We start from the raw sequence: 56265 nt of genomic DNA on the forward strand, positions 1-56265 counted from the left end.
AGGGAGGGGCGGCAGCTGTGGCTGCACGACCTTTGCACGAGATCGTCGAACCGGGCTGGGCGAAGGCCCTGGAGCCGGTGGCCGGCCGGATCGCCGCCATGGGCGACTTCCTGCGCGCCGAGATCGCCGCGGGCCGTACGTACCTGCCGTCGGGCGCCAACGTCCTGCGCGCCTTCCAGCAGCCGTTCGACGACGTGCGGGTGCTGATCGTCGGTCAGGATCCGTACCCCACACCGGGGCACGCCGTGGGGCTGAGCTTCTCGGTGGCCCCCGAGGTGCGCCCGCTGCCCGGCAGCCTGGAGAACATATACCGCGAGATGCACTCCGACCTGGGGCTGCCGCGGCCGTCCAACGGCGACCTCACGCCGTGGACCCGGCAGGGCGTCCTGCTGCTCAACAGGGCGCTGACCACCGCCCCGCGCAAGCCCGCCGCGCACCGCGGCAAGGGGTGGGAAGAGGTCACCGAGCAGGCGATCCGGGCGCTGGTCGAGCGGGGGCGGCCGCTGGTGGCGATCCTGTGGGGGCGCGACGCCCGCAACCTGCGTCCGCTCCTGGGCCAGGTGCCGTCCGTGGAGTCGGCCCACCCCTCCCCCATGTCGGCCGACCGCGGCTTCTTCGGCTCGCGGCCGTTCAGCCGCGCCAACGACCTGCTGGCGCGCCAGGGCGCGGCCCCCGTGGACTGGCAGCTGCCGTGACGGCGGCGGAGGCTCCCGGAGCACCGGCCGCATCCGCCGCGGGGCGCCTGCCGGTGCGGCCGGTCCGGTGAGCCCGGCGGCCGGCCACGTCCTGGGCGTCGACTCCGGCGGCTCGGGAATCCGCGTCGGCCTGCGGGCGGTCCCAGGCAACGGCCCGGACCTGACCTGGTCCTCCTCCGTCCCGGCGGGCGTCGGCGGACAGGGCATCGACGCCCGGGGCCTTCTGCGCCAGGTGCTGCCCGCCGCACGGAGCCTGCTGGCGCAGGCCGGGGCGCAGCGCTGCGAGGCCGTCTGTGTGGGCGCCGCCGGCATGGCCTCTCTCGGTGCGGAGCTGCGCGCCGTCCTGCCCTCCGCCCTGCGCGAGGCGCTCGGCGTGCGCCGCCTCGCCCTCGCCACGGACGCCGTCACCGCGTACGCCGGGGCCCTGGGCCAGCGGCCGGGAGCGGTCGTCGCCGCGGGCACCGGGCTGATCGCGGTGGGCACGGACCTGACCGCGGAGGGCGGCTGGCGGCGTGCCGACGGCTGGGGCCACCTGCTCGGCGACTGCGGGAGCGGGGCCTGGATCGGCCGCGCGGGGCTGGAGGCGGCGATGCGGGCGTACGACGGGCGGGCCGGCGGCTCGCCCGTCCTGCTGGAGCGGCTGCGGGAGGTCCTCGGCCCGCCGGCGGAGCTGCCCGCCGCCCTCTACCCCCGGGCGGACCGGCCCGCCGTCCTCGCCTCCTTCGCTCCTGAGGTGGCCCGGTGCGCGCCGGCCGATCCGGTGGCGGCCGGCATCCTGCGCCGTGCGGCCCGGCACATCGCCGAGGCGGCCGCGGCCGTCTGCCCGCCACCGCGGCCCGGCAGGGAATCGCCCCCCGCAGCAGGCGGCCGGGAATCGTCCACTGCGACAGGCGGCCGGGAATCATCCCCTGCGACAGCCGGCCGGCAGGCAGGTCTGGCGCATCCGGCCGGCGCGGTGTACGGCCCCGGCGAAGGGCACGACGTGGCGCTGACCGGAGGCCTCCTGCGCCTGGGCGAGCCGCTGCTCGCACCCCTGCGCGAGGAGTTGCAGCTGCAACTTCCCGCTGCGCGGCCGGTCACCGCGGCGGGCCGGCCCCTGGACGGCGCGTTGTGCGTGGCCGGAGCCCTTCTGACGGGCAGTCTGCTGCTGCCGGCCGATCCGCCCATGCTCACCGTCGTTTGCTGAACACTCCCGGTCACATCCGCACACTTCTGCGATGAGCGTATTTTTGGGCGAATAAATCCGGACAGACACCACCGGGACGCCCCCACCCGAACGGCCCAGTCCCCCGAACGACTAACATGCGGCGCCATGAGCTCCCCCACAGGGCCCGCGCCTGGCCTGCCTGTACGAATGCCGCGACCCCGTCAGCCCGGACGGCACCGGCGGCCGGAGCCGGCGGTCGCTCCCGCCGGTGCGCCGCCGCTGGTTCTCGCCGTTCCGGGGCTCCCCGGCACGGCGACGCGCCTCCTCGCCGAGGAGGTGCTCAGCATCGCCCGCTCCGAGCTCCCCGGCCTCGACGCCCGCATCGGCTACGTGGACGCCGAGGGTGACACCGAGGGCTACCCCTCCCTGGAGTCCGTCCTCGCCTACGCCGCCGCGCAGCGCACCGCTCGCGCCGGCGAAGCCCGCGAAGCCGGAGCCGAGGACGGCGCCGCCGGCGCGTGGGACCAGTGGCCCCCGGCCATCGTGGTGCCGCTCCTGGCCGGCCCGGACAACGCCCTCCTGCGCCGCATCCGCCAGTCCGTCATGAGCAGCGGTTCCGCCGCCGAGCTCACCGACGCGCTCGGCCCGCACCCGCTGCTCGCCGAGGCCCTGCACGTGCGCCTGTCGGAGGCCGGTCTGGCCCGCGCCGACCGCGCGCGACTGTTCACAGTCGCAACGGCGGCGGACGGGATCATTCTGGCGACGGTCGGCGGCGAGGAGGCCGTGCAGGCCGCCGGGATCAGCGGCATGCTGCTCTCCGCCCGCCTCGCCGTGCCGGTCCTCGCGGCCGCTCTCGACATCGACGGCGACATCGCCCGCGCGGCCGACCAGCTGCGCGGCTCCGGCTCGCGGAACCTCGCGCTCGCCCCGGGCCTCATCGGCCCGGAGATCGCCGAGGGGCTCGCGGACGCCGCCGCCAAGGAGGCGGACTGCGCCGCGTCCGCGCCGCTCGGCGCCTACCCGGCGATAGGCAAGCTCGTCCTGGCCAAGTACGCGGAGCTGCTGGGCATATCCCTGCAGCCGGCCCCGAGCCCGGCGCGCTGACCGCCCACCGCTTGTCCGTACGGGTCCTGCGACCAGACCGTGCCGTGACCGTCTGACCGCCCGGCCCGTCCGTTTTCCCCGGAGAGGGGCTCCCGCGCCGCGGAGAGCCCCTCTCGGCGTTCCGGGGCGCGCGTGGGAACGCCGGTGTCAGTTGAAGATCACACAGGACGCCGCCGGCACGGCGACCGTGCCGGCCAGGGACGGCACGCCCGTCTCCGGGTCGACGGCGAACCACGCGACGTCGCCCGACCGCTCGTTGGCGACGTACAGGAACCGCCCCGACGGGTCCGGGGTCAGGTCCCTCGGCCAGACACCGCCGCAGCCGGCGACCGCGCGGAGCCCGGCCACGTCCCCCGACGCGTCGAGGGCGAGGACCGAGATGCTGTCGTGGCCGCGGTTGGCCGTCCAGAGGAACCGCCCGTCCGCGGAGACCACGGGCTCGGACGGGTACGTCTGTACGGCTTCGCCCGGCGGAAGGACGCGCGTCTCCCCAAGGGGCTCCAGCGCCCCGTCCGCGCCGCTCCAGCGGCAGACGGTGACGCTCGGCACCAGTTCGTTCAGCACGTAGATGCGGTCGGTGCGGGGAGCGAACGCCAGGTGCCGCGGGCCCGTGCCGGACCGCAGCCGGGTCTCGCCGTGCGGGCGCGGCAGCCCCGTCACCGGGTCGAGGGCGTACGTCCACAGGGAATCTGTGCCGAGGTCGGCGGCGAGGAGCATGCGGCCCGAGGGGTCGGGCACGACCGCATGGGCGTGCGGGCCCTTCTGCCGGTCCGCGACCGGGCCGCTGCCCCGGTGGGCGAGGACCGCCGCGGGAGCGCCGAGCCCGCCGCCCCTGCGGACCGGCAGGGCGCTGACGCTGCCCGAGCCGTAGTTGGCGGTGAACACGTGGGTGCCGGTGACGGCCAGGTGCGTGGGGGCGTCACCGCGCACGGGCACCGGCTCGCCGAGCGGCCGGGGGCGCAGGGGATCGGCGAGGGAGAAGGCCGCGACGGCGCCCTCGTCGGTCTCGCTCACCGCGTACAGCACGTCGGCCCCGGGCGAGAGCGCGAGGAAGGAGGGGTTCGCCACGGCGTCCGTCGACCCCAGCAGCTTCAGCGCGCCCGTGCCGGGGTCGGCCTCGGCAACCGTGACGCCTCTGCCGCCGGCCTCGGTGTACGACCCGATGTACGCGAGCCGCCCGCGCCGCCCGGCACGTCCTTCCCGTCCTCCGCCGACCGTCATGCCGCCCTCCCCGCCCCCGAAGACTGTGATCCCGACGCTACACGGCGCCACCGGCATACCGGATGTCAGGCCTCCGCGAACACTCCGCGCGGGCCGCTGCGCAGCGGCTCTGCCAGCGAGGACAGCGCGGCCTCCAGGTCGTGCAGGTGCGCGAGCGCGGCCTCGGCGCCGGGGTGGTGGTGCGGCGCGGCACCGGGCAGCACTGCGGCCGGCCGGGCCTCCCCGCCGGACGCGACGAGTCCGAGGAGAGCCGACTCGACGCGCTGGCAGGCGGCGGTGAGCCGGGCGTCGTGCGAGGCGTCGGGGTCGGCCGCGACGGCCGCGAGGCCGCGCGCCTGCCGGGCGCAGTCGTCGAGGTGCAGCACGACCTGCCGCGCGCGCTCCTTGCGGGCGCGCAGCGGGCTGAGCGGGTGCAGCAGCGGGGCGAGGGAGACGCGGACCTTGCCGAGGAGGAGTTCGAGCTCGGCGACGTGCGGGGCGGGATCCGCGGAGGCGTCTCCGGCCAGCCGCCGCGCGGAGTCCGCCGTGCAGTGCCGTACGGCGAGCAGGGCGCGCTGGATCCAGGCGTCCGTGGCGGCGTGGGTGGTGACGGGCAGCACGACGGCGACGGCGAGGGCCGCGCCGGCGGCGCCGACGAGGGTCTGCTCGAAGCGCAGGGCGAGCAGGCCGGGGTGGAGGACGCCCAGCAGCCCGTAGAGCAGCCCTGCCATGACGGTCACGAAGAACATCATCCAGCTGTACGACGGCGCGGCGGTGTAGAAGATCCCGAAGACGCAGACGGCCACGAGGACGGCGGTGGGCCCGGGCGCGCCGTGCAGCGGCACGGCCACGAGGAGGCCGGCGGCGATGCCGGCCAGGGTGCCGACGACGCGGCGGAACCCGCGTACGAGGGTCTCGCCGCGCGAGGCGGTGTTGACGAAGATCCACCAGGCGGTGCCCACGGCCCAGTACCAGCGCTCGTCGGAGACCAGCTGACCGACGCCGAGCGCGAGAGCGCAGGCCGCGGTGTTCTGGAAGGCCAGCCGGGTGGTGGGCCGGGCGAGGCCGCGCCCGGCGAGCGGGGCCGGGGCGGCGGGCGGCGGGGTGCGGCGCTCGATGCACCAGACGCCGAAGCGCACGAGGCCGCACGCCGCGAGGGCCATGATCACGGCCGCGTAGAGGTGCGGGAGCTGGGCGGGCACGGCGTGCAGGAACTGGGTGGCGAAGAACATCATGAAGCCGAAGATCCCGAGCGCCTGTCCGCGCGGCCCCCAGCGCCGGGCGTAGACCCCGCAGAACACGACGGCGAGGAAGGCCGCGTCGCGCACCAGGGGCGTGCCGTGCAGGGCGGAGGCGAGGGCGAGCACGGGGAACCCGACGGCGGGCAGCAGCGCCGTCGTGACCACCTGGCGGCCCGGCGTCGCGTCGCCGACGGTGAACATCGCGAGCAGCGCCGCGAGGCCGCCCGTGATGGAGGCGGACAGCGGCAGGCCGGACAGCTCGACGACGGTGACCGCGAAGCCCACGCCGATGACGGCGCGGACGGCGGTCCGCAGCCGGAGCAGGCCCGGATCCGGAGCCACGAAGATCCTCTTCAGCGCTGCCGCCCCCTTCTCCCCGAGTGGGTACGCGCGCGCACGCACGCGTACGGATGGTCTTCCGGTCTTCTGCCTTCGGCGTGACGCAACGACGCGCGACGCACGACGTAGGACGCGCGACGTGTGACGTGTGACGTCTTCTGCCTTCGGCATGACAAAGGCGCTGCGGGGGTCCGGTGCGGCTCCTTCGCCGCCCGGCGCAGCCCAGCGCAACGCCATCGATGGTTGAAGGAAAACATCACTTGCCTCAGTGGCTCAACAGCGAGCTGAATGACTGGGCCATTGGTACAGTTACCGGCCGGAAGCTCCGACCACGAGGAGGCCGTTGGCCCATGGCCGTGGACGCTCTGGACGCGAAGATCCTCCGGCTGCTGCTGGAGCAGCCCCGCACGAGCGTGCGCGAGTGCGCGCGCGTGCTGGGCATCGCCCGCGGCACGCTTCAGGCCCGGCTCGACCGGCTGGAGCGCGAGGGCGTGATCACCGGTTCGGGGCCGCGCCTGTCGCCCGCCGCCCTGGGGCACCCCGTGCTGGCGTTCGTGCACATCGAGGTCACTCAGGGGCACCTGGACACGGTCGCCGAGGCGCTGGCGGAGGTCCCGGAGATCATGGAGGCCTTCTCGACCACCGGGGGCGGCGATCTGCTGGCCCGGGTGGTCGCCCGGGACGCGGCCCACCTGGAGGACGTGATCCAGGTGCTGGTCCGCACGCCGGGCGTGGTGCGCACCCGTACGGAGATGGTGCTGCGCGAGCGGGTGCCCTACCGGGTGCTGCCCCTGGTCGACTCCGTGGGGCGCGCGGCGCAGCGGAGCGGTTGAGGGCCGGGGCGCGGAGCGGCTGATGTTCGGAGAGAGGCCTGCGGTCGGAGAGAGCCCTGGGGTCGGAGAGAGGCCTGCGGTCATTTTCGATCTCGACGGAACGCTCGTGGACAGCGAGCCGGACTATTACGAAGCGGGCCGCCGGGTCCTGGAGCAGTACGGTGCGCCCGGCTTCACCTGGGAGGAGCACACCCGGTTCATCGGGATCGGCACCCGGGAGACGCTGGAGGCTCTCCGCCGCGAGCACGGCATCGAGGCGCCGGTCGACGAGCTGCTCGCCGCCAAGAACCGCGCCTATCTGGAGCTGGCCGCCGCGCACACGCGGGCGTTCCCGGAGATGCGCAGATTCGTCGGCCTGCTGCACGGGGCGGGCGTGCCGCTCGCCGTGGCGTCGGGCTCCTCGCGGGCGGCGATCGAGGCGGTGCTGGCCCGCACCGGGCTCGGCGGCCTGCTGAGCACGCTGGTCTCGGCGGAGGAGGTCGCGCACGGCAAGCCCGAGCCGGACGTGTTCCTGGAGGCCGCGCGGCGGCTCGGCGCGGCGCCGGCTGACTGCGTGGTGGTCGAGGACGCCCCGCCCGGCGCGGAGGCGGCCCGCCGGGCGGGGATGCGGTGCATCGCGGTGCCCTACCTGCCGCGGACCGCCGGCGACCCCGCGTTCACCTCGGCGGGGCTCCTCTTCCCGGGCGGTCAGAAGGAGTTCGACGCCGGGCGGGCCTACGACTGGGTCACCGGCGGAAACTGAGGCGCCCCCAGGTTCTCGCGACGGCAGAACTGGTGCGATTATCGGCTCGCTCGGCATTGCGGGCGAGGGGAACCGCCCTGCTCAAGCGGGCTCAAGCACTCAGCTCGACGCAGCTCAAGGCAGCTCAACACGCGAGAAACAGAGGCATATATGGAGCGATCCGCAAGACCGGTCCGCCGCTGGGGCGCGGCCGTGGTCGCATCAACCGCAGCGGTCGCCGTCGCGCTCCCGGTGACGACCGCCGAGGCCGCGAGCGGCCCCTCGGTCAGTGCGAAGGGCGCGTTCCTGCTCGACGGCGGCAAGAACGGCACGCTCTGGGGCAAGGACGCCGACACCAAGCGGCAGATGGCCAGCACCACCAAAGTGATGACCGCGGTGACGGTGCTGGACACCAAGGGAGTGGACCTCGACAAGAAGGTCACGATCAAGCAGTCGTACCGCGACTACGTGGCCCGCCAGGGTGCGAGCACGGCCGACCTGCGCACGGGCGACAAGATGACCGTGCGGCAGCTGCTGTACGGCCTGATGCTGCCCTCGGGCTGCGACGCCGCGTACGCACTGGCGGACACCTTCGGCAGCGGCGGCACCGAGGCGGCGCGGACGGCGTCGTTCATCGCGAAGATGAACAAGAAGGCCGCCGACCTGGGCCTGAAGAACACCAGGTACGACTCCTTCGACGGCATATCCCGGGCGGGGAACAACTACACGACCCCGCGCGACTCGGCGCAGCTGGCCCGGCACGCGCTGGGCAACGGCACGTTCCGGACGGTGGTCAGGACGCCGGCGACCCGTCAGAAAGCGGCGAACGTCAACCGCACCTACTACTGGGACAACACCAACAAGCTGCTGGGGTCGTACAAGGGCGCCATCGGCATCAAGACCGGCACCGGCACGGCGGCCGGTGCCTGCCTGGTCTTCGCCGCCGAGCGGAACGGCCGGACGGTGGTCGGCGTGCTCCTCAACGACGGCGCGAACCGCTACCCGGACGCCGTGAAGATGCTGGACTGGGCCTACCGGACCAAGAGCAGCGTGAAGCTCCGGCAGCTGCCCGAGTCGGCGCAGAAGGACTGACGGGCCCGGCGCCCGGCAGCCCTCCGTTTCGGCGGGCGCGGCCCCGGTCGGCCGGTTCAGCCGCTTCCGCAAAGTTCAGCCGGTTCAGCCGGTTCAGCCGAGGAAGGTCAGCCGCACCTGGCGGTCCGGGTTGTCCCTGTTGGTGTCGACCAGGCACACCGACTGCCAGGTGCCCAGCTCCAGCCTGCCGCCGATGACCGGGAGGGTCGCGTGCGGCGGCACGAGGGCGGGCAGCACGTGGTCGCGCCCGTGGCCGCGGCTGCCGTGGCGGTGGCGCCAGCGGTCGTCCGCCGGGAGCAGGTCGTGGAGGGCGGACAGCAGGTCCTCGTCGCTGCCGGAGCCGGTCTCCAGGACGGCCACGCCGGCCGTGGCGTGCGGGACGAAGACGTTGAGCAGCCCGTCGCGGCCGGCGGCCGCCTCGCGCAGGAACGCCTCGCAGTCGTGCGTGAGGTCGTACACCGTCTCCGCCGAGCCGGTGGCGATGTCGATGACGTGGGTGCGGAAGGAGCCGTGGATGTCTGCCATGGCTCCATTTTCGTACGCGGGAAGAGATCTCCCCTCACCCGGGTTAGTAGAAACATGAACAATCACGGGGTCCGCGAGACCGAGGTCGTGGTGATCGGTGCCGGCCAGGCGGGACTGTCCGCGGCCTACCACCTGCGCCGTGCGGGGTACGAGCCGGACGAGGACTTCGTCGTCCTGGACCGCTCGCCGCGGCCGGGCGGGGCCTGGCAGTTCCGCTGGCCCACGCTCACCTACGGCAAGGTGCACGGCATGCATGCGCTGCCGGGCATGGAGCTGACCGGCGCCGACGCGTCCCGGCCGTCCTCGGAGGTGATCGGCGGCTACTTCGCCGGCTACGAGCGCGCCTTCGGCCTGCGCGTGCACCGGCCCGTCGCCGTGCGCGCGGTGCGCGACGGGCAGGCCGGTCAGGAAGGGCAGGCCGGGCGGCTGACGGTCGAGAGCTCCGAGGGGCTGTGGTCGGCACGGGCCCTGATCAACGCGACGGGCACCTGGGACCGCCCCTTCTGGCCCCGCTACCCCGGACAGGAGCTCTTCCGCGGCCGCCAGCTGCACACGGCGGACTATCCCGGCCCTCAGGCGTTCGCCGGGCAGCGCGTGGTGGTCGTCGGCGGCGGCACCTCCGCCGTACAGCACCTCCTGGAGATCGCCGAGGTCGCCGCGGCGACGACGTGGGTGACGCGCAGGCCGCCGGTCTTCCGCGAGGGCCCCTTCGACGAGGAGTGGGGACGCGCCGCGGTCGCCCGCGTGGAGGAGCGGGTGCGCCGGGGCCTGCCGCCGCAGAGCGTCGTCTCGGTCACCGGGCTGCCGATGACGGAGGCCATGGAGCGGGCCCGGGCGGCCGGCGTCCTGGTCCCGCGGCCCGTGTTCGACCGCGTGACCCCCTCCGGCGTGGCGTGGGCCGACGGCAGCTCCGCCGACGCCGACGTCATCCTCTGGGCCACGGGCTTCCGGGCGGCCGTGGACCACCTGGCCCCGCTCAAGCTGCGCGAACCCGGCGGCGGCATCCGCCTGGAGGGCACGCGCGCGGCCCGTGACCCCCGCGTGCACCTCGTCGGCTACGGCCCGTCGGCCAGCACCATCGGCGCCAACCGGGCGGGCCGTGCGGCCGTACGGGAGATCCGCGAGCTGCTCGGTTCTTCACAGCCGCTGATCCCTGCGGCAGTATGAGGCCCTCCGGTGATCACCGCGGGAACGCGGTGACGGGATCCGCCGCGCGGTAACGGCGCCGCCCGGCGAGCGAGGAGGGACCGGTCATGCGCGTCGGGCTGTTCGTGACCTGTGTCAACGACACCCTCTACCCGCACACCGGCCGGGCCGTCGTCACCCTCCTCGAACGGCTGGGCGTCCGGGTGGACTTCCCCGCCGAACAGAGCTGCTGCGGCCAGGCGCTGTTCAACACCGGCTACCGGCACCGGACCGAGCCCCTCCTGCGCCGCTACGCCACCGCCTTCCGCGACCACGACTACATCGTCACCCCCTCCGGTTCCTGTGCTGCCATGGTCCGCGACAACTACCCGCGGATCGCCGCGAAGGCGGCCGCCGAGGGCCGGGCCGGCGCGGTGCCCGAAGCCGTGGCCGGGGCGGCGGCCAGGACCTACGAGCTGACGGAGTTCCTGACCGACGTCCTCGGCGTGACCGACGTGGGCGCCTACTACCCGCACACCGTCACCTACCACCCCACCTGTCACGGGCTGCGGGTCCTCGGCCTCGGCGACCGGCCGCGCCGCCTCCTGGAGCGGGTGGAGGGCCTGGAGCTGCGGGAGCTGCCGGGCGCCGAGGAGTGCTGCGGCTTCGGCGGCACCTTCGCCGTCAAGAACCCGGCCGTCTCCGCCGCCATGGGCGCCGACAAGGCCCGCGCCGTCGCCGCCACCGGAGCCCGCGCCGTGTGCACGGTCGACAACTCCTGCCTCATGCACCTGGGCGGGATCCTCGCCCGCCAGGGCTCGGCCGTCCGTCCCGTGCACATCGCCGAGATCCTGGCCGCAAGCAAGGACGACCCGCTGCCTCTGCCCGGCAACACCCGCACGGGAGCCGCCCGGTGACCGGAACCTACCTGGGCATGCCGCCCTTCCCCCGTGCTGCCGAGACCTCGACCCGGGACGAGCGGCTCCGCGCCAACCTCCGCCGCGCCACCCGCACGATCCGCGCCAAGCGCGACCGGGCCGTCGCGGAGCTGGACGACTGGGAGCGGTTGCGGGCCGCCGGAGCCGCGGTCAAGGACCGGACCCTGCGCCACCTCGGCCACTACCTCGAACAGCTTGAGGAGTCCGTGACCCGGGCCGGGGGCACGGTCCACTGGGCGGCCGACGCCGCCGAGGCCAACCGGATCGTCACGGATCTGGTGCTGGCCACCGGGGAGCGCGAGGTGGTCAAGGTCAAATCCATGGCCACCCAGGAGACCGGGCTCAACGGCGCCCTCGCCGCGGCAGGCATCCGGGCGCACGAGACCGACCTGGCCGAGCTCATCGTGCAGCTCGGGGACGACCTGCCCTCCCACATCCTGGTGCCCGCTATCCACCGCAACCGGTCGGAGATCCGCGACATCTTCCGCAGCCGCATGGCGGACCGGGGCCTGCCGGCGCCCGAGGGGCTGACCGACAGCCCCGCCGATCTCGCCGAGGCCGCGAGGCTGCACCTGCGCGAGAAGTTCCTGCGGGCCAAAGTGGCCGTTTCGGGGGCCAACTTCGCGGTGGCGGAGACCGGAACGCTCGTCGTGGTCGAGTCCGAGGGCAACGGCCGGATGTGCCTCACCCTCCCGGAGACCCTGATCTCGGTGGTCGGCATCGAGAAGGTCGTGCCCACCTGGCGCGACCTGGAGATCTTCCTCCAGCTGCTGCCACGCTCGTCGACGGCCGAGCGCATGAACCCGTACACCTCGATGTGGACGGGCACCACCGACGGCGACGGGCCGCGCGCCTTCCACCTCGTCCTGCTCGACAACGGCCGCACCGACACCCTCGCCGACGCCACCGGCCGCCGGGCCCTGCGCTGCATCCGCTGCTCGGCCTGCCTCAATGTCTGCCCCGTGTACGAGCGGGCCGGGGGCCATGCGTACGGCTCTCCGTACCCGGGGCCCATCGGGGCCGTCCTCACGCCCCAGCTCCGGGGCCTCGCCTCGCCCTTGGAGGAGTCCCTCCCGTACGCCTCTTCCCTCTGCGGCGCCTGCTTCGAGGCGTGCCCCGTGGCCATCGACATCCCCGAGATCCTCCTCCACCTGCGGGAGAGGGTCGCGGAGGGCGGGCCGGTGACGATCCGCGGCACCCGCACCGTCATCAGGCCCGCGAAGCGGCACACCGCCGAGCGCGCCGTGATGAGGGCCGCGGGCTGGGCCCTCGACCACCCCCGCGCACTGCGCCGGGGCCAGCGGCTGCTGGCCCGCACCCGCGGCCTGCACCCCCGGCGGCTGCCCGGACCGGGCCGCGCCTGGTCGGACACCCGGGACCTGCCCGGCGTGCCGCCGGAGCCCTTCCGCGACTGGTGGGCCCGCACCCGCGGCCGCACCGGCTCCGCAGGAGGCGCTTTGTGATCGGCAGCAGCAGGGAACTGATCCTCGGCCGGGTGCGGCGGGCGCTCCGCGACGTGCCGGCGTCGGAGCAGCCGGCCGATCACCCCGTCGCGCGCGACTACGCGGAGAAGCACGGCGAACGCTCGCGCGCCGAGACCGTCGACCTCCTCGCGGAGAACCTGGCGGACTACCGGGCCCTCGTCCACCGCACGGACGCACCGGGGCTGCCCGCGCTCCTCGCCCGGCTGCTCCGCGAGCGCGGCGCCCGCCGGGTGGCCGTACCGGCCGGGCTCCCCTCCGGCTGGCTGACGGGTGCGTCCGCCGAACTCCTCGTCGACTCGCCCGGACTGACGCTCCGTGAGCTGGAGTCGGCCGGCAGCGTGGTGACCGCCTGCGCGCTGGCCGTCGCCGAGACCGGGACGGTCGTGCTCGACGCGGGCCCGGACCAGGGAACCCGCCGCCTCACGCTCGTGCCCGACCACCACATCTGCGTGGTGCGGACCGGCGACCAGGTCGTGGACTCCGTGCCGCAGGCCCTCCGGCGGCTGGCCCCGGCACGGCCCCTGACCTGGATCTCGGGCCCGTCGGCAACGAGTGACATCGAACTGGAGCGGGTCGAGGGCGTGCACGGTCCGCGCACCCTCGAAGTGGTCCTCGTGGGGGGCGACCCGCGCAAGCTGTGAGCTGGTGTCCATGGGCGCGACACTATGCCCGCAGCGATCGTCTGTGCGCCGCACTGTCCACAACCCCGGTCATATGAACTGCCCGGCGGGAGGAGTCGAGTTGAAGCTGCCCCTGCACGACGTCATGGTCGTCGCCCTCGAACAGGCCGTGGCCGCCCCCTTCGCCACCCGCCAGCTCGCCGACCTCGGCGCGCGCGTGATCAAAGTCGAGAGGCCGGGGCGCGGGGACTTCGCCCGCGACTACGACCGCCGGGCCAAGGGGCTCTCCGCCTACTTCGTCTGGGTCAACCGCGGGAAGGAGAGCGTCGTCCTCGACCTCAGGGCGGGGGCGGACCGCGCTCTGCTCGACCGCGTCCTCTCCCGCGCCGACGTGTTCGTCCAGAACCTGGCCCCCGGCGCGGCCGCACGGCTCGGCTTCGGCAGCGACGTGCTCCGCGCCCGGCACCCCCGCCTGATCACCTGCGACGTCTCCGGGTACGGCACCGAGGGCCCGTACCGCGACAAGAAGGCCTACGACCTGCTGGTGCAGTGCGAGACCGGGCTGGTCTCGCTCACCGGGCACCCGGACTCCCCGGCCCGCCCCGGCATCTCGGTGGCCGACATAGCGGGCGGCATGTACACCTACACCGGCATCCTCACCGCCCTCTACGAACGGGAGCGCACCGGTGAGGGCACGGCGCTGTCCGTCTCGCTCTTCGACGCGCTCGCGGAGTGGATGGGGCAGCCGTACTTCGCCGAGGCCTACGGCGGCCCTCCGCTCACCCGCAGCGGAGCGCGCCACCCCTCCATCTCCCCCTACGGGCACTACCGCTGCGGGGACGGCGGGGAGGTGTTCCTGAGCGTGCAGAACGACCGGGAATGGACGGCCCTGTGCGAGCGGGTGCTGCGGCGGCCCGGACTGGTCCGCGACCCCCGCTTCGCCGACAACCCGCTGCGCCGCTCCCACGACGAGGAGCTCACCGCCGTCATCGAGGAGCACTTCGCCCGGCACACGGCGGACGGCGTGGCCGCTCTGCTGGACGGCGCGGGCATCGCGAACGCCCGGCTGCGGACGGTCGCCGGGTTCGCTGCCCATCCGCAGCTCGCGGCGCGCGACCGCTGGCGCGAGTTCGGCTCCCCCGCAGGCCCGCTGCGCGGTCTGCTCCCGCCGGTCGAGGTGCGGGGCCGGGAGGCTTTGATGCGGGCCGTGCCGGCGCTGGGCGAGCACACGGACGCCGTGCGCGCCGAGTTCGCCGTGCCGGACGGCGCTCCGGCAGTGGCCTCCGGGCCTGCGGAGGACCGGAGGCCGGCGGGCTAACCGGCCCGGTCGAGCGGGCGCTCGGCGGTCTCCGGAAGGATCACGTACACGCACGCGGACACGAGGCAGAGCCCGGCCACGTACCAGGGGAAGGCTCCCGGGTGGCCCGCGTCCTTGAACCAGGTGCCGAGGTAGGGGGCGGTGCCGCCGAACAGTGCCACGGTGAGGGAGTAGGGGAAGCCGATGCCCGCGGCCCGCACCCGCGCCGGGAAGATCTCGGCGTTCACGGCGGCGGCGATCGAGGTGTAGCCGGTGAGAAGCACCATGCCGGCGCACTGCACGAGCAGCAGTGACGCGAAGGAGCCGCTGACGGCGTGCAGCAGGGGGACGGCCAGGGCGGCGAATCCCACGGCGAAGCCGATCAGCAGGGGCTTGCGGCCCACCCGGTCCGACAGCAGTCCGCCCAGGGGCTGCAGCGCGGCGAAGAAGGCCAGCGAGAGCGTGCCGGCCGCGAGCGCATCGCCCTTGCTGATGCCCGTGTTCACCTGGGCGTAGGTCGGCAGGTAGGTGGTCCAGGTGTAGTAGGCCAGCGTGCCGCCGGCGGTGATGCCGCAGATCAGCAGGGACTGGCGCGGGTGGCGGCGCAGCGCCTCCAGGACGGCCGGGCGTTCGGACGCCTTGTCCGGCACGTCGTGGGTCTCCTGCGCGCCCTGCCGTATCCAGAACCCGGCCAGGCTGATGAGCGCGCCGATGAGGAACGGCACGCGCCAGCCCCAGTCGCTCATCTGCCCGTCGTTGAGGAGGTGGGCGAGGAGCGCGGCCGTGCCCGAGGCGAGGAGCTGGCCGATGGTGGTGGACACGTACTGGAAGCTGGAGAACAGCCCCCTGCGGCCCGGCCCCGCGGATTCCACGAGGAACGTCGTGGACGCGGCGAACTCCCCTCCGACCGAGAGCCCCTGGATCAGGCGCGCGACCACGAGGACCACGGGTGCGAGCAGGCCCGTGGCGGCGTAGGTGGGGGTGAGGGCGAGGAGCAGGCTTCCGGCGCCCATCAGCAGGATGGTGACCGTGAGGGCCGTCCGCCTGCCGCGCCGGTCGGCGACCGCGCCCATGAGCAGGCCGCCGACCGGGCGCATGAAGAAGCCGACCGCGAAGACGGCGAAGGCCGAGAGCAGCGGCACGAGGGAGTCGCCGGAGCCCTTGGGGAAGACCTGGTCGGCGAAGTAGACCGCCAGGAAGGAGTAGGCGTACCAGTCGTACCACTCGGCGGCGTTGCCGACGGACGCCGCGGCGAGCTGGCGCAGGGAGGAACGGGGCGGGGGCGGGGAGGCGTGCGCGGCGGGTTCGCGGCCCGTCCCGGGGCGGGTGGCCGTGCCGCCGTCGCCCGGCCCGGGCAGTGGCTCGGAGTGCTTCATGATCTCTTCGATCCCCCCGGCGACCTCCCCGCACACCCGTACGAGCCGGCTTCGTGCGCCCGCCTCACACGTCGGCCGTCACGCGCCCCGCGTCCCGGCGGACGAGTGCGGCGTAGTGCCCGTCCGCTGCGAGGAGTTCCTCGTGGGTGCCGCGCTCGGTGATGCGTCCCCCGTCGAGGACGACGATCTCGTCGGCGTTGCGGACCGTCGAGAGGCGGTGCGCGATGGTGATCGTCGTCCGCCCGGCGGAGAGGGCGTCGATGGCTTGCTGGACGGCGTGTTCGGTGCGGGTGTCCAGGGCGCTGGTCGCCTCGTCCAGGATGAGGACGGGCGGGTCGCGCAGCATCGTGCGGGCGATGGCCAGACGCTGCTTCTCGCCGCCGGAGAAGCGGTAGCCCCGCTCGCCGACGAGGGTGTCGTACCCGTCGGGGAGGGCGTCGATGTGGTCGTGGATCTGCGCGGCGCGGGCCGCCGATCTGATCTCCTCGTCCGTCGCGTCGGGCTTGGCGAAGCGGAGGTTGTCCGCGACGGAGGCGTGGAAGAGGTAGGTCTCCTGGGAGACCACTCCGACCGCCCTGGCCAGGGTGTCGAAGTCGAGGTCGCGGACGTCGACGCCGTCGATCAGGACGCGGCCGCCGGTGACGTCGTAGAGCCTGGGGACGAGATAGCTGAGGGTGCTCTTGCCGGAGCCGGTCGGCCCGACGACGGCGAGGCTGCCGCCGGCCGGCACGGTCAGGTCGATCCCGCTGAGCGTGGGGGCCGGGGGCTCGCCGCCCGGGCCCGGTGCGTCGTAGGCGAAGGCGGCCTTCTCGAAGCGCACTTCGCCCCGCACCTCCTCCAGACGGACCGGATTGTCCGGCTCGGCGATGTCCACCGGCAGGTCGAGGTATTCGAAGATACGCTGGAAGAGCGCCATGGAGGTCTGCAGTTGCACGCCCGTGGACAGCAGGCTGACGGCCGGCCGGAACATGCCCTGCTGCAGCGAGACGAAGGCCACCAGGGTGCCGGTGGAGATGCCCGGACCGCCCGTCTGCAGGGCGATGCCCGCGGCCCAGTAGATGACGGCGGGCATGGCGGCCATGACGACGCCGATGGTCGACATGCGCCAGCGCCCGGCCATGTTCGCCCTCACCTCCAGGCCGACGAGCCGCTCGGACTCCTTGGTGAACGCCCGGGTCAGGGAGTCGGCGCGGCCCATCGTGCGGCCGAGGAGGATGCCGCTGACGGAGAGCGATTCGGTGACCATCGCGGCCATGACCGCCATCTGCTTCTGCCGCTGGGAGGTGATCCTCTTGCGCTCGCGGCCGACACGGCGGCTGATCGCGACGAACACCGGCAGCAGGAGCAGCGAGACGACGGTCAGCCGCCAGTCGAGGGCCAGCATCGCGACCACCGTGGCTACGACGGCGGTCAGGTTGGAGACGAGCGAGGTGGCCGTGGAGGTGACGGTGGCCTGCATGCCGCCGATGTCGTTGGCGATGCGGGACTGCACCTCGCCCGTGCGGGTGCGGGTGAAGAACGCGAGCGGCATGCGCTGGAGGCGGTCGTAGACGGCGGCGCGCAGGTCGTGCATGACGCGCTGGCCGACCGTCGTCGAGAGCAGGGTCTGCAGGACGCCGAAGACGCTGTTGACGACGGCGGCGGCGATCATGCCGAGGGCGAGAAGGGTCAGCAGCCCCGTGCGCCCCTGCGGAAGGGCGGTGTCGAGGATCTCGCGCAGCAGGAACGGCGAGGCGACGGAGACGAGCGAGGAGGCGGCGACGAGGAGGCCGACGAGGGCGAGCCGGCCGCGGTAGGGGCGGAAGAGCCGCAGGATGCGCCGGAGCTGGGCGGGCTGTTCGGGGTCGGCGGGCGGTGGGGTCCAGTGCTGTTCGTCGTGGTGCATGGGCTCCTGGTTTTCGGAGACGGCAGTAACGGTTTCCGAGCTTAGCTCACTGTTACCTAAGCTCACAATGAATTTCGTCCTGGTAACCTTGTGATCATGACCGCCTCCGACCCGTCCGGACAGCTCGCCGAGCAGTTGCTGCGGCTCACCCGCAGGCTCCACCGGGCCCAGAAGCGCTATCTGGACCCGGTCGGGATCACCCCCGCCCAGTCACGGCTGCTGCGCACGGTCGCCCACTACGACCGCCCGCCCCGGATGGCGGACCTGGCCCAGCGTCTGGAGGTCGTCCCGCGGGCCGTCACCACCCTCGTCGACGCCCTGGAGACCGGCGGTTCGGTGCGCCGGGTGCCCGACCCGTCCAACCGCCGGGTCATCCGGATCGAGCTGACCGACGAGGGCCGCCGGGTCCTGCGCGAGCTCAGGGAGGCCCGGCGGGCGGCCGTGGAAGACGTGCTGGCGCCCCTCTCCGCCGCGCAGCGCGAGCAGTTGGGGAGTCTGCTGGACGAGCTGATGGCGGGCCCGGGCCCCTCCTGCTGACAGCCGGAGCGGGCGCGGACGCTCCCGCGGGGCGTCCGCGCCCGCCCGTCGCGCGCCCGCCGGGGTGATCAGCAGGAGCGGCTGTCCTCCGTCAGTTCTCCCTGCGCGGTGGCCAGGGTCCGGTCGTAGCAGGTGCCCGGCCCGAGGAGGCGGTAGCGCTCGCGCGAGACACCGGTCGCGTGCCGCTGCTCGCGGGGGACGTTCTGGTTGTACGCGGCGTCACCCGTGTAGGTGTCGTCGAGCCGCGACCAGCCGATCCGTTTCCCGCCGCGGAGCGTGACGCTGTCGGAGCGGTCACCCATGGTCATCACGGTGCGCAGCCGGTCCCCGGAGCCGATGGTGATCTCGCCGTCCATGCTGTAGACGCGGTGGGCGCGGGTCGTGACGGCCGGCCCCCGGCCGGCCACCGTGACGTCCTCGTCGTCCGTCCAGCGGGCCCGCAGCCCGTCCTTCGACTCGCCGTCGGTCCAGCGGTGGGCGGAGGTGGCGGCCGTCCTGCGGGCCACGGTGGTCGTCACCCTGCCGTGCGAGGTGTCGACGTAGCCCGCGACCGTCAGCGAGTTCCCGCCGTCGGCCTTCAGGGTGTGCTCGGTCCCGGGCTCGTAGGCGACCGTGTTCGCGGGCGTGCCGGTCCGGTGCGTGGTGAGCGCCCCGGTGACACGGCTCGCCTCGGCGTCCTGCCACACCAGGACGTTGGTGGGGGTGCTCCAGCCGCTCTGCCCCTCGGGCACTCCCGCCACCGAGACCGTGATGCGGTGCGGTTTGCCGTCGTTGAGCTGCCCGGCGAACGGCGTCAGGTCGTACTCCAGGGGCTTTACGTCGAAGGCGCGCGGCCCCGGTATGACGTACCACAGGAAGGGGTTGGACCAGCCGCCCGTCCAGACCGTGGGGAAGGGCGCGGCGATGCCGGCGAGCTTGCCGTCCACGGACACCCGGACCTCGCGGTACGGGCCGTCCTTGGCCTTGCAGGAGTACGGGGCCGCGTCCGGCACCGTCAGGTACCAGAACTCCTCGCAGCCACCGCCCGAGCCCGTCGCGTACACCTCCGCCACGATCCGCTCGCTGTTGAGCGGGGTGGTGAGCGTGCCTTCGTAGGACGTACCAACGTTGTGCGCGCTGTCGAGAGTGAGGACCTTGTCGGGTGTCTGCGCCGGTCCGGCCCCTCCCTCGGCCGCATAGAAGGTCAGGGTTGCCTTGACCTTGATGACGCCGGTGTAGGTCTCGTTCACGAGGTTGCCGATGAGCATCTCGACGGGCTGCCGGTCCCGGAAGGTGGCGGCGTAGCGGGTGACGTCCTTCTCGACGCGCCAGGTGATGCCTTCGGGCGAGGGCTCGGGGGTGGAGGTGCGCAGCACTTCGACCCCGCCGACCTGCAGGTAGCCGAGCCGGTCGTACTGCCGCCCGGCGACGGCGCCGTCGAGCCGCAGGACGACCTTGTTCCAGCGGTCGCCGCAGCCTTTGGGCGGCAGGTACGTGCCCTTGTAGGGCGTGTAGTCGCGGAATTCGGTGTCGACGAGCGTCACCGTGCAGGACTTGGTGTCCGGCGTGGCGACGGGCGGGCCGGCGGTGACCGGGTCGTGCCAGTCGGTGCCGAACTCGGCCGGCGGGCCCGCGGCCAGTGCGGGGCCCGCTCCCAGCGCCAGGCCGGCGGCCGCGGCGCACACTGCGAGGAACAGTCGTCTCATGGGGCAGGAGTGAAGCGCCTCGAACTGCCGTGCGCCAGGGCCCCTTTTGGCCGGACTCGGGCCTGACTCGCCGTCAGTGCGCGAAAACCAGTTGAATGCGGCACTCCAGTGGAGCGAACCTTTCACAGCTCCTGCCCGTCCGCCCACCCCCTGGGACGTCATGCAGATTCGCGATCTTCCCTATTCCGATCCCGGCCGGCCCGACACGAGGTCGGGACCGCGCCTCCTGCTCTGGCTCGGGCGGAACCAACTGGCGGGCCAGGTCAAGGCCCTGGTGTGGGGCGTGGTGCACATGGCCGCCGTGGCGGCGCTGCCGGTGACCCTCGGCATCGCCGTCCAGGCCGTGGTCGACCGCTCGGGCGCCCGGCTGGCCCTGGCGGGCGGGCTGATGGTGCTGCTGGGCGCGCTGATCGCGCTGGGCGACACGATGCTGCACCGCGTGGCGGTCACCAACTGGATCACGGCCTCCGCCCGTGTGCAGCAGCTCCTGGCGCGCAAGACGGCCGAGTTGGGCGCCACGCTGACCCGTCAGGTCGCCGCGGGCGAGGTCGTGGCCGTCTCGACGGGCGACGTCGAGAAGATCGGCTGGTTCGTGGAGGCCCTGTCGCGCTTCGGCTCCGCGCTGTTCACCACGCTCGCCGTGTGCGCGGCCCTGGTGGTTTACGAGCCCGCGCTGGGCACGCTGATCGCGCTGGCGGTGCCGGCTCTGGTGCTGGCCGTGCTGCCCCTGCTGCCGCCGGCGACGAAACGGGCCGACGAGCAGCGGGAGAAGGCGGGTTACGCGACGGAGCTGGCCTCCGACACCGTGGCCGGGCTGCGCGTGCTGCGCGGCATCGGCGGCGAGGAGCTCTTCCTGGACCGCTACCGGCGCGCCTCCCAGGAGGTGCGCCGGGCCGCCGTGCGCAGCGCTCGGATGTGGGCGCTGATCGCGGCGGTCCAGGTGCTGCTGCCGGGGCTGCTGCTGATCGCGGTGGTCTGGTACGGGGTCGGGCTGGTCCAGGACGGCCGGATCGGCGTCGGTGAACTGGTCACCGTCTACAGCGTGGTCACGTTCCTCCTGTTCCCTCTTCGGGTGTGTGAGGAGATCGCCATGGCGTACTCCTTCTCCCGACCGTCGGCGACGCGGGCGGCCCGCGTGCTGTCCCTGAGCCGCACGGCGCCCGCCGGCCGGGAGGCGGGGCTCGTGGCCGCGCCGTCGGGGGATCTGTACGACCCGGAGAGCGGGCTGTCGGCTCCTGCGGGCCGGCTGACCGCGGTGGTGTGCGGCGATCCCGACGTGGCGGGCCGGATGGCCGACCGGCTCGGCGGGCACGCCTCGGGCGGTGCCGAGGGGGCGCCGTCGGCGCTGCTCGGCGGCGTCGCCCTGGACGACCTGCCGCTGGAGGCGGCCCGTACCGCGGTCCTCGTCCAGGACAAGGACCCGGTGCTGCTGTCGGGGACGCTCGCGGAGCTGCTGGACGTGCCGGCCTCCGGCGCCGTCACGGCCGAGGAGGCGCTGGCCGCGGCGCAGTGCGGCGACGTGCTCACCGCCCTGGCGCAGGCCTCTGCGGACGCCTCCGGCGACCCGTTGCGGACCCGGATCACGGAGCGGGGCCGCTCGCTGTCGGGAGGGCAGCGGCAGCGGCTGGCGCTGGCCCGGTCGCTGGTGACCGACCCGCAGGTGCTGGTGCTCGACGAACCCACCTCGGCGGTCGACTCGCACACCGAGGCGCGGATCGCCGACGGGCTGCGGGCGCTGCGGCGGGGCCGCACGACGGTGGTGTTCTCCTCCAGCCCGCTGCTGCTCGACCGGGCGGACCGCGTGGTGTTCGTCCAGGAGGGCCGGGCCGTGGCCGTCGGCACGCACCGCGGGCTGCTGCACGACACCCCGGCGTACCGCGCCGTGGTCACGCGCGAACCGGACGCCGTGCCCGCGGCGGCCGGGGCGAGGGAACCGGAGCTCTCCGCGCCCGGCGGAGGCGAACAGATCGAGGAGTCGGCATGATCGGCGTGGCCCCTCCGGCCCATGACCCCGCGGCACCGGAGTCGGCGACCACGCTCCCGGTCGCCGGGCCCGCGACCGTACGGGCCTACGTGCGCGGACTGCTCCGCAGACACCGAAGGGCGTTCGCGCTGCTGGTGACGGTGAACGCCGTCGCCGTGACCGCTTCCATGGTGGGCCCCTACCTGCTGGGCGGGATGGTCGAGAACTTGTCGGCCGGGGCGGAGGAGGTCCATCTCGGGCGTACGCTCTCGCTGTTCGCCGTCGCTCTGGCCGTGCAGACCCTGTTCGTGCGGATGGTGCGGCTGCGCGGGTCGGTGCTCGGCGAGGAGATCCTGGCGGACCTGCGCGAGGACTTCCTGGTGCGGTCGGTGGGGCTGCCGCCGGGCGTCCTGGAGCGGGCCGGCACCGGCGACCTGCTGTCGCGGATCACCACCGACATCGACCGGCTGGCAGAGGCCATGCGCGAGGCCGTGCCCCAGCTGGCGATCGGCTTCGTCTGGGCCGCCCTGCTGCTGGGGGCGCTCGCGGTGACGGCGCCGCCGCTCGCGCTGTGCGTGCTGGTGGCCGTGCCGGTGCTCGTCGCCGGCTGCCGCTGGTACTTCCGCCGGGCGCCCGGCGCCTACCGCTCGGAGGCCGCGGGATACGCCGCCGTCGCGGCGTCGCTCACGGAAACCGTCGACGCGGGGCGGACCGTCGAGGCGCACCGGCTGGGCGGGCGCCGGGTGGCGCTGTCCGACCGGCGGATCGCCGAGTGGACCCAGTGGGAGCGGTACACGTTGTGGCTGCGGTCGGTCCTCTTCCCGGTGATCAACGTGACGCATTCGACGGTGTTCGGCTCCGTCCTGATCGTCGGCGGTGTCTTCGTGCTGCAGGGCTGGGTGTCGGTGGGGCAGCTCACGACGGGTGCGCTCTTCGCGCAGATGCTGGTGGAGCCCGTGGGCCTGATCCTGCGCTGGTACGACGAGCTGCAGGTCGCGCAGGTGTCGCTGGCCCGGCTGGTGGGCGTACACGAGATCGGGACGGACAGCGAGGACGACGGCACGGACCCCGAGGGCCGGGAGGTGCGCGCCGACGAGGTGCGCTTCGGCTACCTGGCGGGCAACGACGTCCTGCACGGCGTCTCCCTGGAGGTCCGGCCGGGCAGCCGGGTGGCGCTCGTCGGGCCGTCCGGCGCGGGGAAGTCGACGCTGGGCCGGCTGCTGGCCGGCATCTACGCGCCGCGCTCGGGGGCGGTGACGCTCGGCGGCGCGGAGCTGGCGCGGATGCCGGCGGAGCGGGTGCGCCGCCACGTGGCCCTGGTCAACCAGGAGCACCACGTCTTCGTGGGATCGCTGCGCGACAACCTGCTCCTCGCCAGGACGGACGCCGGTGACGACGAGCTGTGGGCCGCCCTCGGCGCGGTGGACGCCGACGGCTGGGCCCGGGCGCTCACGGCCGGCCTGGACACCGCGGTGGGGTCGGGCGGGCTCGCCCTCACCCCGGCCCAGGCCCAGCAGATCGCACTGGCCCGGCTCGTCCTCGCCGATCCGCACACGCTGGTGCTGGACGAGGCGACGTCGCTGCTGGACCCGCGCGCGGCCCGGCACCTGGAGCGTTCGCTGGCGACGGTCCTGGAAGGCCGTACGGTGGTGGCCATCGCGCACCGGCTGCACACCGCCCACGACGCGGACGTCATCGCGGTGGCGGAGGACGGCCGGATCTGCGAGCTGGGCAGCCACGACGAGCTGGTCGCGGCGGGCGGCACCTACGCGGCGCTGTGGCGCTCCTGGCACCGCTAGCCGCCCGCCGGGCGGGCCCGGGCGCCCCGGTCAGATGAAGTCCAGGGCCCCGAGCCCGCCCAGGCCGCCGAGCACGAGGAACGCGGGCATGAGGACCTTGAGCTCCACCCAGCTGCCCGCCCGGAAGCGCATGCCCTTCGGCGGCCCCACCGGATACCAGCGCTTGCGGCCGACGGGTATGGGCCACAGGATCGGGCAGCCGGAGACCGTGAGGGCGTCGCCGACGTCGTGCACGAGGGCGCCGAGGACGATCGGCAGGCCCAGCCACAGGTACTCCTGGCCCGGGCCGGAGAAGAGCCAGCCGGCGCCGTTGCCCGGCTCGTTCAGGACGCCGGCCAGTATCCAGGCGCTGGTGGCCCCGAGAAGCCACACCAGGATGTCGCTGGACGTCCGGGCCGCGCGCCACAGGAGCCCTTCGACCGCGAGCACGAGGTGGACGAAGAGGATGCCGAGCACGGCCCAGCGGCCGCCCGTGACCGCCAGGGCGGAGGTGCCGGCGCCTATGAGGACGGCCCACAGCCAGGTGTGGGTGAGGGTGCGGTGGCCGCCGTTGCGGCGCGGGTCGCCGGGCCCGCGGGTGGCCTTGTAGACCGAGTGGGAGAGCTTGTCGATGACGCCGCACAGCACGCGGGAGACCGGGCCGAAGGCGCGCGATATCGTCGCCGACTTGTGGTCGAGGTCGGGGGCGAGTGCCGCTCCCGCGCAGATCAGGGCTCCGACGACGAGCACCGGCCAGGGCATCGGCTCGCCGGCGGCCGCCGTCGCCGCCCCCACTCCCAGCCAGGCGGCCGCTCCCGAGAGCGAGTGCGCCGGTCCCATCATGGTCGTTCCCACTTCCTCGTGCCGGACGGCGTGCGCTGTTCTGACGCCGGGTCGGCGACTCAGCGTAGCCTCCGGATGATCACCGTTGGACCGGCCGGTTCCGTGATCCGGTCCGGGGCCAGGCAGTATGGAGGGGTGACCCTTATCGATCAGATGCCGAGCCATGCCGACCCCGATGCCCTCTTCGAAGCCTTCTCGACCTGGGCCGAGGAGCGGGGCATCTCGCTGTACCCCGCGCAGGAGGAGGCGCTGATCGAGGTGGTCTCGGGGGCGAACGTGATCCTCTCGACCCCCACCGGCTCCGGCAAGAGCCTCGTCGCGGCCGGAGCGCACTTCACCGCGCTCGCCAACGACCAGGTGACGTTCTACACCGCGCCCATCAAGGCGCTGGTGTCGGAGAAGTTCTTCGACCTGTGCAAGATCTTCGGCACGGAGAACGTCGGCATGCTCACGGGCGACGCCTCGGTCAACGCGGACGCGCCCATCATCTGCTGCACCGCCGAGGTGCTCGCCTCCATCGCGCTGCGGGACGGCAAGGACGCCGACATCGGCCAGGTCGTGATGGACGAGTTCCACTTCTATGCGGAGCCGGACCGGGGCTGGGCGTGGCAGATCCCGCTGCTGGAGCTGCCCCAGGCGCAGTTCATCCTGATGTCGGCCACGCTGGGCGATGTGTCCCGGTTCGAGGAAGACCTGACCCGGCGCACGGGCCGCCCCACCGCCGTGGTCCGCTCGGCGACCCGTCCCGTCCCGCTGTCCTACGAGTACCGGTCGACGCCGCTCACCGACACCCTCACCGAGCTGCTGCAGACGCACCAGGCGCCCGTCTACATCGTGCACTTCACGCAGGCCGCGGCCGTGGAGCGGGCGCAGGCGCTGATGAGCATCAACATGTGCTCGCGCGAGGAGAAGGACGAGATCGCCAAGCTGATCGGCAACTTCCGCTTCACCACCAAGTTCGGCCGGAACCTCTCGCGCTACGTCCGGCACGGCATCGGCGTGCACCACGCGGGCATGCTGCCCAAGTACCGCCGCCTGGTGGAGCGGCTGGCGCAGGCGGGGCTGCTGAAGGTCATCTGCGGCACGGACACCCTCGGTGTCGGCGTCAACGTGCCGATCCGCACAGTGCTGTTCACCGCGCTCACCAAGTACGACGGCCAGCGGGTGCGCACGCTGCGGGCGCGGGAGTTCCACCAGATCGCGGGCCGCGCGGGGCGGGCCGGCTTCGACACGGCCGGCTTCGTGGTCGCCCAGGCGCCCGACCACGTCATCGAGAACGAGAAGGCCCTGGCGAAGGCCGGTGACGACCCCAAGAAGCGGCGCAAGGTCGTCCGGAAGAAGGCCCCCGAGGGGTTCGTCGGCTGGACGGAGAACACCTTCGAGAAGCTCATCGCCTCCGAGCCCGAGCAGCTGACCTCGCGCTTCCGGGTCACGCACGCGATGCTGCTGGCGGTCATCGCCCGGCCGGGCAACGCCTTCGAGGCCATGCGCCGGCTGCTGGAGGACAACCACGAGCCGCGCAGGAACCAGCTCCGGCACATCCGCCGCGCCATCGCCATCTACCGCTCCCTGCTGGACGGCGGCGTGGTCGAGCAGCTCGACGAGCCCGACGCCGAGGGCCGCATCGTCCGCCTGACCGTGGACCTGCAGTCGGACTTCGCGCTCAACCAGCCGCTGTCGACGTTCGCGCTCGCAGCCTTCGAGCTCCTGGACCCGGAGTCGCCGTCCTACGCCCTGGACATGGTCTCGGTGGTGGAGTCCACGCTCGACGACCCGCGGCAGATCCTCGCGGCGCAGCAGAACAAGGCGCGCGGCGAGGCCGTCGCCGCGATGAAGGCGGAGGGCGTCGAGTACGAGGACCGCATGGAGCGGCTCATGGACGTGACCTATCCCAAGCCGCTCGACGAGCTGCTGACCCACGCCTACGGCCTCTACCGCAAGAGCCACCCCTGGGTCGGCGACCACCCGCTGTCGCCGAAGTCGGTCATCCGCGACATGTACGAGCGGGCCATGACCTTCACCGAGTTCACCTCCTTCTACGACCTGGCACGCACCGAGGGCATCGTCCTGCGCTACCTGGCGAGTGCGTACAAGGCGCTGGACCACACCGTCCCCGACGACCTGAAGTCCGACGACTTCGAGGACCTGATCGCCTGGCTGGGCGAGATGGTGCGCCAGGTCGACTCCAGCCTGCTGGACGAGTGGGAGCAGCTGGCCAACCCCGAGGAGGAGTCGGCGGAGGAGGCCCAGGACCGCGCCGACCAGGTCAAGCCGGTCACGGCGAACGCCCGCGCCTTCCGGGTGCTGGTGCGCAACGCGCTCTTCCGCCGGGTGGAGCTGGCCGCCCTCGACAAGGTCGGCGAGCTCGGCGAGATGGACGCCGACTCCGGCTGGGACGAGGACCGCTGGGCAGCGGCCATGGACGCCTACTGGGACGAGTACGACGACCTGGGCACCGGCCCCGACGCGCGCGGCCCGAAGCTGCTGCGCATCGAGGAGAAGCCGGAGGAGGGGCTGTGGCGCGTCCGCCAGACCTTCGCGGACCCGGCCGGCGACCACGACTGGGGCATCACGGCGGAGGTGGACCTGACCGCCTCCGACGAGGAGGGCCGCGCGGTGGTCCGCGTCGTGGAGGTCGGTCAGCTGTAGCCTCCGAGGCGCGGCCCCCGCGGCCCGCCCCGGCAGCGAAGGAGGCCCGATGACCACACCGACCGACCGTCTGGTGGGTCTGCTCGACCTGGAGCGGATCGACCTGAACATCTTCCGGGGCCGCAGTCCCGACGAGTCGCTGCAGCGCGTCTTCGGCGGGCAGGTGGCCGGGCAGGCGCTGGTCGCGGCCGGGCGGACCACCGACGGTGACCGCCCGGTCCACTCGCTGCACGCGTACTTCCTGCGCCCGGGGCGGCCGGGCGTGCCGATCGTGTACCAGGTGGAGCGGGTGCGGGACGGCCGCTCCTTCACCACGCGGCGCGTGGTGGCCGTCCAGCAGGGCAGGACGATCTTCAATCTCACCGCCTCCTTCCACGAGCCCGAACCGGGCTTCGAGCACCAGGTGGCCATGCCGGACGTGCCGGCGCCCGAGGAGCTGCCGCGGCTCGCGGACGAGATCCGCGACCGCCTCGGCGAGCTGCCCAGCGCGCTGCGGCACATGGAGCGCCGGCTGGCCTTCGACATCCGCTATGTGGACCGGCTGCGCTGGACGCCCGCGGAGCTGGCGGACGCCGAGCCCCGCAGCGCGGTGTGGATGCGCGCGCTGGGGCCGCTGGGCGACGACCCGCTCGTGCACACGTGCGCGCTCACGTACGCGAGCGACATGACGCTCCTCGACGCCGTACGCATCCCGGTGGAGCCGCTGTGGGGGCCGCGCGGCTTCGACATGGCCTCCCTCGACCACGCGATGTGGTTCCACCGGCCGTTCCAGGCCGACGAGTGGTTCCTCTACCAGCAGGAGTCGCCGATCGCGACGGGCGCCCGCGGGCTGGCCCGTGGTCAGATCTTCGACCGTGAGGGCCGGCTGCTGGTGTCGGTGATGCAGGAGGGCCTGTTCCGCAAGATCGGCTGAGAGCCGGCGGCGCGGGCCCCGGTGCGGCGCTCACGCGATGAGGCGCAGCCGGCGGAGCCATCCCCGCAGGCCCGCCGGTGCCGGCGGTGCCTCCGGCTCCGTCTGCGCCTCCCGCTCCCCTCCCGGGCCCCGGCCGGCAACTGCGTCCGGCTCCGTCTCCGGCGGGTCCGGCGTCGGTGCCGGGCCGGGCGCCGGCAGCACAGCAGGACGGGGCACGTGCCCGGCGGGCTGCGGCGCCGGCCTGTCCTCGCGGGCGGCGGCCAGGGCCAGGGCGAGCCGCTCCCGGTGGCGCCCGATCTCGTCGGCATCGACGGCGAGCGTCACCCGCTCGATGACCTCTCGCGCCGCCGCCGAGTCCGTGCGGATCCCGGCGAGATCCGGGCGCAGCGCTCTCACGTACGCCCGCTCGTACGGGTCGGGCACGGCATCCGCCAGCTGATCGGCGGAGAGCACGGCCGCGACGGCCGCGACGCGCTCCCAGGGATCCTCGGTGAGCACGGCCAGCTGGCCGAGCCGCCGGGCACGCCAGCTGCGGGCCCGCTGGTCGTCACGCTCCTCCAGCTCCATGCGGAGCGCGGGGTCCGTACGGCCGGTGAGGAGCTCCGGATTGGCGTCGGCGAACTCCACAAGGTCCGCGGCCAGATAGTGCCAGACCACGGCGCGGTAGCGATTGACGTAGAACCTCACCGGGGCGAAGCACCCGGCCCTGGCGAGACGTGTGAAACGCGCGGGGCTCACGCCGATCAGCTGGGCGCCCTCTGCCGTGCCCACGACCCAGAGCTGATTGCGCAGGGACTCGGGGAATCCCTCGCCGGAGCGGAGCCGGTCGATCTCCTCGCGGGCGACCCGCGGTCTGCCGCCGGCGGCGACGGACACCGTCCGCACGTGCCCCAACTGCACGGCGAGCTCGAATTCGCGGCGCTTGAGACCGAGCTCTCGCGCCGCCGTCCCGCAGGCCACCGTGGCCGCAGTCCCCCGCTCGCGGCATTCCTGCACTGCCATGTTTCCTCCCCCGAACACCGTCCGATCACTGACAGTGACGACGATAGCGGTGGAGTGCGACGGTGGTTCCAGCCTGTGGATAACCCTCCGTCAGCTGCCGCCGGCCGGGCCGCCGGCCGCCCCGCCCTGCTGCCGGGCCGCGACGCCGAGGTGTTCGCCGACGCGGTTGACGAGCAGCGTCATCTCGTAGCCGATCTGGCCGATGTCGGCGTCCGCTCCCCCGAGGACGCACAGACAGCTGCCGTCGCCCGCGGCGGTCACGAACAGCACGCCCTCGTCGAACTCGACCATCGTCTGCCGCACCCGGCCGGCCCGGAACTGCCGGCCCGTGCCCTTCGCGAGGCTGTGCAGCCCCGACGCGACGGCGGCCAGGTGTTCGGCGTCCTCGCGCTGCAGTCCCGCGCTGGCCCCCGTCACGAGTCCGTCGTTGGAGAGCACCAGCGCGTGCCGTATGTGCTCGATGCGCTCGGTCAGGTCGTCCAGCATCCAGTCGAGCCCCTTGCCGGCTGCCATGTCCCGCCTCCCCGTTCCGCTGTTCCCCGTAACTGCCGTGCCAGCCTTGCTCACCCGCGTGCCGTCGGCAACCCGTCCCGGCCCGTCGGCACGTCTCCGTGCACAAGTTGGCACATGATGGGGACATGGCACAGGAAACGACCAAGGACCAGTGGCGCGATCCCGCCCATGTGCAGGAGTTCTTCAGCGAGCGGGCGCGCGACTGGGACGCCCGGTTCCCGGACGACGGACCGGCCTACGACGCCGCCGTGGCCGACCTCGGGCTGCGGGAGGGCGACGCGGTCCTGGACGCCGGGTGCGGCACCGGCCGGGCGCTGCCGGCGCTGCGCGCGGCCGTCGGCCCGCGGGGCACCGTACTCGGAGCGGACCTCACGCCCGCGATGCTGGAGGCGGCCGTGCGGGCCGGCCGGGACCACGCCGGCGCGCTGCTGCTGGCCGATGTCACCAGGCTCCCGCTGCGTGACGGTTCGGTCGACGCCGTCTTCGCCGCGGGCCTCGTCTCGCACCTGGCGGACCTGGTGGAAGGCCTGTCCGAGCTGGCCCGCGTCGTACGGCCCGGCGGGCGGCTCGCGCTGTTCCACCCCGTCGGCCGGGCCGCGCTCGCGGCCCGCCACGGCCGTCAGGTGACGCCCGATGACGAGCGTGCCGAGCCCAACCTGCGCCCCTTGCTGGCGCGCGGCGGCTGGCGCCTCGACTCGTACACGGACGAGGACACCCGGTTCCTGGTGCTCGCGAGCCGCACGGACCGCCCCGAGCGGAACGGAGCGGTCCGAGGCTGAGGGAACCGTAAGGGAGCGGGGCGGAGAGGGCTTACGAGGTCAGCAGGGACTGTCCGGCGACCGCCTCCACGAAGGCGGCGGGGTTGTCGAACATCATGTTGTGCCCGGCACGGGGCACGGTCTGCACGACCACACCGGACGCCTCCAGCTCCTCGCGCCCCGGGAGTTCACCGCTCAGCTCACCCATCAGATACGTCCGCGGAATGGCCAGTTCCTGCAGCATCCGGCGCATCGTCGGCCGGGTCCCCCGGACCAGGCCGACGGCGCTGCGGTGGAGCGCCGTCGGGTCGGCCAGCCGCATCGTCGCGCGCCAGAGCGGCCCCACCCGCTGCAGCGTCTCCGTGAACCCGCCACCGTGGACGAAACCTTCCTCCGTGTAGGAAGCGATGCCGCTGCTGCCGGCCGTGCGGGGCGGGTCGGGGTCCAGGTTCGCCTCGGCGAGGACGAGGCCGGACACCAGCTCGGGCCGCCGCGTCGCGAGCACGACGGCGACCGCACCGCCCATGCTGTGACCCACGACCTCGGCGCCCTTGACGCCGGCCGCGTGCAGCGCCGCGGCCACGGCGTCGGCGTGCTCCTCCAGCGTGTAACCGAAGTCCAGGGGGCGGTCGCTGATGCCGTGTCCCGGGAGGTCGACGAAGAGCGAACGCCGGTCGGCCAGCGCGGAAGCGGCCGCGATGTGCGCGTGGTAGACGGCCGAGGCCGAACCCAGGCCGTGGAGGTAGACCCGCGCGGGGCCGCCTCCGGCGGCCTCGGTCCATCGCACACAGGCCCCCGTGGATCCGAACTCCGCCTGTCGCATGCCCTTCTCCCCTCCAGCGATTCCGTACTGGATCATCACCATACATCGATCACGATGTACCGCCAGAGCGATGTACAGCGGCTGTCGGGTTGAATACCGCCATGCTTGAACTCGCCATCCTCGGTTTTCTCTACGACGCTTCACTGCACGGATACGAGCTGCGCAAACGCATCGCCGCGCTCACCGGGCACGTCAAGCCCGTGGCGGAGGGGTCGCTCTATCCGGCGATCAAGCGGCTGGAGTCGGCGGGGCTGCTGGCCCGCGAGACCCGGCCCGGCTCCGGAGCCGCCCCTCGGCACGTGCTGAGCCTCACACCGCACGGCCGTGAGGAGCTGCGGAACCGGCTGGCGGAACCGGCCGAGAACGACATCACGGACGAGAACCGCTGGTTCACCGTGCTCGCGTTCCTGCGGCACCTCGGTGAACCGGCGGGACAGGCCGCCGTGCTGGAACGGCGCCTCGCCTTCCTCCAGCAGCCGGCGAGCTTCTTCTACGCGGGCGACCGGCCGCTGCCCGCCGAGGAGATCGAGGATCCCTTCCGGCGCGGAGTGCTCGCCATCGCTCGCGCCACCAGCCGGGCGGAACTGGCCTGGCTGCGCGAGACGATCGGCTCACTCCGCGGGGTCTGAGCCCGTCCCCGCCGGGCCGGGCGCCTCCCCCTCGGCCCCGGCCCCGGCGGGCGCAGCACCCCCGGCGGGCCGTCCGTGGGGCACGGGGCAGGCCGCTCCCCGGCGGCCGGCGGGGAAGGTGCCCAGCTCCGCGACGACGTAGCCGCCGGGGTAGCCCTTGATCTCGGGGTTCTGGCGCACGTAGTGGGGAATGCGGCGCGGCGGCAACAGCCGCACGGCCCTGCCCCGGGCCCGCAGGGCGCCCCGGACGAGTGCCCGGGCGGCGGGGTGGGGCTGCTCGTAGCGGAACGCGCGCAGGAGGGAATCGTCGAGCAGGGCCGTGCTCGCGGCGCGCACGAGCGGGGCGAGCGGGCGCGGGTACCAGGAGGCCATCAGGTCGAGCGTCGCGTCCGACACGCGCCGGCCGCCCTCGTCCCAGCCGAAGTGCTCGGCCTCGTAGTCCTCCAGGCAGCGCTCGAACTCCGCGTAGGAGAGAGGGATGTCCTGGATGCCCATGTGCTTGCCGAGGGTGCGGTAGTACGCGGCGATCGCGCGCCGCTCGTGCCCCGAGAGCCTTCGCCAGCCGTACGCGTCCACCCACCGCACCGGAACGACGACGAACGTGCACAAGACGTAGCGCATGTCCTCGTTGCTGATGTCATAACTGCGGTGCATCTGGTTGATCCGGCGGATCGCCGTCCGGCCGGCCTCGCTGTCGAAACCGTGCTCCACGACGGTGTCGAGCAGCAGGGCCGTGTCGTCGTAGCGCTTCTGCGGGCGGCGGGCGAACTCGCCCGTCTCCGCGAGGAGGTGGCCGATGCTGGGCACCGCATAGGTCCTGTAGAGCGCCAATTCGAGGGCTCGTGTGATGTCCCACGGGAACTCCAGGGTCGCCGTGATCCGGTAGATCCTGAGGAAGTCCCGCTCGGGATCCAGACTCAGGATCTCCTTGAGCCGGTCGTAGCGCTTCACGCGGTGGTCGTCCCTTCGTTCGCCGGAGGTTCAACTCTACGGGCGGCGGGCACACTTGAACGACCACGGCACGGAACGCTCGCGGAGGCAGGTGAGGATCGGTGTTCGGCAAGCTCCGCAAGCGCATCGAGGAGGCCCGGCAGTCGCCGGAGCCCCCGCCGCCCGCCGGGCGGCAGCGCAACCTCTTCGAGGCGGCGGCCGCTTATGTGGCGGCGTGCGCCGAGGACGACCACGAGAGAAGCGCCGAAGCGGCCCGCTGGGTCTCCCCCGAAGCGCTCTGCTTCGGGGTGAACGAGCTCGCGTGCCGGGCGGTCCTCGCGCTCGCCCGCGAGCACGACGAGACGCCGCAGCGCATGGCGCGCAAGCTGCTCAACTTACCGGTCGCCTGACCAGCCGGCCCGGCGGCCGAAAGGACCTCGGGAACAGCCACGGCCCGTCCGCGGTCACACCGCCCCCTGCCCCGGGCCCTTCCAGGAGCCTCGAACAGTTCCCGAAGCAGTCACCTTGAAGGCGTGTACATGACACGTCGCTCGTCCTACGTTTCTCTCATGCCCCCCACCATCAGCCGGCCCCGCGTGCCGCGCCGTCGCCGCCGCAGCCGTCCCGGCGCCGCAGCGGCGGCCGCCGGTCTCGCGGCCGCCTCCCTCGGCCTGTGGGCCTCGGACTCCACCGCGGCAGCGCTCGTGCCCACCCCTGACCACGTCGTGGTCGTGGTCTTCGAGAACCACGCCTACGACCAGGTCATCGGCAGCTCCGGCGCGCCCTACCTCAACTCCCTCGCCGCGGGCGGAGCGAACCTGACCGCCTCGTACGCCGAGACGCACCCCAGCCAGCCCAACTACTACGCCCTCTTCTCGGGCGACACCCAGGGCGTCACGGACGACAGCTGCGTCACCCCCGGCTTCAGCGACGCGCCCAACCTCGCCTCCGAACTGGCCGCCGCGGGCAGGACCTGGGCGAGCTACAACGAATCCCTGCCCTCCGAGGGGTCGACCACCTGCAAGAGCGGCAAGTACGCGCAGAAGCACAACCCCTGGTTCGGCTTCCGCAACGTGCCGACCGCCACTGCGCACACCATGGCCGCCTTCCCCTCCGACTACAGCACACTGCCGGACGTCTCGTTCGTCGTGCCCAACCTCTGCAGCGACATGCACGACTGCTCCGTCGGCACCGGCGACACCTGGCTGAAGAACAACCTCAAGGGCTACGCGGACTGGGCGAAGACCCACAACAGCCTGCTCCTCGTCACCTTCGACGAGGACAACCGGCTCAGCGGCAACCGCATCCCGACCGTCCTGTACGGACAGCCCGTCACACCGGGATCCACGTCCGCCACCACCTACAACCACTACGACGTCCTGCGCACGCTCGAAGACATGTACGGCACCGCGCACGCCGGCAGGGCCGCGAGCGCGCGGGACATCACCGGCATCTGGAACAGCTGACCGTGTACCTCGCGGACAGCCGCACCGCTCCGGGTGTCCCCGGCACCGCCGGCCGGTCCCCCTCCTCCGGCCGGCGGGCCGCCGTCCCCGCGACGGTGCTCGCCCTGGGCACCGTCAGCCTCGTCACCGACATCTCCTCGGAGATGGTCACCGCCGTCCTGCCGCTCTACCTCGTCACCGAACTGGGTCTCTCGCCGCTCGGGTTCGGCCTCCTGGACGGCATCCAGAACGGTGTCAGCGCGCTCGTACGGCTCGCCGGCGGCAGGTTCGCCGACCGCGGCCCGGGCGGCCACAAGGCAGTGGCCGCGGCCGGCTACGGCCTGTCCGCCCTGTGCAAGCCGCTGCTGCTCCTCGTGCACGGCGTGCCCGCGATCGGCGCGGTGCTCGCCGCCGACCGCACGGGCAAGGGCCTGCGCACCGCACCGCGCGACGCCATGATCTCGCTGGCCTGCTCACCCGCCGCCCGCGGCCGCGCCTTCGGGGTGCACCGCGCGATGGACACCGCGGGCGCACTGGCCGGACCCCTGGTCGCCTTCCTCGTCCTGCGGGCAGCGGCCGGCGGCTACGACGCCGTGTTCACCGTGAGCGGCTGTACGGCCGCCCTCGGGGTGCTCGTGCTCCTGCTGTTCGTGCCGGGTCGCACGGCGGCCCCCGGTCACCGCGGCGCGCCCGCCGGGAGGGCGCCGCTGCGCGCCGTGGCGCGCCGCCGCGAGGTGCGCCGGCTGACGGCGTGCGCGGTGCTGCTGGGGCTGACCACAGTGAGCGACTCGTTCCTGTACCTCACCCTGCAGCGGCGCCTTGACCTGTCCGAGGCGTGGTTCCCGCTGCTGCCGCTCGGGACGGCCGTAACCTTCCTGCTCCTGGCCGTGCCGCTGGGCGCCGTGGCCGACCGCTTCGGACGGCGGCGGCTGTTCCTGTGCGGCCACCTCGCGCTCCTGGGGGCGTACGGCGTGCTCGCCGTTCCGCTCGGCGGCTCGCCCGTCCTGCCGTGCCTGGCGCTCGCGCTGCACGGGAGCTTCTACGCCGCGACGGACGGCGTCCTGGCCGCGGCCGCCGCCGACGCCGTCCCCGAGGCCGTCCGCGGCAGCGGGCTCGCCGTCGTGCAGACGGGGCAGGCGGCCGCCCGCTTCGCCTGCTCGATCGCCTTCGGCGCGGCCTGGGCCGCCTGGGGTGACCGCACGGCGCTGCAGGCCGCAGCGGCCGGACTGGCCGTCTGCGTCGCCGTCAGCGTCCTGCTGCTGCGCCCTTCGACGGCCCCGGAGCACACGAAGCGGAATCCGGAGGGGTCGTGCCGGTGAGCCGCAGGAACCGTCTCCTGATCCTGCTCGTGGCCGTCCTGGTCCTCGGCGGCGTCGCGCTGGCCGCCACTTTGCACGCCGCCGGACGGGCCGCCGAGAAGGACCGCGCGCGTCCGGGCGGCCCCCGGGTCGCCTCCGGCGAAGTCGCGCTGGACGCGCCCGGCCGGATCGTCTTCCGGAACATGGTCTGGGGGCCGCACCGCGACGAGATCGCCTCGGTGCCCGCCGCCGGCCCCTCCGGCCCGCGCACCGCCTCCGGAGTGCACTGCCTGCGCTTCCACGCGGCGGGCGGCACGGGCATCTGCCTGCAGGCGGTGCACGGCGGGCTCCGCGACGGCTACCGGGCCGTCGTCCTGGACTCCCGGCTGCGCGAACTGCGCCACTACGACCTGGCGGGCGTACCGACCCGCGCGCGGGTGTCCCCCAGCGGTCGTACCGTCGCCTGGACCGTCTTCGTCAGCGGCGACTCGTACGCGGGTACGAACTTCTCCACGCGGACCTCCGTTCTGGACCTGCGCACCTGGACGCTGGACCGCAACCTGGAGGACTACCGGTTCTTCCTGGACGGGCGGCCGCACAAGGCCGTGGACACCAACGTCTGGGGCGTCACGTTCGCCGACGACAGGCGCTTCTACGCGACCGTCGCGACGGGCGGGCGGACGCATCTCGTCGAGGGCGACCGCACCGGGCGGACCCTGCGGGCCGTGCGCACCAACGCCGAATGCCCGTCCCTGTCGCCGGACGGGACGCGCATCGCCTACAAGAAGCGCGTCGAGGGCGCGCCCGACGGCGCGCCCTGGCGGCTGTACGTCCTTGACCTGCGCACGCAGCGCGAGACCCCGGCGGCCGAGCGGCGCAGCATCGACGACCAGGCGGTCTGGCGGGACGACCGCACCCTCGTCTACGCGCTGCCCGGCGGCGACGGATCGGATCTGTGGACCGTTCCCGCGGACGGGTCCGGCAGTCCGCGGATCGCCATGGCCGCGGCGCTGGCCCCGGCCTTCACCGGCTGACCTCCGCGCCGGCCGGCCCCGCGCGGGACCGCCGGCCTTCAGCGGCCGAGCTCCTTGCGCGACACCCGGCGCAGCCGCTTGCGCTGCGAGGGGTCCAGCAGCAGATACGCGCCCACCGGGACTCCGACGATCACCAGCAGGGCGGCCCAGAAGGGCAGCAGCCACATGAGGATCACTCCGACGGCCACGCCTCCGGCGGCAACCTTGGCCCTGTTGCTCATTTCCCTGCCTCCTTCGCGACGGCGGCCGCTCTGTCCGGGAGAACGCCCGGCGGCCCGCCCCGGTTCCTCACCCGGCCCGCAGCGGGGCGCCCACCTCGTGCATGTGGTGCAGCGCCTGACGGTACGAGCCGGCGATTCCAGTCTCCGTGTACGGCAGCCCCGACGCGCGGCAGTGCGCGCGGACCAGCGGCCGGGCGAGGCGCAGGTGAGGCCGCGGCATGTTCGGGAAGAGGTGGTGCTCGATCTGGTAGTTCAGGCCTCCCATGAGCCAGTCCGTGACGGGCCCGCCGCGTACGTTCCGCGAAGTGAGGACCTGGCGCTGCAGGTGGCCCCAGCGGTCGCCGTGCGGGTCGGGCATCTCCATGCCCTTGTGGTTGGGGGCGAAGACCATGCCGAGGTGGAGGCCGAAGAGCGCGTGGTGGACCAGGGCGAAGACGACCGCTTTGCCGGGGGACATCGAGGTCAGCAGCAGGGCGGCGTAGCCGGCCGCGTGGAGGGCGAGGAGCACGGCTTCCGTCCGCCGCTCCCGGGCGCTGCGCCGCCCGAGGTCGCGCACGCTCGATACCTTCAGGTTGATGCCTTCGAGCAGCAGCATGGGGAAGAAGAGCCGGGCCTGGTTGCGGGTGAGCCACCGGACGGCGGGCCCCCGGCGCTGCGCGGCCTGTTCCCGGGTCCACACGAGCGCGCCGACGCCGACGTCGGGGTCCTTGCCGACGTGGTTGGGGTTGGCGTGGTGGCGGTTGTGCTTGTCGTTCCACCATCCGTAGCTCATGCCCAGCAGGAGGTCGGCGTGGAGGAGGCCGATCAGCCTGCCCGTGCGCCGGGTGGCGGCTATCTGGGCGTGCCCGCTGTCGTGCCCGACGAAGGCGGTGCGGGCCCAGAACAGGGCCGCGGGAACGGCCAGCAGGACCGTACGCCAGGAGTCGCCGCTGAGCACGATCCCGGCCGCCGTGGCGGCGAGCGCCACGAGGTTCACCGCGATGCTGCACGCGTACCATCCCCTGCGGCGTTCGAGGAGACCCTGGTCCCGGACCTGGCGGAGCAGAGGGGCGAAGTCACTGCCGGGTGCGGGTTTCGCGAGCAGTGCGGCTGCCTGGGGCATGGATTCTCCGGACGATCGGATAGCGGGGCTGACCTCACAGAACGTACGGATCGGGGGCGGTGGGGAACCATGGCGCCACCACCCGGGTCCTGCGGGGGGAGCCCCCTCCCGGGGGCAGGGGGAAGCCCCTCCGGCGACAGGGGGGCTGAGTACACCTCACCTCCGCCGGTGTGGCCCGGCTCACGTCGCGGAGGACTTCGTCCGGAGCGCGCTTCCTGTACCCTCGGCCGCTCCGGACTCCGACTAGTCAAATTTGAGGAATGCGCAGCGCTGTGACACCGCCCTCTGCCGCAACACCCTCCGAGATCTCCCGGCTCGCCCGGTGCTCGGCGGTCTTCCTGCCCGGTGACCCCGCACGCACCGGGCGGGTGGCCTTCTGGCTCCCGGACGACGAACCACCCGCCTCCCCGGGCGGCGTCGAGGACCTGACCGTCGCCGTCGCGGACGGCGACGGCGTCACCACGACGACCGTGCGGGCCGCCGTGCTGCCGGTGCGCGACGCCCTGCCCGTCCTCACCCGCGCCCGGGCCGCCCGCGCCTGCGAGGCGGCCGCCTTCTGGGGCGCCGCCGCCGTCCTCGCCCTCCAGCTGGCGGCGCGCGGGCGCCTGCTGCCCGGGCTGTCCGCGACCGACCACGACGCGTGGCGCGTCGGCCCGCTCACCGCCGACGACCTGCGCCGGGTGCGTGACCTGGCCGCGGCGATGCCGCCCGCGGCGCACGCCGTACCGCTCCCGGGCAGCGGCCCCCTGCTGCTGCCCGAGCCGGAGCAGCTCCTGCGCGCCTTCCTGGACGCGGTGGCCGACGGGCTGCCGCGCTCCCCCGCCGCGGCCCTCGCCGCCGGCGGGCCCGCCTTCGCCGCGCCGGAGCCCCGCCGCCTGCCCGAGCAGCGCGCCTGGGCGGAGAGCGTCGCCGCCGGGCACGACGCGGGCGTACGGCTCTCGCTGCGCGTCGAGGCGCTGGGGGCGCTCGGCGCGGACGAGCACGCGGCCCCGCGCTTCCGGGCCGTCCTGCAGCTCCACAGCCTCTCCGACCCCGCCGTCGTGGCCGACGCCGCCGAGGTGTGGTCCGGTGCGTCGCCCGCAAGCGCGGCGCTCGGCCGGGACGCGCGCATGAAGGCGCTCCTGGCGCTGCGCCGGGCCGCCCGCGCCTGGCCCGTGCTCACGCCCCTGCTCTCCGCCGCCGTCCCCGGCGCCGTCGACCTCGCCGACGAGGAGGTCGGGGAGCTGCTGGGCGGCGCCTCCGCGGCGCTCGACGCCGCCGGGGTCGAGGTGCACTGGCCGAAGGAGCTCGTCCGCACGTTCACCGCGCGAGCCGTCGTCGGCCCGCCGGACGACGACGGCCAGGAGACCGGCCGCGAGCGCTCCGGCATGCCGTCCCTGCTCTCGGCCGACGCCCTGCTGACCTTCCGGTGGCGCTTCGCCGTCGGCGGCCTGGACCTGACCCAGGACGAACTGGACCGGATCGCGGAAGCCGGCCGGCCCGCCGTACGCCTGCGCGACCAGTGGGTGCTCGTCGACCCCGAAGCGGTGCGGCACGCCCGGGCGCGGCAGGACCGCAAGCTCACCCCGGTCGAAGCGCTGGGTGCCGCCCTGACGGGCAGCGCGCCCGCCGACGAGGGCGACGAGGACGGCCCGCAGGTCGACGTCCGGCCCACCGGCTGGCTGGCGGCGCTGCGCGACCGCATCGCCGACCCCGAGCACGGGCGCGAGCCCGTCCCCCCGCCCGCCGCGCTCGCCGCCACCCTGCGCGACTACCAGCTGCGCGGCCTGGACTGGCTGCACCGGATGACGTCGCTCGGGCTGGGCGGCTGTCTCGCCGACGACATGGGGCTCGGCAAGACCATCACCCTCATCGCCCTCCACCTGCACCGGCAGACGCTGCCCGGCGCGGCCGGCCCGACGCTGGTCGTCTGCCCCGCGTCCTTGATGGGCAACTGGCAGCGGGAGGTCGAGCGCTTCGCGCCCGGCACGCCCGTACGCCGCTTCCACGGCGCGTCGCGCTCCCTCGAAGGGCTGTCCGGCGGCGAGTTCGTGCTCACCACGTACGGGACGATGCGGCTCGACGCCGGGCAGCTGGACGGCGTCGCCTGGGGCCTGGTCGTCGCGGACGAGGCACAGCACGTCAAGAACCCGGCCTCCGACACGGCGCGGCAGCTGCGCAGGATCGGCGCGAAGGCGCGCGTCGCGCTCTCCGGCACACCGGTGGAGAACAACCTCTCCGAGCTGTGGGCGATCCTCGACTGGACGACCCCGGGGCTGCTCGGCCCGCTCGGCCGGTTCCGCAGGCGCTACGCCCAGGCGGTCGAGAGCGGGGCGGACCCGGCCGCGGCCGAGCGCCTGGCGTCCCTGGTCCGCCCGTTCCTGCTGCGCCGCCGCAAGTCCGACCCGGGCATCGCGCCGGAGCTGCCGCCGAAGACGGAGACGGACCGCGCGGTGGCGCTCACCAAGGAGCAGGCCGGCCTGTACGAGGCCGTGGTGCGGGAGATGCTCGCCGAGGTCGCGGCCGCGGACGGCCTGGAGCGGCGCGGCCTGATCGTCAAGCTCCTGACCGCCCTGAAGCAGATCTGCAACCACCCGGCGCAGTTCCTCAAGGAGAAGTCCCCGAGGATCGCAGGGCGTTCGGGGAAGGTCGAGCTCCTGGACGAGCTGCTGGACACGATCCTCGCCGAGGGGGCGAGCGTGCTGGTCTTCACGCAGTACGTGGCCACCGCCCGTCTCCTGGAGCAGCACCTGGGGGCGCGCGGCGTCCGCACGGAGCTGCTGCACGGCGGGACGCCCGTCCCGCGCCGCGAGGAGATGGTGCGCCGGTTCCAGGACGGCGAGGTCCCCGTCTTCCTGCTGTCCCTGAAGGCCGCCGGCACGGGCCTCAACCTCACCCGGGCGGAGCACGTCGTGCACTTCGACCGGTGGTGGAACCCGGCGGTGGAGGCGCAGGCGACCGACCGCGCGTACCGGATCGGCCAGACGCAGCCGGTGCAGGTGCACCGGTTCGTCACCGAAGGCACGGTCGAGGACCGCATCGCCGAGATGCTCACCCGCAAGCAGGCGCTCGCGGACGCCGTCCTGGGCGGCGCGGAGGCGGGCGTGACCGAACTGACCGACGCCGAACTGGCGGAACTCGTCGCACTGAGGGGGAACGGGCGTTGACCGGACAGGATGCAACCGCACGGGACGCCGCCGGCCGGGCGGAGCGCACGTTCGAGGCGCTGCCGCCGGAGCGCGGCCGGAGCGGCGCGCGGACGTGGTGGGGCCGGGCGTGGCTGAAGGCGCTGGAGGACACGGCGCTCGACGGCCAGCAGGTCAAGGCGGGGCGCAAGCACGCGCGCGCGGGCGCGGTGGGCGCGGTCTCCGTACGGCCGGGACGCCTCACGGCGCTCGTCCGGGACCCCGACGGCACGCCGTACCGCGCGGACGTGGTGATGCAGGAGCTCACGGCGGCATGCTGGGACCGGCTGCTCGACCTGGTGGCCGGCCGGACGGGGTACATCGCGGCGCTGCTCGACCGCGACATACCGCCGCACCTGGCGGAGGACGCGCTGGCGGCGGGGGTGGAACTGCTGCCGGGCATCGGCGACCTGGAGCCGGAGTGCTCCTGCGGGGCCTGGGACCACTGCGCGCACACGTCGGCCCTGTGCCACCAGATGGCTCGGCTGCTCGACCAGGACCCGTTCGTCCTGCTGCTGATGCGCGGGCGCGGGGAGCGCGAGCTGCTGGACGAACTGCAGAAGCGCAGCGCCCCCACGGGGGCGGACCGGGCGCCCGGACGTGGTGACGGCCCGGCCTCCGGCGTGCCGGCCGCGGACGTGTTCGCCGCGGCCTCCTCCGTGCCTCCGCTGCCGGATCCGCCTCCGGCGGTGACGGCGCCGGGCCGTTCGCCGATGTTCGGCGGTGACGTGGCGCCCGCGCCCGGGCTGGACCCGGCGGCGCTGGAGTTCCTGGTGACGGCCGCGGCGAGGCAGGCGCGGCAGCTGCTGGCGGCGGCACTGGCGCCGGGTCACGAGCGCGCTCCCGTCGCGCGGGAGCTCACGCTGTGGGAGGACGCCGTGCGGCTCGCCGCGGCCGGGCCGGACGACCGGATCGCCGAACGGCTCGCGGCGGGCTGCGGACGTGAGCGGTCCGAGCTCGACCGGGCGGTGCGGGCGTGGCAGGAGGGCGGCCCCGGCGCGCTCGCCGCGGCGGAATCGGCTCCGGCGGAGGCTATCTGACCCTCCGGCCCCTGTGGAGGCCCGCCGATCCCGTTCGGGCGGGCCCGGCCCCGGCGCCGCCATGCCCGCGCCGGGCGCGCGGCGCATCGGCCCGGACCGGACGGCGGTGCGCTTCCTCGCCTGCCCGCCGTCTGACGGCCCGTACGCAAGCCAGGGGTCAGCGGCCGCCGTCCTCGCCGGACACCGGCAGCAGGCCCGTGGGGAAGCCGCTCGGCAGACCGGATGGCAGCGAGGTGGGCAGGCTGGTGGGGAAGCCGCTGGGCAGACCGGACGGCAGCGCCGTCGGCCACTGGGACGGAAACCCGCTGGGCACCGTCAACGGCGCCGATGCGGTCCCGCCGGGCGACCCTCCGTCACCCGGCCCGACCGGCTTGCCGTCCTTGCTGCCGGCGAAGAGCACGGCGCCGACCCCGAGCGCCGCGACGGCCACCAGGGCGGCGGCGAGGAGGGCGGCCCGCCGCCCACCGCCCCAGCGAGGGGGCGGCGGCGGAGGCGCGTCCCACGGCGGCTGGGCGGGCCCGAAGCCGCCCGGAGGCGGACCCGCCGGCGGTCCGTACGGCGGACCAGGCGGGCCAGGTGAACCTGGATCAGATGGACCAGGCGGACCGGATGGAGGGGCCATGCGGCCAGCGTCCCGCCGGGCGCGCGCACAGCCGGCGGCGGTGACGGTACCGCCACACAATCCACCCCGGACCGGGATATTCCGCCGGCCGGCCCGCCACCGGGCCGGCCGCGGGTGCTCAGTCCCGGCCCGCCGCGCGCAGGAACGCCTCCAGACCCGCCAGGTCGTCCGTGTTGAGGAGGTCCACGCCGGCGGCGAACAGCTCCCGCCACACGGCCTCGCGCGCCGGGCCGGGCAGGTCCGGCGTGGCCCAGAACCGTACCCGCCGGCCCTCGGCGTGCGCGGTGGAGACGATCTGCCGGAGACGGGCCTTCTCCCGGGCGGGCATGGGGCCGGAGCCCCGCCAGCCGAAGAGACCGGTCCAGTTGTCGCTCACCAGCGGGATGAAGGACGCGGGGGCACCGGCACCGAGGTCGGCGAGCCTGCCGTCGTAGAACGCGTGGCGCAGCCGTTCCTCCGCCATGGGCCCCCGCGCGCCCCGGTCCCCCGAGATCACGGCGGTGACGGCGCCCCGGCGGATGCGGCCGTCGGCGCAGGAGGTGAACAGCGTGCCGTAGCCGCGCAGCCGCCGGGAGAGCTCCCGGTACGTCGCGGCGCCGTCCGTCTTGATGTCGACGAGCAGCTTCAGCGACAGGTCGTGCCCCGGGTAGACGCGGCCGTGCCCGGCTCTGACCCGGTGCCGCAACGGTTCGAGGTACAGGGCTTCGAGGGTGCGGGCGGGGTCGAGCCCGGAGGCGTCGTGAGCGACGAGGAGCTTGCCGTCCACGAGCCAGACGTCCGCCTCGACGCTGCCGAAGCCGTGCCGCAGCGCGTCGGCGAGGGGGTGGGGGTGCTCGTAGTCGTTGTGCGCGTGGGCGCGGCGCAGGGGCGGCCTGCCCGGCGGGCCGGACGCGTCGCTCTGCGCCCGCGCCGGGGCGCCGGAGGCGGGTGACGTGAGGGACCCCGTGAGCGCGGCGCCGAGGGCGGCTCCGAGGGTGAGGACGGCGGCGCGGCGCGAAGGAAGGCTCATGGCGGCTCTCCCGGTTCTCCGGGAACTCCCGGAACGGTGTGGGGCGGTGCGGGCGGCGGGCCGTCCGCACGGGCCGGTGCCTGTGAGTATCCGGGCCGCCCGGGTCCCTGGGCAGGGATGTGCCGAGAGTTGCCCGCGCGGACGCCGGCGCGTTTCCGGTCGTTCTTCCGCTTGACCTGTCGTTCTTTCGGGGCATGGTGAACCCTTCTGCTCCGTGCCAGAGTTGACGGGACTTCTGGGGGCGCTGTGAACAGACGCAGAAGACGTGTGCGCTCGGTGATGACGGTTCTGGTGGCGTGGACCTCGCTGATCGGCGGAGGCACCGCCCTGGCGGATGCGGGTGACCGGCCCGCGCTGCGGCTCGGGGCCCCGGCCCCCGTCGCGCCCGGTGTCGAGTACCGGGGCTTCTCCCTGCCGGCCTCCCACGGCCCGGCGTACGGGCACGTGCTGAGGGTCGATCTGAGCGAGCCCGGCGTCTCGCTCGACCTGCTGTACCCGGGCTCGGTGGCCGCCCGGGCGACGGTGTCGCGGATGGCGGCCGCCCGCGGCGCGGTGGCCGGGGTCAACGGCGACTTCTTCAACATCACGGAGACTCAGCACCCGGGCGTCGAGGCGACAGGCGCGCCGGTCGGCCCGTCCGTCGCGGGCGGCCGCCGGCTCGGCGCCGCCGTGCCGGACGGCCAGCGCTTCGGGCCGGTGCTGCCGCCGGGCGCCACCACCCGGGACGTCATCGGCCTCGGCACGGACGACCGGGCCCGGCTGGACCGGCTCACGCTGAAGGGCACCGTGAGCGCCAAGGGCAGGACGCTGCCGCTGCGCGGTCTCAACCAGTACGCGCTGCCGGTCGGCGGCATCGGTGCGTACACCTCTTCCTGGGGTCCGGCGTCACGCCTGCGGGCCACCTGCGGCACGGACGCCGACCGGGCCGCGCCGTGCACGGACGACACCTACGAGCTGACGGTCCGGCACGGCAAGGTGACGGGCGCCGCGCACAAGCCGGGGCACGGCGCGATCCCGTCGGGCACGCTGGTGCTCGTCGGGCGCAACGCGGGCGCGCGCGAGCTGCGCCGGCTGAAGGCCGGTGACGCGGTGCACGTCGAGGAGCGGCTGCAGCCCGCCGAGCGGGGGGCGCTGCGGTTCGCGGTGGGCGGGTTCCCCGTGCTGCGCGACGGCCGCCTGCTGCCCGGGCTGGATTCGGCCACCTCCGCGGTACGGACGGCTGCGGGCGTGGGCGGCGACGGCCGGCTGTTCTACCTGCTGGCGCTGGACGGCGGCACCGGCTACCGCTCGGGGCTCACCGTCGCCGAGCTCGCCGACGTGATGCGCGACCTGGGCGCGGACGACGCGGTGAACCTGGACGGGGGCGGCTCCAGCACGCTGGTCACCCGCGATCCGGACAGCGGGCGGACGACCGTCCGGAATCATCCGTCGGGTGGCGCGGAACGGCCGGTGGCGAACGGCATCGGCGTTTTCGTCCGTACGTAACATCATCGATCAATCCACCCTTTTGAGTGACTGCGCCCGCTGATATCCCGCTGCTAGCTTCGAGAGCGGTCAAGGGGAATTCTTCGGCACGCCCGCAGCCCGTCCGTAGGGTGTGCGGGCTGTCCATAACGGATGGGTGGGCATTCCGATATGACGACGTCAGTGGAGACCGGTAACGACGGCAATAACGGTCCCGGCCGGCTGAGCCTGGGCACCGAGGCCGCACGGAATCTGGCGACCACGACAAAGTCCGTGCCGCAGATGCAGGGAATCAGCTCGCGCTGGCTCCTGCGCATGCTGTCCTGGGTGCACGTGCCGGGCGGCACGTACCGGGTCAACCGGCGTCTGACGCACACCCTGGGCGACGGCCGGGTCGAGTTCGTCTCGACGGGCGCCGACGTCCGGGTCATCCCGGCGGAGCTCGGCGAGCTCCCGCTGCTGCGCGGCTTCGGCGACCCGGAGGTGCTCGAAGCGCTCGCGGGCCGCTTCACCCAGCGGGAGTTCCGGCCGGGCGACGTCGTCGTGGAGGCCGGGCAGCCGGCCGACCAGGTGGTGCTGGTCGCCCACGGCAAGCTCAACAAGATCCGCGAGGGCGCGTACGGCGACCCGGCGGTCCTCGGCGTCATCGCCGACGGCGGCTACTTCGGCGACAAGGCCCTGGCCGCGGCGGCGGACAGCAACTGGGACTTCACCGTCAAGGCCGTCACCGCCTGCACGGTCCTGACGATGCCGCGCCAGGCGTTCCAGGAGGTCCTCGAGGGCTCCCAGGAGCTGCGCTCCCACGTGGAGGCGTTCCGCGCGGCCGTCGCCCGCCCGCAGAACGAGCACGGGGAGTCGGCCATCGACGTGGCCGCGGGCCACGCCGGCGAGCCGGTGCTGCCCGGCGTCTTCGCGGACTACGAGCTGGCCCCCCGTGAGTACGAGCTGAGCGTCGCCCAGACCGTCCTGCGCGTCCATACCCGCGTCGCCGACCTCTACAACGAGCCCATGAACCAGGTCGAGCAGCAGCTGCGGCTGACCATCGAGGCCCTGCGCGAGCGCCAGGAGCACGAGATGATCAACAACCGCACGTTCGGCCTGCTGCACAACGCCGACCTCAAGCAGCGCATCCACACCCGCAGCGGCCCGCCCACCCCCGACGACCTCGACGAGCTGCTCGCCACGGTCTGGAAGGACCCCGGCTTCCTGCTGGCCCACCCGCGCACGATCGCGGCGATCGCCCGCGAATTCAACCGGCGCGGCGTGTATCCGGACAATGCCGCCGTGGGCGGGCACTCGGTGCCCGCCTGGCGCGGAATTCCCATCTTCCCGTGCAACAAGATCCCGATCAGTGAGAACGGCACCAGCTCCGTTCTCCTGATGCGCACCGGAGAGGAATCCCGGGGAGTGGTCGGGCTGCACCGCACGGGAATTCCCGACGAATACCGGCCGAGCCTCTCCGTTCGTTTCATGGGCATCAGCGAGCAGGCCATCATCTCCTATCTGGTGAGCGTCTACTACTCCGCCGCCGTCCTGGTGCCGGACGCCCTCGGAATTCTGGAGAACGTCGAGATCGGGCACTGATCCCCGCCGCCGCACCACGTTCCGCGCACTGCGGTTCCGCGAATCCGCGGACCCGCGCCGAGTACCGCACACAGATGGGTGACAACCAGTTATGACCACGTCAGTCGAGTCCGGAGTGGCGGCCGCACCCTCCGGGGAGGCGCAGCTCAGCCTCGGCACGTCCGCGGCACGCCAGCTCGCCACGACGACCAAGTCCGTCCCGCAGATGCAGGGGATCTCGTCCCGCTGGCTGCTGCGCGTGCTGCCCTGGGTGCAGGTGTCCGCCGGCACCTACCGGGTGAACAGGCGGCTCACGTACACCGTCGGGGACGGCCGGGTCGAGTTCATCTCGACCGGTTCCGAGGTCCGGGTCATCCCGCCGGAGCTCGGGGAGCTGCCCCTGCTGCGGGATTTCGGCGACAACGACACGCTGGAGGCGCTGGCGGACGGGTTCGTCCAGCGCGAGTACGCCGCCGGTGACACGCTCGTCGAGGCCGGCGCGCCCGCCGACCAGATCTTCCTCGTCGCCCACGGCAAGCTCAACAAGACGGGCACCGGAAAGTACGGCGACGAGACCGTGCTCGGCGTGCTGGCCGACGGTGACTACTTCGGCGAGCAGGTGCCCCTGGAGCCCGACGGCACCTGGAAGTTCAGCGTCCGGGCCGTGACCCGCTGCACGGTGCTCGTGCTCCCGCTGCAGACCTTCCAGGAGCTGGCCGAGCGCTCCGACGCGCTGCGCGCGCACGTCGAGGCGTACGCCTCCCGCCCCGCCAAGCCGGTGAACAAGCGCGGCGAGGCCGACATCGCGGTGACGTCCGGCCACGTCGGCGAGCCGGCCATCACCGGCACCTTCGTGGACTACGAGCTCTCCCCGCGCGAGTACGAGCTGAGCGTCGCCCAGACCGTCCTGCGCGTCCACACCCGCGTCGCCGACCTCTACAACGACCCGATGAGCCAGCTCGAGCAGCAGCTGCGGCTGACGGTCGAGGCGCTGCGCGAGCGCCAGGAGCACGAGATCGTCAACAACCGCGAGTTCGGCCTGCTGCACAACGCCGACATCAGCCAGCGCATCCACACCCGCAGCGGCCCGCCCACCCCCGACGACCTCGACGAGCTGCTCGCGCGCCGCCGCAAGACCCAGTTCATCCTGGCCCACCCGCGGACCATCGCGGCGTTCGGCCGGGAATGCACCGCCCGGGGCCTCTACCCGCAGTCCATCGACGTCCTGGGCTCCTCCGTGCGCTCCTGGCGCGGTGTGCCGCTGCTGCCCTGCAACAAGATCCCGGTGAGCGAGTCCGGGACGAGCTCGATCATCGCCATGCGCACGGGCGAGGACAACCAGGGTGTCGTGGGCCTGCACCAGACGGGCATCCCGGACGAGTTCCAGCCGAGCCTCAACGTGCGGTTCATGGGCATCAGCGAGCAGGCGATCTCCTCGTACCTGGTGAGCGCCTACTTCTCGGCGGCGATCCTCGTGCCGGACGCCCTGGGCGTCCTGGAGGACGTCGAGATCGGGCGCTAGGCCGCACCGCCGCGTGCCGTTCCCCGGCCGGGCCCGCCGACAGCGGGCCCGGCCGGGGCGTCACACATCCGCTCAGGGCCGCACGCCGCTCACGATGCGCGCGGTGGTGGACAGCCCGTCCGAGATCGTGGGTGCGATGCTCGTGCTCGCGAGAAGGAAGCCGAGGAGGACGCAGACCAGGGCGTTCGACATGCGCAGCGAGCCGCTGCGCAGGAACACGACCACCAGGACGAGCAACAGCAGGACCACGGAGAGCGAAATGGCCATGGCGAACCTCCTCGGTGGTGCGGTTGTCCGTCAGTCTGGCCCACCGGGCGCCCCGGCCCGGCGCGCCGCGTGTACTCCATTCAGGTACGAGCGTCGCCGTCCGGGCCGGTGCGCTCGGCAGGCAAGCCGCCCGCAGGGTGCCTAGGCTGGCGGAATGAGCCGCACAGCCGCCGACAGCAGGCCTTCCGCGGAGCGGCCCGCCCCGGCTCCGCAGGGCCGTGAGGGCGGGGAGCGCGAGTCCGCGTGGCGGCGGCTCCTGCACCGGGTGCCCGACGGGTTCGCGGTCTTCTTCGGCGCCCTCGGCCTGTTCTGCGCGGTCACGTCGCTGATCGTGCCGCTGCGGCGGGCGGTCGGCCCGCTGACGGAGGCGCTCGACACGCTGACCGTCCCCACCGCCCCGAACCTGGCCTACGCCGTCTTCCTGCTGCTCCTCGCGACGGCGATGGCCGCTCGCAAACGGGTCACCCTCTGGTTCGTCCTGGCCTATCTGACGCTGCTGCTGGTCGCCGACGCCCTGCTGCTGGCGGTGGGCTACTGGGACACGATCCCCTCGCTGGTGCTGTGCGTGGCCGCGATGGCGCTGCTGATCCTTGCCCGCCGGGAGTTCTACGCGGCGTCGCGCCGTGGGGCGTTCCTGCGGGCGCTGCTGGTGCTGGCGGCGGGCCTGGCCGTGGCGACCCTGGTGGGCTGGGGCCTGGTGTCGCTGTTCCCGGGCTCGCTGGAGCGCGGCGCGGGGAACCGGCTGCTGTTCGTCGCCAACAAGGTGTGCGGCGGGCTGGTGAGCGGCCGGCACTTCGCCGGGCACCCCCCGCACTGGCTGTACTTCCTGCTCGGGCTGTTCGGCGCGCTGGCGCTGCTGAACGCCGCCATGGCGCTCTTCCGCTCGCAGCGCCTGGAGGCGGCGCTGCACGACGACGAGGAGCCGCGGATCCGCGCCCTCCTGGCCCGTTACGGCGGCCAGGACTCGCTGGGCTACTTCGCGACCCGCCGGGACAAGGCCGTGGTCTTCTCCCCGAGCGGCAAGGCCGCGGTGACGTACCGGGTCGAGGCGGGCGTCTGCCTGGCCTCCGGCGACCCGCTGGGCGACCCGGAGGCGTGGACGCCGGCGATCGACGCCTGGCTTGCGGTCGCGGGCCGCTACGGCTGGCAGCCGGCCGTGATGGGGGCCAGCGAGGCGGGCGCGAAGGCGTACGCCCGCTCGGGGCTGGGGGCGCTCCAGCTGGGTGACGAAGCGATCCTGCAGGTCGCCTCGTTCGACCTGGAAGGGCGCGAGATGCGGGTGACGCGGCAGGCCGTGCACCGGGTCGAGCGCACCGGCGCGACCGTACGGATCCGGCGCCACTCGGCGCTGACCGACGAGGAGATGGGCGAGGTGATCCACCGGGCGGACGCCTGGCGGGACACCGAGACCGAGCGGGGCTTCTCCATGGCGCTGGGCCGGCTGGGCGACCCGGCCGACGGCGACTGCCTGCTGGTGGAGGCGTTCGACAGCGAGGGGACGATGATCGCCCTGCTGTCGTTCGTGCCGTGGGGCAGGGACGGGGTCTCGCTGGACGTGATGCGCCGGGACCGGGCCGCGCCCAACGGCGTCATGGAGTTCATGGTCGCCCGGCTGTGCGCGCAGGCGGGGCGGTTCGGCGTCAAGCGTGTCTCGCTCAACTTCGCCGTCTTCCGCTCGGCGTTCGAGGAGGGCGCGCGGATCGGCGCGGGGCCCGTGCTGCGGCTGTGGCGCAGGCTGCTGCTGTTCTTCTCCCGGTGGTGGCAGCTGGAGGCCCTCTACCGCTCGAACGTGAAGTACAACCCTGAGTGGCATCCGCGGTTCCTCTGCTACGCCGACGCGGGGGCGCTGGCGCGGATCGGGCTGGCGGCCGGCATCGCCGAGGGCTTCGTCGCGGTGCCGAGTCTGGGCCAACTGTGGAGCCGGGGCCGGGCCAGGGGTGTCACCAGCCCGGCGTCCACGGCGGGCCTGCCGCCGCTCTCCGAGCTGGGCCTGGAGACCGGCGCCGAGGAGGCGGGGGCGGACGGGCTCGCCGGGCTGCCGGAGCAGGTGCGGGTGCGGCGGCGGAAGCTGGAGCTGCTGCGGGCGGCGGGCGTGGACCCGTATCCCGCCGACGCCCGCCGTACGCACACGCTCGCCGCGATCCGCGCCGCCCACGCGGGGCTCGCGCCGTCGTCGCGCACGGGCGAGCGGGTGACCGTGGCCGGCCGCGTGCTGCTGGTCCGCAACCACGGCGGGGTCGCGTTCGCCGTGCTGCGCGACTGGTCGGGCGACCTGCAGCTGACGTTCACGCGCGAGGACTGCGGGCGGGAGGGGCTGCGGCGCTTCGCCACGCACATCGACCTCGGCGACCACATCGAGGCGGAGGGCGAGGTCGGCACCACCGACCGCGGTGAGCTCACCGTCTTCGTGAGCAGCGCCCGGATGACCGCCAAGTGCCTGCGTCCCCTGCCCGACAAGCGGCACGGCCTGAGCGACCCCGAGGCGCGGGTGCGGATGCGCTACGTGGATCTGGCCGTCTCGCCGGAGGCGCGGCGGACGGTGCGGGCGCGCAGCGCGGCCGTGCAGGCGCTGCGCCAGGGGCTGCTGGACCGCGGCTTCCTGGAGGTCGAGACGCCGATGCTGCAGCAGATCCACGGCGGCGCGAACGCCCGCCCGTTCACCACCCACATCAACGCCTACGACCTCGACCTGTACCTGCGGATCGCGCCGGAGCTGTATCTGAAGCGGCTGTGCGTGGGCGGTATGGAAAAGGTCTTCGAAATGGGCCGCACCTTCCGCAACGAGGGGGTCTCGTACAAGCACAATCCGGAATTCACGATGCTGGAGGCTTATCAGGCGTTCGCGGACTACGACGTGATGCTCGACCTGACGCGCGAGCTGATCCAGGCCGCGGCGGCCGCCGCCCACGGTGCGGTGGTGGCGCTGCGGCCGGACGCGGGGGGGAAGCTCGTCGAGCACGACATCTCGGGGCCGTGGCCGGTGAAGACGGTCTACGGCGCGGTGTCGGAGGTGCTCGGCGAGGAGATCGGTGCGGACACGCCGGAGGGGACGCTGCGGCGGCTCTGCGACGCCGCGGGGGTGCCGCACCGGCCGGAGGACGGGCGCGGCGACATCGTGCTGGAGATGTACGAGCGGCTGGTCGAGGAGCGCACGGAGCTGCCGGTCTTCTACAAGGACTTCCCCACCGACGTCTCGCCGCTGACGCGGCCGCACCGGGCGGATCCGCGGCTTGCGGAGCGCTGGGACCTGGTGGCGTTCGGCACCGAGCTCGGCACGGCGTACTCGGAGCTGATCGACCCGGTCGAGCAGCGGCGCCGGCTGACCGCGCAGTCGCTGCTGGCCGCGGGCGGCGACCCGGAGGCGATGGAGCTGGACGAGGACTTCCTGCGGGCCCTGGAGTACGCGATGCCGCCGACGGGAGGGCTGGGGATCGGGGTGGACCGGCTGGTGATGTTCCTGACGGGGCTGTCGATCCGGGAGACGCTGCCGTTCCCGCTGGTGCGGCGGCGGTGACAGCGGCCGAGCACTCGGGGGCCATGCCTCAAAGAATTACTTTGAGAAGTGAATAGAATTCTTTATTTGCCTTATAGATCGGGCGTTGTTAGCTTGCCGGTATGACCTCGGCACAGCGCACCGGAATTCCGTGGGCCCCGATGGCGGCGACCGCGCTGCTGTGGGGTTCCGCTTTCACCGCCATTCAGGTGGCGCTGCCGGATTACTCCCCGGCCGCGATAGCGCTCCTGCGCATGGCCATCACCGTGGTCCTCCTCCTGCCGTGCCTGTTCCTCGGGCGCATCGGCCGGCTGCGGCGCGCCGACGCGCTGCGGATGGCGGCCTTCGGCCTGACCGGGATGACGGCCTATCAGGTGCTGCTGTGCGCCGGCGAGCAGAGCGTGGACGCGGGCACCGCGGCCATGCTGATCGCCGCCTCCCCTGTTTTCACGACCGTGCTCGGCATGGCCTTCCTGGGCGACCGGCCCGGCAGGCGGGGCCTCGCCGGTCTCGCCGTGGCGCTCACCGGCGCGCTCACCGTCGCCGTCACCTCGGGCGGCGGGAGCGGCTCGCTGATGGGCGCGCTCATGGTGCTGGGCGCCGCCGCCACGCAGGCGACGTCGTTCGCGCTGCAGAAGCCGCTGCTGAAGAAGTACTCAGGCGTGGAATGCGTCTTCTACGGCAGCCTGTTCGGCATGCTGCCGCTGCTGCCGCTCGCTCCCGGCGCCGTGGGGCAGATCGCGGCGGCCGACGGGCACCGCACGCTGGCCGTGCTGTGGCTGGGCGTGGGCTGCACCGCGATGGCCTTCTGGACCTGGTCGCGGACGCTGCGCGCCACGACGGCGTCGACGGCGGCGCTGGTGCTGTACGCGGTGCCGGTCGCCGCGCTGCTCCTGGACGCGGTGTTCCTGGGCAACCTGCCCTCGCTCAACGCGGCCGGCGGCGGGCTGCTCGTCCTGGCGGGCGTCGCGGTGGCCACGGTGCGGAAGTCCGCGCCGCGGCCGGCGGAGCCGGTCGCCGGGCGCGAGCTCGCCGGCAGCCGGCGCTAGGTTTCGGGGCCCCGCCCCGGGCCCCGGTCCTCACACGCCGGACGGCTGTGTTTTCTGCTGTGTTTTCTGCGGGCCCGGCGCGTCTTTTTGCGGGCCCAGCGCGTCCCAGTGCACCGTCTCGTCGCACCAGCGGTCCAGCAGCACCTTGTCGTGCCCCACCGCCAGCAGTCCCGCGCCGCTCCCGGCCCGGTAGTCCTCCACCACCGCCACGAGGGCGGCCGCCGTCGACGCGTCCAGCATCGCCGTCATCTCGTCGCAGATCAGCCAGCGCGGGCGCAGGACGAGGGCCCTGGCCAGGCAGGCGCGCTGCAGCTGGCCGTCGCTGACCTCGTGCGGCCGCCGCGCGAGGAGTTCTCCGGAGAGCCCGACGCGCTCGGCCAGCGCGGCCACCGCCGCTGCCGCCTCGCCCCGCCGGCCGGTCGCCCGCAGCGGTTCGGCGATCAGGTCGCGCAGGCGCAGGCGCGGGTCCGCGGCGAGCCGGGGCTGCTGGAAGACCACGCCGGAGGCCGTGCGTTGCGCGCGCGTGGCGCGGTGGCGCGCGCCGCGGACCGGTTCGCCGTCGATGACGACCGTGCCGGAGTCCGGGCGGTGCAGCAGGGCGGCCACCCGGGCGAGGGTGGACTTGCCGCAGCCGCTCGGGCCGAGCAGGCCGACGGCCTTGCCGGGCTCGATCGTCAGGGAGACGCCGCGGACGACGGGGCGGCGCGGTACGTAGCCCGCGGTGATGCGGTTCAGCTCAAGCACGCGGGGTCTCCTCCGGGTGGTGGCAGGCGACCGGGTGGTGGCAGGCGACGCCTTCGACGAGCGCCGGGACCGTCCCGCAGCGGTCGCTCGCCCGTGCGCAGCGGGCGGCGAAGGCACAGCCGGGCGGCAGGTCGCCGAGTTCCGGGGGCATGCCGGGAATCGGGGTGAAGGCGCGCTCGGGGAGAGCGTCGAGCAGCGCGCGAGCGTACGGGTGGCGGGGGCCCGGCTCGCCGAAGAAGGCAGGAGCGTCGGAGATTTCCACAATGCGGCCCGCGTACATGACGGCGACGCGGTCGGCGATGCGCCGGGCCGCCGCGAGGTCGTGCGTGATCATCAGCAGGGCGCGGCCGGCGTCGGCGTGCCGCCGCAGCTCGTCCGCCGTGCGGTCGACGAGCTCGCGGTCGAGGCCGGTCGTGGGCTCGTCGGCGAGCAGCAGCGGGGCGTCGCCGACGAGGGCGAGGGCGGTGGCCGCGCGCTGCGCGAGGCCGCCGGAGAGCTGGTGGGGGTAGCGGTCCAGGTGGGTGACGGGGAAGGCCGCCCGCTCGGCAGCGGCTTCGGCCGCCGCCCGCAGCCCGGCCTTGCCGGTGCCCGTCAGCTCCCGGACGGTCTCCTCCAGCTGGGAGCGCACGGTGCGGACGGGGGTGAGGTGCGCGGCGGGGCTCTGCGGCACGAGGCCGATGCGGCGGCCGCGTACGGTGCGCGCGAGGGTGCGCTCGCTCGCGGCGAGCAGGTCCAGCTCGCCGAGGTGCGCGCGGCCTTCGGTGCGGGCGTTGCGGGGCAGCAGGCCGAGGAGCGCCGAGGCCAGGACGGACTTGCCGCAGCCGCTCTCGCCGATGAGGGCCAGGCACTCGCCGGGGCCCAGGTCGAAGGAAGCGCCGGTGACGGCGGCGATCTCCCGCCCTCCGCGCATCCGGAACCGTACGGAGAGGTCCCGTACGGACAGGACGGGGCTGTCGCGTACGGCCGGCACGGGGCTGAGGGGGGCGGCAGGGTTCACCGGACTCACAGGGTCAGCTCCGATCGGCGTCGCGGGTTGAGCCGTTCCCGCCAGGCGCCCGCCAGCCCGGCCACGGCCAGGGTGGGGACGATGATGAACAGCCCGGGGAAGAGCGTGGGCCACCAGTCGCCCGCCAGCAGGGAGCCGCGCGCGCTCTGGACCATGTTGCCGAGGCTCGCCTGGTGCGTGGGCAGGCCGAGGCCCAGGAACGACAGGGCGGACTCGTGCCAGATGGCGTGCGGGATCATCAGCACGGCCGCGAGGCCGGCCTGCGGCAGGACGGCCGGGAGCAGGTGGCGGACGGTCACCCGCCACCGTGACGCGCCGCCGGAGACGGCCGCGTCGACGTACGGGCGCGAGCGCAGGGACAGCACCTCCGCCCGTACGATGCGGGCCGTCGACAGCCAGTGCGTGACGACGACGGAGGCCACCACGGGCCAGACGCCCGGCCGGAACATCGTGACGACGAAGATGCCGAGCAGCAGGTGCGGCACGGACGAGAAGAGGTCGACGATCCGCATCAGGACGCGGTCCGCCCAGCCGCCGAGCGCGCCCGCGGCCGCGCCGACCGCCGTGCCGATCACGGTCGCGGCGAGGGCCGCGGCGACGCCGACGAAGAGGGAGACGCGGAGCCCGTACACACTGCGCAGCAGCAGGTCGCGGCCGACTTCGTCGGTGCCGAAGGGGTGCGCCCACGTGGGCGGCCGGAGCTTGGCGGCCAGGTCGACGGCCTGCTCGTCGAGAGGGGCGAAGGGCGGTACGGCAAGGACGGCGAGGACGACGGCCGCGATGACGGCGGCGGAGAGGCCCGTACGCAGGCGGCCGGCCGGCCGGCCGGTAGTCCGGTCGGCCATCCGGTCAGACGTCCCGTCGGCAATCCGGTCAGCCATCGAAGCCCACCCTCGGATCGGCCAGCCCGTACAGCAGGTCGGCGAGGAGGTTCCCGGCGAGGACGGCGGCGGTGGCGAGCACGGTCAGGGCCGCGAGCAGCGGGAAGTCGGTCTTGGTGGCGGCCTCCACGGTCGCGGAGGCGATGCCCGGCCAGCTGAAGACGGTCTCCACCAGCAGGGCGCCCGTGATGAGTTCGGGGACGCGGGAGCCGGTGAGGGTGAGGACGGGCAGCAGACCGGAGCGCAGGGCGTGGCGGAGCAGGACGGTGCGTTCGCTCAGGCCGCGAGCACGGGCGCCGCGTACGGGATCCTCGGCCAGGGCGTCGCCGACGCCCTGGCGCACGTACAGCACGAACCAGGGCAGCTGGGAGACGGCGAGGACCGCCGCGGGCAGGACGACGTGGGAGGCGATCTGGCCGGCGGTGGCGACGTCGCTGCCGGTGTCGGTGAGGCCGCCGGCGGGCAGCGCGCCGAGCTTGAGGGCGAAGAGCCAGATGGCGAGGAGGCCGAGCCAGAACGGCGGCGCGGCTTCCAGCGCGTACGCCAGGGAGGTCACGGCCCGGTCGAACAGGCCGCCGCGGCGGCGGGCCGCGAGCACGCCCAGCGCGGTGCCGGCGGTGACGGCCAGGGCGAAGGCGATGCCGCACAGCAGGACGGACCAGCCGATGCGCTCGCCGATGACCTGGGCGACGGGCT

The 56265-nt window shown here is 73.9% G+C and carries 48 protein-coding genes and 1 pseudogene (1 of these 49 only partly in view); 29 read left to right on the forward strand and 20 right to left on the reverse strand.

Features of this window, described 5'->3' with window-relative positions; all coding sequences use genetic code 11:
• Positions 1 to 17 precede the first annotated feature (17 nt).
• The 3 genes from ACSNOH_RS06885 to ACSNOH_RS06895 all read left to right on the forward strand — a co-directional run bounded on the left by ACSNOH_RS06885 (position 18) and on the right by ACSNOH_RS06895 (position 2946).
• The gene (locus ACSNOH_RS06885) at positions 18 to 695 is read left to right on the forward strand and encodes a uracil-DNA glycosylase (protein ID WP_436720298.1); all 678 of its coding nucleotides are present in this window, start codon (positions 18 to 20) and stop codon (positions 693 to 695) included.
• Between the two features lie 67 nt (positions 696 to 762).
• Entirely contained in the window at positions 763 to 1881 is a 1119-nt protein-coding gene (locus ACSNOH_RS06890) for an N-acetylglucosamine kinase (RefSeq protein WP_436720299.1), read from the forward strand.
• A gap of 126 nt (positions 1882 to 2007) precedes the next feature.
• Entirely contained in the window at positions 2008 to 2946 is a 939-nt protein-coding gene (locus ACSNOH_RS06895; protein ID WP_436720300.1) for a hypothetical protein, read from the forward strand.
• Positions 2947 to 3093: 147 nt separating this feature from the next.
• Here the strand turns inward: ACSNOH_RS06895 and ACSNOH_RS06900 are convergent, their stop codons facing one another.
• Both ACSNOH_RS06900 and ACSNOH_RS06905 read right to left on the reverse strand, forming a co-directional pair.
• Entirely contained in the window at positions 3094 to 4167 is a 1074-nt protein-coding gene (locus ACSNOH_RS06900; protein ID WP_436720301.1) for a lactonase family protein, read from the reverse strand.
• Positions 4168 to 4232: 65 nt separating this feature from the next.
• Positions 4233 to 5735 carry an FUSC family protein gene (locus ACSNOH_RS06905; RefSeq protein WP_436720352.1) on the reverse strand — a complete coding sequence of 501 codons (1503 nt, stop codon included), beginning with the start codon at positions 5733 to 5735 and terminating at the stop codon, positions 4233 to 4235.
• Between the two features lie 341 nt (positions 5736 to 6076).
• Between ACSNOH_RS06905 and ACSNOH_RS06910 the strand changes: the two genes are divergently transcribed.
• From ACSNOH_RS06910 to ACSNOH_RS06920, 3 genes are all read left to right on the forward strand, one after another.
• The gene (locus ACSNOH_RS06910) at positions 6077 to 6559 is read left to right on the forward strand and encodes an Lrp/AsnC family transcriptional regulator (RefSeq protein ID WP_436720302.1); all 483 of its coding nucleotides are present in this window, start codon (positions 6077 to 6079) and stop codon (positions 6557 to 6559) included.
• 22 nt (positions 6560 to 6581) lie between these two features.
• Positions 6582 to 7301, forward strand: coding sequence for an HAD family hydrolase (locus tag ACSNOH_RS06915; protein ID WP_436720303.1), 720 nt, complete (start codon positions 6582 to 6584; stop codon positions 7299 to 7301).
• Between the two features lie 150 nt (positions 7302 to 7451).
• Positions 7452 to 8372 carry a D-alanyl-D-alanine carboxypeptidase family protein gene (locus ACSNOH_RS06920; protein ID WP_436720304.1) on the forward strand — a complete coding sequence of 307 codons (921 nt, stop codon included), beginning with the start codon at positions 7452 to 7454 and terminating at the stop codon, positions 8370 to 8372.
• A gap of 93 nt (positions 8373 to 8465) precedes the next feature.
• Here ACSNOH_RS06920 and ACSNOH_RS06925 read toward each other — a convergent pair whose 3' ends face one another.
• On the reverse strand, positions 8466 to 8897 hold the full coding sequence (locus tag ACSNOH_RS06925; RefSeq protein WP_436720305.1) for a secondary thiamine-phosphate synthase enzyme YjbQ: 432 nt from the start codon (positions 8895 to 8897) through the stop codon (positions 8466 to 8468).
• Between the two features lie 54 nt (positions 8898 to 8951).
• Between ACSNOH_RS06925 and ACSNOH_RS06930 the strand changes: the two genes are divergently transcribed.
• The 5 genes from ACSNOH_RS06930 (at position 8952) to ACSNOH_RS06950 (ending at position 14382) form a co-directional block, all read left to right on the forward strand.
• On the forward strand, positions 8952 to 10064 hold the full coding sequence (locus ACSNOH_RS06930) for an FAD-dependent oxidoreductase (protein WP_436720306.1): 1113 nt from the start codon (positions 8952 to 8954) through the stop codon (positions 10062 to 10064).
• 86 nt (positions 10065 to 10150) lie between these two features.
• Complete coding sequence (locus ACSNOH_RS06935; RefSeq protein WP_436720307.1) at positions 10151 to 10939, forward strand: (Fe-S)-binding protein; 789 nt, start codon at positions 10151 to 10153, stop codon at positions 10937 to 10939.
• On the forward strand, positions 10936 to 12423 hold the full coding sequence (locus ACSNOH_RS06940) for a lactate utilization protein B (protein ID WP_436720308.1): 1488 nt from the start codon (positions 10936 to 10938) through the stop codon (positions 12421 to 12423). The genes ACSNOH_RS06935 and ACSNOH_RS06940 overlap by 4 nt, the downstream gene beginning before the upstream one ends.
• Positions 12420 to 13085, forward strand: coding sequence for a LutC/YkgG family protein (locus ACSNOH_RS06945; RefSeq protein WP_436720309.1), 666 nt, complete (start codon positions 12420 to 12422; stop codon positions 13083 to 13085). The genes ACSNOH_RS06940 and ACSNOH_RS06945 overlap by 4 nt, the downstream gene beginning before the upstream one ends.
• A gap of 73 nt (positions 13086 to 13158) precedes the next feature.
• Complete coding sequence (locus tag ACSNOH_RS06950) at positions 13159 to 14382, forward strand: CaiB/BaiF CoA transferase family protein (protein ID WP_436720353.1); 1224 nt, start codon at positions 13159 to 13161, stop codon at positions 14380 to 14382.
• Here the strand turns inward: ACSNOH_RS06950 and ACSNOH_RS06955 are convergent.
• Together ACSNOH_RS06955 and ACSNOH_RS06960 are read right to left on the reverse strand one after the other, a co-directional pair.
• Entirely contained in the window at positions 14379 to 15737 is a 1359-nt protein-coding gene (locus ACSNOH_RS06955) for an MFS transporter (protein ID WP_436720310.1), read from the reverse strand. The two genes, ACSNOH_RS06950 and ACSNOH_RS06955, sit on opposite strands and share 4 nt — an antisense overlap.
• Before the next feature lie 64 nt (positions 15738 to 15801).
• Complete coding sequence (locus tag ACSNOH_RS06960; protein ID WP_436720311.1) at positions 15802 to 17622, reverse strand: ABC transporter ATP-binding protein; 1821 nt, start codon at positions 17620 to 17622, stop codon at positions 15802 to 15804.
• 96 nt (positions 17623 to 17718) lie between these two features.
• Between ACSNOH_RS06960 and ACSNOH_RS06965 the strand changes: the two genes are divergently transcribed.
• Complete coding sequence (locus tag ACSNOH_RS06965) at positions 17719 to 18159, forward strand: MarR family winged helix-turn-helix transcriptional regulator (RefSeq protein WP_436720312.1); 441 nt, start codon at positions 17719 to 17721, stop codon at positions 18157 to 18159.
• Between the two features lie 68 nt (positions 18160 to 18227).
• Here the strand turns inward: ACSNOH_RS06965 and ACSNOH_RS06970 are convergent, their stop codons facing one another.
• Positions 18228 to 19844: a peptide-N4-asparagine amidase gene (locus ACSNOH_RS06970; protein WP_436720313.1), complete on the reverse strand. Its 1617-nt coding sequence runs from the start codon at positions 19842 to 19844 to the stop codon at positions 18228 to 18230.
• 160 nt (positions 19845 to 20004) lie between these two features.
• Here ACSNOH_RS06970 and ACSNOH_RS06975 point away from each other — a divergent pair, with 160 nt between their 5' ends.
• Both ACSNOH_RS06975 and ACSNOH_RS06980 read left to right on the forward strand, forming a co-directional pair.
• Positions 20005 to 21828, forward strand: coding sequence for an ABC transporter transmembrane domain-containing protein (locus ACSNOH_RS06975; protein WP_436720314.1), 1824 nt, complete (start codon positions 20005 to 20007; stop codon positions 21826 to 21828).
• Positions 21825 to 23606, forward strand: a complete 1782-nt coding sequence (locus tag ACSNOH_RS06980) for an ABC transporter ATP-binding protein (protein WP_436720315.1) — start codon at positions 21825 to 21827, stop codon at positions 23604 to 23606. Before ACSNOH_RS06975 ends, ACSNOH_RS06980 begins: the two co-directional genes overlap by 4 nt.
• Positions 23607 to 23636: 30 nt before the next feature.
• On the opposite strand, the gene ACSNOH_RS06985 is transcribed toward ACSNOH_RS06980, so the two are convergent.
• Positions 23637 to 24428 (reverse strand): metal-dependent hydrolase, encoded by a 792-nt coding sequence (locus tag ACSNOH_RS06985; protein ID WP_436720316.1) that lies wholly within the window; start codon positions 24426 to 24428, stop codon positions 23637 to 23639.
• Between the two features lie 135 nt (positions 24429 to 24563).
• Between ACSNOH_RS06985 and ACSNOH_RS06990 the strand changes: the two genes are divergently transcribed.
• Both ACSNOH_RS06990 and ACSNOH_RS06995 read left to right on the forward strand, forming a co-directional pair.
• Positions 24564 to 27077 carry a DEAD/DEAH box helicase gene (locus ACSNOH_RS06990; protein ID WP_436720317.1) on the forward strand — a complete coding sequence of 838 codons (2514 nt, stop codon included), beginning with the start codon at positions 24564 to 24566 and terminating at the stop codon, positions 27075 to 27077.
• A gap of 49 nt (positions 27078 to 27126) precedes the next feature.
• On the forward strand, positions 27127 to 27990 hold the full coding sequence (locus tag ACSNOH_RS06995; RefSeq protein WP_436720318.1) for an acyl-CoA thioesterase: 864 nt from the start codon (positions 27127 to 27129) through the stop codon (positions 27988 to 27990).
• 30 nt (positions 27991 to 28020) lie between these two features.
• On the opposite strand, the gene ACSNOH_RS07000 is transcribed toward ACSNOH_RS06995, so the two are convergent.
• Entirely contained in the window at positions 28021 to 28992 is a 972-nt protein-coding gene (locus ACSNOH_RS07000; protein WP_436720319.1) for a DUF6397 family protein, read from the reverse strand.
• Positions 28993 to 29082: 90 nt separating this feature from the next.
• Complete coding sequence (locus tag ACSNOH_RS07005; RefSeq protein WP_436720320.1) at positions 29083 to 29505, reverse strand: roadblock/LC7 domain-containing protein; 423 nt, start codon at positions 29503 to 29505, stop codon at positions 29083 to 29085.
• Between the two features lie 125 nt (positions 29506 to 29630).
• On the opposite strand from ACSNOH_RS07005, the gene ACSNOH_RS07010 reads away from it, so the two are divergent.
• Positions 29631 to 30284: a class I SAM-dependent methyltransferase gene (locus tag ACSNOH_RS07010; protein WP_436720321.1), complete on the forward strand. Its 654-nt coding sequence runs from the start codon at positions 29631 to 29633 to the stop codon at positions 30282 to 30284.
• A gap of 31 nt (positions 30285 to 30315) precedes the next feature.
• Here ACSNOH_RS07010 and ACSNOH_RS07015 read toward each other — a convergent pair whose 3' ends face one another.
• Positions 30316 to 31086 (reverse strand): alpha/beta fold hydrolase, encoded by a 771-nt coding sequence (locus ACSNOH_RS07015; protein WP_436720322.1) that lies wholly within the window; start codon positions 31084 to 31086, stop codon positions 30316 to 30318.
• A gap of 101 nt (positions 31087 to 31187) precedes the next feature.
• On the opposite strand from ACSNOH_RS07015, the gene ACSNOH_RS07020 reads away from it, so the two are divergent.
• On the forward strand, positions 31188 to 31715 hold the full coding sequence (locus ACSNOH_RS07020) for a PadR family transcriptional regulator (protein WP_436720323.1): 528 nt from the start codon (positions 31188 to 31190) through the stop codon (positions 31713 to 31715).
• Here ACSNOH_RS07020 and ACSNOH_RS07025 read toward each other — a convergent pair.
• Positions 31698 to 32666: an oxygenase MpaB family protein gene (locus ACSNOH_RS07025; RefSeq protein WP_436720324.1), complete on the reverse strand. Its 969-nt coding sequence runs from the start codon at positions 32664 to 32666 to the stop codon at positions 31698 to 31700. The genes ACSNOH_RS07020 and ACSNOH_RS07025 overlap by 18 nt on opposite strands.
• A gap of 101 nt (positions 32667 to 32767) precedes the next feature.
• Here ACSNOH_RS07025 and ACSNOH_RS07030 point away from each other — a divergent pair, with 101 nt between their 5' ends.
• The 4 genes from ACSNOH_RS07030 to ACSNOH_RS07045 all read left to right on the forward strand — a co-directional run bounded on the left by ACSNOH_RS07030 (position 32768) and on the right by ACSNOH_RS07045 (position 36422).
• Positions 32768 to 33055, forward strand: a complete 288-nt coding sequence (locus ACSNOH_RS07030) for a hypothetical protein (protein WP_436720325.1) — start codon at positions 32768 to 32770, stop codon at positions 33053 to 33055.
• Positions 33056 to 33214: 159 nt separating this feature from the next.
• Complete coding sequence (locus ACSNOH_RS07035; RefSeq protein ID WP_436720326.1) at positions 33215 to 34111, forward strand: alkaline phosphatase family protein; 897 nt, start codon at positions 33215 to 33217, stop codon at positions 34109 to 34111.
• A gap of 2 nt (positions 34112 to 34113) precedes the next feature.
• On the forward strand, positions 34114 to 35409 hold the full coding sequence (locus ACSNOH_RS07040; protein WP_436720327.1) for an MFS transporter: 1296 nt from the start codon (positions 34114 to 34116) through the stop codon (positions 35407 to 35409).
• Positions 35406 to 36422: a TolB-like translocation protein gene (locus ACSNOH_RS07045; protein ID WP_436720328.1), complete on the forward strand. Its 1017-nt coding sequence runs from the start codon at positions 35406 to 35408 to the stop codon at positions 36420 to 36422. The genes ACSNOH_RS07040 and ACSNOH_RS07045 overlap by 4 nt, the downstream gene beginning before the upstream one ends.
• Positions 36423 to 36460: 38 nt before the next feature.
• Here ACSNOH_RS07045 and ACSNOH_RS07050 read toward each other — a convergent pair whose 3' ends face one another.
• Both ACSNOH_RS07050 and ACSNOH_RS07055 read right to left on the reverse strand, forming a co-directional pair.
• Positions 36461 to 36643, reverse strand: a complete 183-nt coding sequence (locus ACSNOH_RS07050; RefSeq protein ID WP_436720329.1) for a hypothetical protein — start codon at positions 36641 to 36643, stop codon at positions 36461 to 36463.
• A gap of 67 nt (positions 36644 to 36710) precedes the next feature.
• Positions 36711 to 37745 carry a fatty acid desaturase family protein gene (locus tag ACSNOH_RS07055; RefSeq protein ID WP_436720330.1) on the reverse strand — a complete coding sequence of 345 codons (1035 nt, stop codon included), beginning with the start codon at positions 37743 to 37745 and terminating at the stop codon, positions 36711 to 36713.
• Positions 37746 to 38005: 260 nt separating this feature from the next.
• On the opposite strand from ACSNOH_RS07055, the gene ACSNOH_RS07060 reads away from it, so the two are divergent.
• Together ACSNOH_RS07060 and ACSNOH_RS07065 are read left to right on the forward strand one after the other, a co-directional pair.
• Positions 38006 to 40891, forward strand: coding sequence for a DEAD/DEAH box helicase (locus ACSNOH_RS07060; protein ID WP_436720331.1), 2886 nt, complete (start codon positions 38006 to 38008; stop codon positions 40889 to 40891).
• Positions 40888 to 41925, forward strand: a pseudogene (locus ACSNOH_RS07065) (SWF or SNF family helicase); the annotation flags it as partial. The gene ACSNOH_RS07060 and the pseudogene ACSNOH_RS07065, both read left to right, overlap by 4 nt.
• 181 nt (positions 41926 to 42106) lie before the next feature.
• Here the strand turns inward: ACSNOH_RS07065 and ACSNOH_RS07070 are convergent.
• Entirely contained in the window at positions 42107 to 42379 is a 273-nt protein-coding gene (locus tag ACSNOH_RS07070) for a hypothetical protein (protein ID WP_436720332.1), read from the reverse strand.
• A gap of 310 nt (positions 42380 to 42689) precedes the next feature.
• Entirely contained in the window at positions 42690 to 43580 is an 891-nt protein-coding gene (locus ACSNOH_RS07075; RefSeq protein ID WP_436720333.1) for a phosphatidylinositol-specific phospholipase C/glycerophosphodiester phosphodiesterase family protein, read from the reverse strand.
• Between the two features lie 279 nt (positions 43581 to 43859).
• Here ACSNOH_RS07075 and ACSNOH_RS07080 point away from each other — a divergent pair, with 279 nt between their 5' ends.
• The 3 genes from ACSNOH_RS07080 (at position 43860) to ACSNOH_RS07090 (ending at position 48129) form a co-directional block, all read left to right on the forward strand.
• The gene (locus ACSNOH_RS07080; RefSeq protein ID WP_436720334.1) at positions 43860 to 45065 is read left to right on the forward strand and encodes a phosphodiester glycosidase family protein; all 1206 of its coding nucleotides are present in this window, start codon (positions 43860 to 43862) and stop codon (positions 45063 to 45065) included.
• 150 nt (positions 45066 to 45215) lie between these two features.
• Positions 45216 to 46628: a family 2B encapsulin nanocompartment shell protein gene (locus ACSNOH_RS07085; RefSeq protein WP_436720335.1), complete on the forward strand. Its 1413-nt coding sequence runs from the start codon at positions 45216 to 45218 to the stop codon at positions 46626 to 46628.
• A gap of 91 nt (positions 46629 to 46719) precedes the next feature.
• Entirely contained in the window at positions 46720 to 48129 is a 1410-nt protein-coding gene (locus tag ACSNOH_RS07090) for a family 2B encapsulin nanocompartment shell protein (RefSeq protein ID WP_436720336.1), read from the forward strand.
• 72 nt (positions 48130 to 48201) lie between these two features.
• Here ACSNOH_RS07090 and ACSNOH_RS07095 read toward each other — a convergent pair whose 3' ends face one another.
• Entirely contained in the window at positions 48202 to 48396 is a 195-nt protein-coding gene (locus ACSNOH_RS07095; protein ID WP_359094673.1) for a hypothetical protein, read from the reverse strand.
• A 154-nt stretch (positions 48397 to 48550) separates the two neighbouring features.
• Here ACSNOH_RS07095 and lysX point away from each other — a divergent pair, with 154 nt between their 5' ends.
• The gene (lysX, locus tag ACSNOH_RS07100) at positions 48551 to 51910 is read left to right on the forward strand and encodes a bifunctional lysylphosphatidylglycerol synthetase/lysine--tRNA ligase LysX (RefSeq protein ID WP_436720337.1); all 3360 of its coding nucleotides are present in this window, start codon (positions 48551 to 48553) and stop codon (positions 51908 to 51910) included.
• 101 nt (positions 51911 to 52011) lie between these two features.
• Entirely contained in the window at positions 52012 to 52938 is a 927-nt protein-coding gene (locus ACSNOH_RS07105; protein WP_436720338.1) for a DMT family transporter, read from the forward strand.
• Between the two features lie 30 nt (positions 52939 to 52968).
• On the opposite strand, the gene ACSNOH_RS07110 is transcribed toward ACSNOH_RS07105, so the two are convergent.
• From ACSNOH_RS07110 to ACSNOH_RS07125, 4 genes are all read right to left on the reverse strand, one after another.
• Positions 52969 to 53682: an ABC transporter ATP-binding protein gene (locus tag ACSNOH_RS07110; RefSeq protein ID WP_436720339.1), complete on the reverse strand. Its 714-nt coding sequence runs from the start codon at positions 53680 to 53682 to the stop codon at positions 52969 to 52971.
• Positions 53675 to 54592 (reverse strand): ABC transporter ATP-binding protein, encoded by a 918-nt coding sequence (locus tag ACSNOH_RS07115; protein WP_436720354.1) that lies wholly within the window; start codon positions 54590 to 54592, stop codon positions 53675 to 53677. The genes ACSNOH_RS07110 and ACSNOH_RS07115 overlap by 8 nt, the downstream gene beginning before the upstream one ends.
• Before the next feature lie 92 nt (positions 54593 to 54684).
• Positions 54685 to 55569: an ABC transporter permease gene (locus tag ACSNOH_RS07120; RefSeq protein ID WP_436720340.1), complete on the reverse strand. Its 885-nt coding sequence runs from the start codon at positions 55567 to 55569 to the stop codon at positions 54685 to 54687.
• A protein-coding gene (locus tag ACSNOH_RS07125) for an ABC transporter permease (RefSeq protein WP_436720355.1) crosses the window boundary here: on the reverse strand, positions 55562 to 56265 show its 3' portion. Its footprint extends 253 nt past the window's final position; only the last 704 of its 957 coding nucleotides appear in the window; its start codon lies off the right edge, out of view; the stop codon is at positions 55562 to 55564. The genes ACSNOH_RS07120 and ACSNOH_RS07125 overlap by 8 nt, the downstream gene beginning before the upstream one ends.

Origin of the sequence: Streptomyces sp. URMC 127 (genome assembly GCF_051386535.1) — a bacterium.
GTDB lineage: Bacteria > Actinomycetota > Actinomycetes > Streptomycetales > Streptomycetaceae > Streptomyces.

Bases quoted from the DNA above. Each gene is read 5' to 3' on its own strand.
- ACSNOH_RS06895 (WP_436720300.1), top strand. From the start codon at position 2,008: ATGAGCTCCCCCACAGGGCCCGCGCCTGGCCTGCCTGTACGAATGCCG.
- ACSNOH_RS06900 (WP_436720301.1), bottom strand. From the start codon at position 4,167: ATGACGGTCGGCGGAGGACGGGAAGGACGTGCCGGGCGGCGCGGGCGG.
- ACSNOH_RS06910 (WP_436720302.1), top strand. From the start codon at position 6,077: ATGGCCGTGGACGCTCTGGACGCGAAGATCCTCCGGCTGCTGCTGGAG.
- ACSNOH_RS06915 (WP_436720303.1), top strand. From the start codon at position 6,582: ATGTTCGGAGAGAGGCCTGCGGTCGGAGAGAGCCCTGGGGTCGGAGAG.
- ACSNOH_RS06920 (WP_436720304.1), top strand. From the start codon at position 7,452: ATGGAGCGATCCGCAAGACCGGTCCGCCGCTGGGGCGCGGCCGTGGTC.
- ACSNOH_RS06925 (WP_436720305.1), bottom strand. From the start codon at position 8,897: ATGGCAGACATCCACGGCTCCTTCCGCACCCACGTCATCGACATCGCC.
- ACSNOH_RS06930 (WP_436720306.1), top strand. From the start codon at position 8,952: ATGAACAATCACGGGGTCCGCGAGACCGAGGTCGTGGTGATCGGTGCC.
- ACSNOH_RS06935 (WP_436720307.1), top strand. From the start codon at position 10,151: ATGCGCGTCGGGCTGTTCGTGACCTGTGTCAACGACACCCTCTACCCG.
- ACSNOH_RS06950 (WP_436720353.1), top strand. From the start codon at position 13,159: ATGAACTGCCCGGCGGGAGGAGTCGAGTTGAAGCTGCCCCTGCACGAC.
- ACSNOH_RS06955 (WP_436720310.1), bottom strand. From the start codon at position 15,737: ATGAAGCACTCCGAGCCACTGCCCGGGCCGGGCGACGGCGGCACGGCC.
- ACSNOH_RS06960 (WP_436720311.1), bottom strand. From the start codon at position 17,622: ATGCACCACGACGAACAGCACTGGACCCCACCGCCCGCCGACCCCGAA.
- ACSNOH_RS06965 (WP_436720312.1), top strand. From the start codon at position 17,719: ATGACCGCCTCCGACCCGTCCGGACAGCTCGCCGAGCAGTTGCTGCGG.
- ACSNOH_RS06970 (WP_436720313.1), bottom strand. From the start codon at position 19,844: ATGAGACGACTGTTCCTCGCAGTGTGCGCCGCGGCCGCCGGCCTGGCG.
- ACSNOH_RS06975 (WP_436720314.1), top strand. From the start codon at position 20,005: ATGCAGATTCGCGATCTTCCCTATTCCGATCCCGGCCGGCCCGACACG.
- ACSNOH_RS06980 (WP_436720315.1), top strand. From the start codon at position 21,825: ATGATCGGCGTGGCCCCTCCGGCCCATGACCCCGCGGCACCGGAGTCG.
- ACSNOH_RS06985 (WP_436720316.1), bottom strand. From the start codon at position 24,428: ATGATGGGACCGGCGCACTCGCTCTCGGGAGCGGCCGCCTGGCTGGGA.
- ACSNOH_RS06995 (WP_436720318.1), top strand. From the start codon at position 27,127: ATGACCACACCGACCGACCGTCTGGTGGGTCTGCTCGACCTGGAGCGG.
- ACSNOH_RS07000 (WP_436720319.1), bottom strand. From the start codon at position 28,992: ATGGCAGTGCAGGAATGCCGCGAGCGGGGGACTGCGGCCACGGTGGCC.
- ACSNOH_RS07005 (WP_436720320.1), bottom strand. From the start codon at position 29,505: ATGGCAGCCGGCAAGGGGCTCGACTGGATGCTGGACGACCTGACCGAG.
- ACSNOH_RS07010 (WP_436720321.1), top strand. From the start codon at position 29,631: ATGGCACAGGAAACGACCAAGGACCAGTGGCGCGATCCCGCCCATGTG.
- ACSNOH_RS07015 (WP_436720322.1), bottom strand. From the start codon at position 31,086: ATGCGACAGGCGGAGTTCGGATCCACGGGGGCCTGTGTGCGATGGACC.
- ACSNOH_RS07020 (WP_436720323.1), top strand. From the start codon at position 31,188: ATGCTTGAACTCGCCATCCTCGGTTTTCTCTACGACGCTTCACTGCAC.
- ACSNOH_RS07035 (WP_436720326.1), top strand. From the start codon at position 33,215: ATGCCCCCCACCATCAGCCGGCCCCGCGTGCCGCGCCGTCGCCGCCGC.
- ACSNOH_RS07050 (WP_436720329.1), bottom strand. From the start codon at position 36,643: ATGAGCAACAGGGCCAAGGTTGCCGCCGGAGGCGTGGCCGTCGGAGTG.
- ACSNOH_RS07055 (WP_436720330.1), bottom strand. From the start codon at position 37,745: ATGCCCCAGGCAGCCGCACTGCTCGCGAAACCCGCACCCGGCAGTGAC.
- ACSNOH_RS07060 (WP_436720331.1), top strand. From the start codon at position 38,006: ATGCGCAGCGCTGTGACACCGCCCTCTGCCGCAACACCCTCCGAGATC.
- ACSNOH_RS07075 (WP_436720333.1), bottom strand. From the start codon at position 43,580: ATGAGCCTTCCTTCGCGCCGCGCCGCCGTCCTCACCCTCGGAGCCGCC.
- ACSNOH_RS07080 (WP_436720334.1), top strand. From the start codon at position 43,860: ATGACGGTTCTGGTGGCGTGGACCTCGCTGATCGGCGGAGGCACCGCC.
- ACSNOH_RS07085 (WP_436720335.1), top strand. From the start codon at position 45,216: ATGACGACGTCAGTGGAGACCGGTAACGACGGCAATAACGGTCCCGGC.
- ACSNOH_RS07090 (WP_436720336.1), top strand. From the start codon at position 46,720: ATGACCACGTCAGTCGAGTCCGGAGTGGCGGCCGCACCCTCCGGGGAG.
- ACSNOH_RS07095 (WP_359094673.1), bottom strand. From the start codon at position 48,396: ATGGCCATTTCGCTCTCCGTGGTCCTGCTGTTGCTCGTCCTGGTGGTC.
- lysX (WP_436720337.1), top strand. From the start codon at position 48,551: ATGAGCCGCACAGCCGCCGACAGCAGGCCTTCCGCGGAGCGGCCCGCC.
- ACSNOH_RS07105 (WP_436720338.1), top strand. From the start codon at position 52,012: ATGACCTCGGCACAGCGCACCGGAATTCCGTGGGCCCCGATGGCGGCG.
- ACSNOH_RS07115 (WP_436720354.1), bottom strand. From the start codon at position 54,592: ATGCGCGGAGGGCGGGAGATCGCCGCCGTCACCGGCGCTTCCTTCGAC.
- ACSNOH_RS07120 (WP_436720340.1), bottom strand. From the start codon at position 55,569: ATGGCTGACCGGATTGCCGACGGGACGTCTGACCGGATGGCCGACCGG.